Raw genomic sequence first — 57,347 nt, forward strand, 5'->3', positions numbered from 1 at the left:
GGGGGGGGCCCCCCCGTCCCTTGGGGGCGCCCCCCCACGGCTCGTGATGCGGATGTTTTGCTTTGCTCGCCCCGCGCTGGCGACGATCTACCGCTCGCAGAAGCGCCGGCGCGCCGAGGAACATACGGCGGCGCGCCACGGCGCGTGACGCAGCCCGATGTTCATTGCTCGACGGGCTTCTCTTCGGACTTGCGCGAACGTCTCGCGCGTGACGGCGCGCGTGACGACGACTTGCGCGAGGACTTCTTCGCGGGGGCAGCTTCTTCGACGGGTGCTTCAGCAGGCGGCGCGCTAGCCTCGGGCGCCTGAGTTGCGATCGGTGCCTGCGGCGCTTCCGCCGCCGGCTGCCGGGCGGAACTCTTGCGCGGGCGACGCGGCGCGGCCGCCTTCTTTTTCTTCGCCTTGCCTGCGCTTTCGGCTGCGTCAACCTCGCTGACCGGAAGCGCTTCGTCCGCTTCCGGCGACACGGGCGACGGCGCAGCCACCGGTTCCGCATGCGTCACGGCCGGGACTTCCACCTGCCGCACATCGGCGGAAACGACCCCCGCCGAACGGAACACGAACGCGCCGGATTTGTCGTCGCGACCGACTTCGAGCAGCCCGCGCGATTGCGCTTCATCCAGCAGATTGCCAAACGCCTTGAAGCCATACTGGGTTTCGCTGAAGCCCGGCTTGCGGCGCTTGATCGCGCTCTTCAGCACCGATGCCCAGATCTTGCCGCTCTCGCCGCGCTCGGAAGCCAGCGCCTCGAAGGTTTCGACCGTAATGGCGATCGCCTGCGACTTGCGCGCGTCCGTTTCCTGTTTCGGCTCCGACGCGCGCTTCGGCTCGCGCGTCTCGCGCGACTCGCGCCGCGCGGCCGCGCGTTGCTGCTCGCGGACGAGGTCGTCGTAGAAAATGAATTCGTCGCAGTTCGCGACCAGCAGGTCCGACGTCGAATTCTTCACGCCGACGCCAATCACCTTCTTCGCGTTCTCGCGCAGCTTCGAGACCAGCGGCGAGAAGTCGGAGTCGCCGCTGACGATGACGAAGGTATCGACGTGCGACTTCGTGTAACAGAGATCGAGCGCATCGACGACGAGGCGGATATCCGCCGAATTCTTGCCCGACTGCCGTACGTGCGGAATCTCGATCAGCTCGAAACTGGCTTCGTGCATCGACGCCTTGAAGCTCTTGTAGCGATCCCAGTCGCAATACGCCTTCTTGACGACGATGCTTCCCTTCAGCAACAAGCGTTCGAGCACGGGACGGATGTCGAACTTGTCGTAATTCGCATCGCGTACGCCCAGCGCGACGTTCTCGAAATCGCAGAACACCGCCATGCTGACGCTTTCCTGAGGTCCAGCCATATGGTTCTCCGGCCTGTGCGGCACATTTTGCAATGCGCACATGATAGCTTGCCGGCGCGAATCCAGAAGCGCGCGCGTCAGATCCAGAGGTCGTTGGGCACGGTGCGGTCGCTGGGTGCATCGCCGGTATTCACCACGCCGCGCGGCTCGATCAGCATGATCTTCACCTCGCTCGCGGCATAGGGCTTGTGCTCCACGCCTTTCGGCACGACGCCGATTTCGCCTGCGCGCAGCGTCATCGCGCCGTCACGGAAGTCGATGCGGAGTTCGCCTTCGAGCACGATGAAAGTCTCGTCCGTCTCCGCGTGACGATGCCAGACGAACTCGCCTTCGAGCCGCGCGACCTTGAACTGGTAGTCGTTCATTTCGGCGATCACGCGCTGCTGCCAGAAGCCGTCGATGCGACGTGCCTTGTCGAGCGGATCGATGGCGATGCCTTGTCCGCGTGAGGAGGGAATGGCCTGCATGATGTTGACTCCGTGTTGTCGTGAGAGCGTAAGGAGCCTACTGTGCCCGCATGCGGCAGCGCGGTCTTGAACGATCGTGCAGGCGTCGATGCCCGTTACTGCTTCTCTGCGATCGCCCGCCAGCGCGCGGGCGGCATGCCGTATGCGCGCGTGAACTGGCGCGTCATGTGACTCTGGTCCGCGAACCCCGCTTGCGCGGCAACATCGGCGAGCGACGTGCCGGCGAGCATCAGGCGGCGCACGAGATCGAGACGGCGCAACGTCAAATAGCGATACGGACTCGTGCCGTAGAACTTGCGAAAATCGCGCGACAGCGCAAAGCGATCGCGCCCGGTGACACGTTCGAGTTCATCCAGTGTGATGAGGCAGTCGCAATGCGCAAGCAGGAAGTCATGAGCGCGCACGGCGCTTGCGTAGTCACCGGTGTCGTCGGCGAGGCGTGCGCCGGAAGCCTGCGCGAGCGCCAGCGCGAGTTCGGTCAGCGCATCGTGACGTTCTAGCGGTTCGAGCGGCGGCAACACGCCTTCCGTACGCTGCAACAGCGCTTCAGTGGCGCGCGACACGCGCGGGTCCGTGGTCACGCCGCCCTCGATGAACGGCAGCGCGCGGCCACCGAGCACCGCCTGGATCAGCGCCGGATCGACATACAGCATGCGATAGCGAAAACCTTCGCAAGTGCCGGCCTGGCCGTCGTGCGCTTCATCGGGATGCAGGACCATGGTCTGTCCCGCGATGCTGTTGCGCAGGCCGCGCCGGTAGTTGAAGCTCTGCACGCCCGCCAAAGTGCGGCCGATCGCGTAGGTATCGTGCCGGTGCACGCCGTACGCCTTGCCGCCGAACCAGGCTTCGATGCGCTCGATGCCCTCGCCCGGCACAGCCCGACGCACCCAGTCCGGCATGTTGTCCTGCCTGCGTCCGTCCATGTTCACTCTCAATCCAACGCTTGCGCTGATTCGCTGTCCAACTTCCGTGTCGAATACTAGCCGATGCGCACCGAGCCCGTGCATTGGCGCTTCCGTCTCAAGCCGCGCTTCAGCACGCCGACAAGCAGACTGGACGCGACATCGAGCAAGGAACCCCGCAATGAAACACTTGACTCTCCTTCTGGCCTGCATCGCAGCACACTCTGCGCTCTCCGCCCCGCTCGCCTACACCACTTCATGGCTCGGCAACACCTGGGGCTATGGCGACGGCAAATGGATGCAGCAGGATATCCAGGCACTGCGCGTCGCCGCTGATGGCACCGTCTACACCAACTCGCCGTGGGACGAGAGCGGTGCCGAAATCGCGGCGTATCGCAACGGGGACCGCTTGGCCGTCGCCGGCGCGACGCACGGCTGGGGCGCAGCAGGCGGCGATGCCGTGACGTCCAACGGCGCGTATCTTTATGCCGCGATGTCGATCGGCAATCAGAACGGCGGCCTCACCGGCGCGGACTATCCGCCGAACGGCTATACGTGGTTCGGCATCACGCGCCGCTCAACCGGCAATATCGCGCAGGGCGCGCCGTTCGCGGGCGGCGTGGGCAACAGCGCGAATGCGTCGAAGAACAGCTTCCTGATCGTCGATACGGTCCCCGCCGGCACCGATGCCGGCATTCGCGGACTGGCCGCGAACGACACCGAACTCTTCGTCGCCGATCAATACGCGAATCGCATCATCGTGTTCGACGCCGTGACGATGCGCCGCAAGCGTTCGTTCGATGTCTCGTCGCCGGGACGCATGGCGCTCGACAGCGACGGCTCGCTCTGGGTCATCACCGGCGCGCTGACGGGGCAGCCGGCCATCGCGCACTATGCGGCGAGCGGCGCCCTGCTCGGCGGCGCGCCCGTCCTGCCGGCCGGCACGGTGCCAGCCGACCTCGCGATCGCGCCATCGGGCGATCTGTATGTCGCCGACATCGGCCCCGGCCAACAAATTCTTCCGTATCGCAAGACGGCCACGGCGTTCCAGGCGCTGACGCCGGTCGGCACACTGAACGGCGTGAGTCATGCGACCGCCGGAACCATCGAGGCCGGCCGCTTCAACTTCATCACGGGCATGGGCTTCGACGCGTCGGGCAATCTGTACGCGGGCCAGAACGGCGAGGGCCCGCGTGCGCTGAATTCGGCGTCGGTCGGATCGGGTGCGGTCCTGCAAGCATTCAAGGGAACATCGCGCGCGTTGCTGTGGGAACTGGACGGCCTCGTTTTCGTCGACGGCGCCGACTTCGATCCCGGCGCGCCCGACACGATCTACACCGGCTCGAAGATCTTCACGATGGACTGGAGCAAGACCCCCGGCAAGCAGTGGAAATACACCGGCTATACGGTGGACCGCTTCGCGTATCCCGACGATCCCGAACTGCATATCGGCCGCGACGTGCGCGGCGAACCGATGGTGCGGCGTCTCAACGGCAATCGCCCGTATCTCTATACGCTCGATCCTTATTCGCACGAGCTGTACGTGCATCGCTTCGACGCGGCTCACGGCAATATCGCGATTCCATCGGGCATGTTCGCGGAGGGTTTCATCTCCGGCGGCTATCCGGCGAACCAGCCAGCCTATGGCGAATGGATGTGGCGCGACCTGAACGGCGACGGCCGGATGGACGATGGCGAATACACCGGCAATCCATCGACGAGCAGCACGGTGGGCAACAGCTTCATCTGGGTCGATGCGGCGGGCGCGGTATGGTTCGGCACGCCGACGAGCGGCATCCGGCAGATGCCGGTGCAGAGCTTCGATAGATTCGGCAACCCGGTTTATTCATACGCCGCAGCGAAGACCTACGCGATGCCGGCGCCGTTCACGCGCATCGGCCGGGTGCTGTATGTCGCGGCCACCGACACGATGTATGTCTCGGGCTTCACGCAGAACATCCCGTACGATGCTTCGCGCTGGAAAGAAGCCGGCCCGGTGCTCGCGCGCTACGACAACTGGAGCGGCGGCGCGCCGGTCATGACCTGGTCGATCGCGCTGCCGTGGAATACCGCGAGCACGCCACCCGTGACGACGGTCGGCGTCGCGACGGCGGGGGACTATCTGTTCGTCGCAGAGCTGTACACGCAGAAGGTCGATGTGTTCGACGCGCGCACCGGAGCGGCGGTCGGCGTGATGACGCCGGATGCCAATGTCGGCGGCACGAGCGGCTATGTGGACGTGGAACTGGGCATCAGCGCGACGCGCCGGGCCAATGGCGAATATGTCGTGCTCGTGGAAGACGATGCGCGCGCGAAGATCCTGATGTATCGGTGGACGCCTTGATGATGAACGCTATGCCGCACCATGGCGCGCGGCGAGCGTGGCGAGATCGCGGCGGACCCAATCCGCATCGGCGGCGAACTGTTCGTCGGACATGCCGGGCTGCTGGAACAGCGTGAGCAGCACCTCCGCGCCCGCGCCGTTCTGAATCACGCGCAAGGGCATGATGATTTCGTGGCCGTCGGGCAGCGTCACGCGATGATCCATCACGCCGAACGCATTATGCGCGGTGAAGCGGATCAGCACGTCGCCTTCGGGACCGCGTGCGCGCCAGTGATCACCCTCGGCTTCGAGCGTCGATTTTGCGAGTCCCGAAGCCCACGTCGAAAAGACTTCGGGACGCCAGATCGCCTCGTAGAGTTCGCGCCAGTCGCGCGCGATGGAAACACTGAGCGTCGTGGCCTGCATCGTCGCGCTCATGGCCGTGTCAGCCTTCGATCTTCGACATGACCGCGGTCGCCGGATCGTAGCGATAGCCCTTCTGCGCGAGCTGCTGCGACATCTTGTCTCCAATCAGCTTCTGCTGCGCCTCGCGGAACACAAGTTCGTGATCGGGTTTCATGCGCTCCAGTTCCACCGCCAGGCGTCGCATGAGCGCGACTTCGCCGGTGCTGCGGGCATCGATGAACAGGATTTTCTCGTTGGCCACGTCGAGACGCTGACGCAAGTCCTTCGCATACGTGACCCATTGCTCCGCGTTGCCGCGCAGTTCGTCGTAGGACTTCGAGTGCGCCTTGGCCTGTGCGGCCACCTGCCGCTGCAGCGACGCCAGTTCCGACTCCTCGCCCTGCTCTTTTTCGACGAGACGTCGCGCGAGTTCAGTGGCGTTCTTCTCGGCTGATTCGGCGCGTTCGCGCAGGGACGTGACCTCGTTCGACACGCGCGCGAGTTCGGCGCTTTCCGTTGCCCGCTCTTCCGTGATGCGGTTGAATTGCGTGCGCGCTTCTTCGAGCTCGCCGTGCAGGCGGCTCGCCTGCTCGCGCTGCGCCGATGCTTCCTCGCCACGCACCGACGCCGCTTCGCGTTCCGCCGTCAACGCGGCGCGCGCTTCGTTCAGTTCGGCTTCGAGGGCGGTGATGCGCTGGAGCGTCTCGCTGGCGCGCGCTTCGGCCGCTTGCAGTTGAGCGCTGGCTTCGTCGGAACGGACTTGCGACGACTGGCTGAGCGTCGCGTGGTCCTGACGAAGCGCGTCGCGTTCCTGCGCGATACGCGCCAACTCTTCATCCTTGCTGGAGAGGAACGCTTGAAGGTCTGCGTGATTCTGACCGACACGGGCGATTTCCTCGTCCTTGCCGGACATCAGCGCCTGCAGGTTCGCGTGTTCCTGACCGACACGCGCAAGCTCTTCATCCTTGCCCGACACCAGCGCTTGCAGGCTCGCATGCTCCTGACCGACACGCGCGATTTCCTCATCCTTGCCCGATACCAGCGCTTGCAAGCTCGCATGCTCCTGACCGATGCGCGCAAGCTCCGCATCCTTGCCCGACACCAGCGCTTGCAGACTCGCATGCTCCTGACCGACACGCGCAAGCTCCTCATCCTTGCCCGACACCCGCGCTTGCAAATTCGCATGCTCCTGACCGATGCGCGCGATTTCCTCATCCTTGCCCGCAAGCATCCCGCTGAGTGTCTCGTTCGTGCGGCGCTGTTCTTCGAGCGATTCCTTCACGGCCTGCAATTGCGACTGCTCCATCGACGCGCGCGCCTCGATCGCCTGCAACCGCGCGCTGGCCTGCGAGAACTCTTCCTTCAGCCGCGCCGCCGCTTCCTCTGCCGCGCGCAGCCGGCCGCTGGCTTCCTCGGCTTCCCGTCGATAGCTCGCGGCTTCATCGCCGGATTTCTGAATCTCGGCAAGCGCCTCGTCGCGATCCGAAAGCGCCGTCGCGAGCCGTTGGCTCACCACGCTCAGATGCTGCCCGGACAGGCGTTCGGTTTCGTCGCGCGAGACCGTCCACAGCCGCCGCGCCACGTTGACGAGCGTTTCGGCGAGGTCGTCGGGCAGGCCGCTCGGGGCCTGTTGCGGCGGCACCTCCGGCTGACGCGCCTCGCGCCAGCGTTGCAGGCCGGCCGCGACCGCGACGAGCGATGTGCCGGGCAGCTCCGCCCGGACGGTCAGCGGGGAAACCTTGCGGCCTTCTTCGGTGAGTCGAGCGGCGATGGACGCGATCTGCTCGTCGGTCATGGTGTCTACGTCGTTGGGCATATGCGCCTCGAAAATCAGTGGCGTCGCACGCAAACAATCTGCGATGCATTGTTACATTTGGCGAATTCGGCGCCGGAGGACATGGATGATACCGATTTTCCGTGAAGCCCTTGCAGTGCGGGGCAGGTTCGGCGGTGCGCGACGCCGCCTTTTACCGGTCCCGACATGCATCAAGCCCGGACGGCATGGGCCGTCCGGGCTTGATGAAAAACCGCCTGTTACTGCTACAGACGCTTACGGTCTGGCGTACACCGAGCCGAGACCGATGACGGCCGTGTCGCCCGACGAGACGTTGGCGCGCGCGCCCGACACCGCGCCGGTATCCGCCACCGCGCCGTATGCCGAACTGCCTTTCGCGGCGTTCAGGCGGGCTTCGGCCGCCTGGATGTTCTGCGGATATTGCGTCTGGTCGCTTGCCGGATCGTAGCCGGCCTGTTCCAGTTCGACGAGTTGCGCGCGGACTTCAGCGCGCGTCAGCGGCTGGTTCGACTGTGCGAACGAAAGAGCGGGGAGCGCGACAGCGGCAGCGACGATCAGCGACGAGATGAGTTTCATGACTTACCTCCAATGGATGTGTTGGAAAGAGCCTTGTTGTGATCCGCTGTGTGTTTCGGATCGCTTGGGCCTGGAGGTATTTGAACTGCGGGACGTATCTGGCGTGTTTCGCTGAAGAGCGGTTGTGAATCGACGTGTATCGTCGCGATGGACGGATACAGTGAGATACAAAAGAACGGCGCGAGAGACGCTTTTCAGTTCCTTGCAATCCGCTTCGTTCGGTCTATGCTAAGTCAGGTCATCGCCAGATTTCTCGTCCGCACCGGACTCTCTCGGCGCTTCCGACCGTTCGGCACATTTTCAGTTTCCCCCTGTATCCCCGGCTCGCCGCGACGAGCCCGCTCTTCTTTTGTCCTCTGAAACGGAGGACGGGCCATGCAATCAATACAACTCAAGCGATGGCTCGCGACAAGGAGAATCGACATGGCAATCGCTCCTTCAGGTTAGCGCCGCTTCCGCAGGATCACGCACGTTTCCCGTCCGCTCATGTTCGATCCGGATGAATGACGCTGCGCGCTTCAAACGAACCGCGAGACACGCGGCGTCATTCGCTGCGCCTTGCAGATGATGCATGTCCCCTGCTTCGAAGGAGACGAACGATGAACTCGGACCTTCTGTTTCATTCACGCACGCGTCACTGGCTCAGGCGTTTCGCCCATGCGCGTACTTTCGCGATAGCGGCAGCCATGGCCTTCGGCACGCTTGCCGCCGCACCCGCAGCCATGGCCGATGATGCGACATCGCGCGACACCGGCAACGGCGATTCCCGACGCACGGAATACATCTATGTCGGCGATAACGGCGACCCGAGCGATTCCACCGACGACGCCATCAAACGCGTGAACCTCGCTGACGGAACTGTGTCCGTGTTTTCCAGGCCGGATAGCCCCGCAGCGTTTCTCGGTATCAACGGGCTCATTTTCAATCATGGCGAGCTGCTCGCGGTCAATCAGAACAACTCGCTTCCCGGTGGAGGCAACGGCTCCGTGTTCCGGCTGAATGGCGGCTCAGGTGCATTCACGGACTACCTGATCGAGCCGCTGAACGCACCGTATGCGCCACAGGGCATTGTGTTCGGCGGCGGCAACCGGGACTGGCGTCACCCATGGCAGCCGGATCACTACTACATCGCCAATATCCTCAAGAGCGGCGAGACTTGCGAGAAGGTGGATGAAGGCGATGTCTTCGAATATGGCGAATGGGGCGGCCGCCCGATCCGGGTGCTGAATCACGGCAACAAACCCGCCCTGTTCAATGCCAACTTCTATCCGCGCGGCGTCGTGTTCGGCCCGGACGGCATGCTCTACGTTTCGGCGCGAGGCTGCCCCGCCGTGCCGTCGACGGACCCCCGAACCCTGCTCGCCTACATCCTTCGCTTCGATCCCCAAACCCATGCGCTCGACGCCGTCATCGTCACCAACGAAACCGTGAACGCCCAGCATCTTGGCTACAGCCTGCACCGTCCTGAAGGACTCGTATTCGACGATCAGGGCTATCTCTGGGTGACCAGCTTCATCGACGGGACGGCGGCGGCGAACCCGAACGACAGGAACAACGTCGACCGGATCATCAAGATCGATGTGCGCTCCCGCAAGGTGATCGATTCCATCCCGCTCTGGAAGGCGGGCAAGGACCGCGCGTCGGCGCAAGCGTTGATCTTTGGCCCAGGCGGAAAGCTCTATATCCCGATTTCAGGCAACACGCCCGATACCGCCGGCGAACTGCGCCGCTGCGACACGCGCACGAAACAGTGCGAGGCCTTCGTCAAAGTGGGCAAGGGACTGGTGGCTCCGTGGTTCGCGATCTTCAAGAACAGCGATCCGGCGACCTTGCGCTACGTGCCGCATTGAGCGCCCTCGCAGGTTTCATTGCGTCGCCACCCACCACGTCGTGCCCGCGGCGTCGCGAAAACCGCCGCGGAAATCATCGTCGGCACGCTTGCGGCCGGGCGCCTGCACGCTTTCCGCGCCCTGTTGCAGCGCGCGCTCGTAGACCGCCTGCGCGTCCCTCACGTACACGTGAACATGCGTTCCCGCCGACACCTGCCCGGCCGCCCCGCCGCCGATCATCACGATGCTGTCGTCGATGCGCACTTCCGCGTGCATCAGCGAGCCATCGGGCCGGTCGAAGCGGCGCACGAGCGTTGCCTCGAAAACCTGTTCCAGGAACTCGATGATGTTCTCCGCATGCTCGCACACCAGATACGGGCTTACGGACGGATACGTCGCCGGTTTCCATTCGCTCATGACCGCTCCTCGCTCGCGTGAAGAAGAGACCTCAGCGTAACGCAAAAACCGCCCTCACAAGCCGAGAAAGGCCAGCGCGTTATGACAGCGCCAGTCCTCGCGCACTTCGTCGGCCATCTCCAGTGCATCGAACTCTTCGAGCGCGCGTTCGACCGGCATCATCGGGAAGGCGGAGCCGAAGATCATGCGCCGCTTCAGCACGGTTCTACCGTATTGCAGCAAGGCCTCATAGCCCGAATGCGCGGTGGCCAGCAGCTTCGGGCGCACCGCCACCGTGCCGATCCACACGTTCGGATGCCGCCACGCCACCGCCAGCAGTTCCTGCACCCATGGCCAGCCCGGCGGCGACGCGCACACGCGCAAGCCGGGATACGCCATCATCACGCGGTCGAGCGCGGCCGGATGACCGTACATCATCGACGTATGGGTGGAGAAGTTCGCGCCGCAATGGATGTTCACCGGCACGTCGAGTTCCACGCACTTCGCGTACAGCGGAAACAGCAACGGGTCGTCGATGGCCAGCCGGTGTTCGAAACCCTGCACGTTCAGACCGCGCAAGCCGAGTTCGCGCACGGCGGTCTCGAACTCCGCGACGGCCGCCGCGCCCGCATGCGGATCGACGCCCGCGAAGCCGATATAGCGCTCGCCATGCGTGCGGCAGAACGCGGCCACGTCCTCGTTCGATATCTTCACGCCGAACGTGCTGGTCAGGTCGCGCGCCTTGAGCACGACGTGCCGCGCCCGGAGCCGCTCGTAGATCGCGAGGTAATCGGCGAGTGGATCGTGACAGACGGTGCTGGCCGCCTGCGCCTCCGTGCCTTGATACACGCGCCGGTAATTCGACAGATGGTCCGCAGGCCCGTTGAACTGCAACACGGGCGGACGACTCGAAAAGTCCACGAACATGAGAGACTCCTGCACGGATCAGGTCACCGCCAGCGCGCTTCCTGGCGGTCGTAGGTATTCACGAAGGGATCGGCCGTCTCGGCAATCAGCCGCTTCTTGGCGATCTTCCTCGAAGGCGTGCGCGGAAAATCGCCTTCCATGTACTGGAGATAACGCGGCACCTTGAACGGCGCGAGATGCCGTGCGCAATGCTCGAACACGGCGGCGGGCGTCACCTCCGCCCACGTGAGACCCTCGCGCAGCTTCAGGTATGCCTTCACTTCCTCGCGGCGCAGCGGATCGGGCACCGGCACGACCGCAGCTTCGTCGATGGCGTCCATGCTGCGCAGCACGGTCTCCACTTCCGTCGCCGAGACGTTCTCGCCCGCGCGCTTGATCATCTCCTTGATGCGGCCGACGATGTAGTAGAAGCCGTCGGCATCGCGCCGGAACAGGTCGCCGGTGCGGAACCAGTCGCCGTCGAAACTCTCGGCGTTGGCCTCGGGCCGCTTGTAATAGCCCCACAGGATGCCGCGTCCGCGTATCCACAACTCGCCGACTTCATCGACAGCGGCGGGGCTGCCGTCTTCACGGCGAACCTGCAACTCACGGAACGGCGCGGGCAGACCGCAGGTGCGTTCCAGCGCCTTCTCGCTCGCCCAGGCCGGCACGAGCGCGCCCGTTCCCACCTCGGTCATGCCGAAGCCTTCACGCGCAATCACGCCGAAACGCGCCTGCACTTCCTCGCGCGCCGGCCGGGTCCAGCCGTAAATGCTGATGTACTTCAGGCACACGCCGGCATCGCCCGGGCCGCGCGGATGCTGGCTCAACGCCGGCTCCGGGAAGATGCAGTAGTGAATGCGATAGTCGATCAGCCAGGACATGAAGCGCGTCAGGCTCATGCGCTCCGCAATGTACGCGGTGCCGCCGAGCTTCAGCGTCATCAGGAACTGCCACAGCGGATCCATGTAGAAGAACGGCGCCCAGATCAGCACGTTCTCGATGCCCGCGTCCGCGCCCCTGCGATGCCGCGCCGCCCCGTGACAGTGGATCATCCAGTAGTCGTGGCTCAGCATGCAGCCCTTCGGGAAACCGGTGGTGCCGGACGTGTACTGGAGGTTCAGCAGGTCGTCGCGGGAAACATGCGTGGGCGCCGCGAAATCCGCCCGCCCCGAGGCCAGCAGCGTTTCCCATTGCAACAACTCGCCGCGCGCGTCGTACGCGCCGCTCACGATCACGCGGTCCCATGCAAGCAGCCCGGGCAGTGTGTCGAAGCCTTCCAGACGCGGGACGAATTCCTCATCGATGACGAGATACTGGACGTCGGCGTCATCGAGCACGAAGCGCATTTCATCGCGCGTATAGGCGGTATTGACCGGCACCATCACCGCACCGATGCGCCCGAGCGCGATCCACGTCACCGGGAACTCGGGCGCGTTCTTCAACATCAGCGCCACGTGACAGCCCTTGCGCACGCCGAGCTTGACCAGCGCATCGGCAAGCTGCGACGCCGCGCGATCGAGTTCGGCGTAGGTCATGCTGACCCCGCGTTCGAACCACACGGCCGCGGTCTTGCCGCCATAAAGCGCGGCCTGCTCGCGCACGAACTGCCCGAGCGACTCGGGCAACGCGAGTTGTTCCTGGCGCTTTCGACGGACGAGTTCGTCCTCCACGGTCGGCGACTGTGTTGTCATCGTGTTCTCCTGAAACCCATCCTCGTAGCGCGGCGCATGGCATGCCGCGGGTCTGGCCCTGGCTGACGCTAGTCCTGCGCGATCACCTGGCAATCCTCCGGCGCCCAGTCGAGCATCACCGGCGCGCCCCGCGCATGGGCCGCGCCGTGCCGGCCGCCCTGTTGCTGCACGACGATCTGCATGTCGCCCGGCAGGCGCACGTGATGGCGCACCACGCTGCCGAGCGTGATCGAATCTTCAAGCGTGCCGGCGTGGCGCGGCTCCTGTTGCGCCTCCTCGCCGGATGTCGCCGGCAGCATGCGCACGCTTTCGGGCCGCACCAGCAAGTTGACGGCCGCGCCGCGCGACACGCCGTTCACGCCGCGCGTCGCGCGCAGCATGCCGAGCGCCGTCGACACCACGATGTGCTCGCCGCCGCTCTCCTGTACCGTTCCCGCAATCAGGTTCGCCGTGCCGATGAAGCTCGCCGCGAACGCCGTGCGCGGCGCGCGATACAGCTCGTCGGGCGTCGCGATCTGCTCGACACGTCCCTCGTTCATCAGCACGATGCGATCGGACATGGAAAGCGCCTCGTCCTGATCGTGCGTTACGTTCAGCATCGTGATGCCGAGCCGCGCATGCAGCCGGCGAATCTCGAACTGCATTTGTTCGCGCAGCTTCTTGTCGAGTGCGCCGAGCGGTTCGTCGAGCAGGATCAGCGCCGGGTTATAGACGATGCAGCGCGCCAGCGACACGCGCTGCTGCTGTCCGCCCGAGAGCTCCTTCGGCTTGCGCGCGGCCAGGTCGGGCAGGCGCACCATGTCGAGGACTTCGGTGACGCGGCGGCGGATCTCGTCCTTCGGCAGCTTGCGCACGCGCAGCGGGAACGCGATGTTGTCGAACACGGTCATGTGCGGCATCAGCGCATAGTTCTGGAACACCATGCCGAGGCCGCGCGCGCTCGGCGGGGCGTTCGTGATGTCGACGCCGCGCACGAAGATCTGCCCCGACGAAGGCTTCACCATGCCCGCGATCAGATTCAGCAACGTAGTCTTGCCCGAGCCGCTCGGCCCGAGCAGCGTGACGAATTCACCCTGCTTCACGCTGAAGTCCAGCGGCGCGAGCGCCTGCACGTCGCCGTAGCGCCGCGAGACCTGCTTCAGTTCGATCATGTTCATCGTCGGAATCCGCTGTTCGTTTGCTGCTCAGTGGCGCTCGCAGCGCATCACGACCTGCGCCGCGTTGTGCCCCGGCACGCCCGTCACGCCGCCGCCGGGATGCACCGACGCGCCGCACTGATAAAGCCCCTTGACCGGCGTGCGATAGTCCGCCGCGCCACGCACCGGGCGGCGGAAGAAGATCTGGTCGGCGCTGAGTTCGCCGTGATGCACGTGGCCGCCCGGCAGCGCGAAGATGCGTTCGAGATCGGCGGGCGACAGCACCTGCGCCGCGTCGATGCATTCGCGAATGTCGGGTGCGTACTGCGCCAGCGTATCCAGCACGATCTCGCACAGGCGCTCGCGCTGCGTGTCCCACGAACCCTCGCGCAACGTATAGGGCGCATGCTGGCCGAAGATGCTCATCAGGTGCTTTCCCTCGGGCGCGACACTCGGATCCACCGCGCTCGGACTCATCACCACGAGCGGCGGATGCGGCGAAATCTCGCCATACTTGGCGGCGTCCCACGCGCGTTCCAGATACTCGACCGAAGGCCCGATGCGCACCTGCGCCGGATAATCGAAGCCGGCCGCGCGCGCGTCGAAGTCCTTGAAAACAGGCAGGCGCTTCAACGCGAGATTGACCTTGAACGCAGTGGAACGGTCGCGGATCTGCGCGACGCGTGCGCGAAACTCAGCCGGCACATGCTCCGCGCCGACCAGTTGCTGGAACAGCACCTTGGTCGCCACATTCGAGATCACGCAGCCCGCCTCGATCAGTTCGCCCGATGCGAGCCGCACGCCGGTCGCACGCTCGCCCTTCACTTCCACCGACGCCACCGGCGCGTCGCAGCGCACTTCCATGCCGTGCGCCCTGCCCGACGCGGCAATCGCCTCCGAGATCGACCCCATGCCGCCGCGCACGAAACCGGCGGGCCCGGCGGGCGTCGTGTGGTCGCGGATAAAGCCACGCAGCAGCACATACGCCGACCCCGGCGAGCAGATGCTGGTGGCCGCGCCGCCGCAGGACGCGTAGAAGCCCATCGCCGTGATCATCTCGTCGGATTCGAACCAGCGCGCGAGGTAATCGCGCGCGGAAAGCGTCAGCACGTCGTAGAGATCGTAGAAGCGCTCGCCCATGTCCCGGAAGCGCCACGCAAAACCGAGCAGACGGCTTCGTGCGGAGAGTGCGCCATCGGCGGGATCGGGCGGGATTTCCCACAGCATGTCCGCCACCAGCCTGCCGAGCTTCGTCATGTGCGCGCGATATTTGCTGTAGGCGTCGGCGTCCTTCGCGCTGAAACGCGCGATATCCTCGAACAGACGCGGGCCTTCCGCACGCACGGTCAGGCTGCGCCCGTCGCCGTAGAGATGCGTCATCGGCGGCGGCACGATGATCTCGTAGCCATGCTTCGCCAGTTCCAGTTCCTCGATGATGCGCGGTTGCAGCAGCGCCATCGTGTACGACGCCACCGACACGCGATACCCCGGCCACACAGCCTCGCTGACCGCCGCGCCGCCGGCGAGCCCGCGACGCTCCAGCAGGCACACCTTGAAGCCCTTGCGCGCGAGATACGCGCCGCACACCAGGCCGTTGTGGCCCGCACCGATGATCACCGCGTCGTACTGGTTCGCCATGATGGTTGTCAGAGAGATTATTCGGCGGGCGCGTCGCGCCGTTGCAGGGCCATGATGCCGAGGCACACGGCGAGCGAGACGAGCGTCAGCAGCGTGGATACCGCAGCCAGCACCGGCGACACTTCCCAGCGAAGCGCGCTGTACATCTTCACCGGCAAGGTGGTCGTCTGCGGACCGGAGATGAAGTACGCGACCACGACTTCATCGAAGGACAGCAGGAACGCGAACAGCACGCTCACGGCCACGGACGCGCGAATCTGCGGCAGCACCACCTGGAAGAAGATGCGCACGCGGCTCGCGCCCATCAGCATGGCGACCGCTTCGAGCGCCGGGTCCGCGTGCTTCAGCCCCGAACCCACCGCGATCACGACAAATGGCACCACCAGCACCGCATGCGCGAGCGCAATGCCCCACACCGTGTTGACCAGCGCCAGCATGGAGAACTGCTTGTAGATGCCGAGGCCCAGGACCACGACGGGAATCAGCATCGGCGTGATCGCGAAGGTTTCCAGCACGCGACGGCCAGGGAAGCGGCCGCGCGCCAGCGCATATGCGCCCGGCACGCCCACCGCCACGGAAATGGCCGAGGCCAGCAGCGCGACCATCACGCTCGTGAGCGCGGAACCCCACCACGCGGGATCGGTCAGGAAGCGGTTGAACAGTTCCAGCGAAAAGGTCTTCGGCGGGAAGCTCAGTTCGCTGCCGCCGCCGAAGGACACCGGCACGACAACGAGACTCGGCAGCAGCAGAAACAGATAGCCGCACCAGCCGCCGAGCGTGCCGAGCACGCGCCACACGTCGCGCCAGTCGCGGCGGCGCGCTTCCGGCACAGTGAAGTCCTTGCTGGCACGGGCGGCGGTGGGCGTCATGCGAAGGCCTCCTGGCCGCGCTGCACACGTCCGAGCAGCGCGATCAGCACGCCGGACAGCACGAGCAGCATCATCGCGATCGATGCAGCGAGCGTCCAGTCGAGCGTCTGCCGCGTGTAGAAGTCGATCAGATTGGCGAGCATCATGTCGCGCGGTCCGCCGAGCAGCGCGGGCGTGATGTACATGCCCATCGAAAGCGTCAGGCACATCAGCACGCCGGCGATCACGCCGGGCATCGAGAGCGGCAGCGTGATGCGCGCGAAAATCAGCCATTGACCCGCGCCCATCATCTCCGCCGCGAACTTGAGGTTGCGGTTCTGCGCGGTGAGGCTGGTCAGGATAGGCAGCACCATGAAGGGCAGCAGGTAGTTGCTCATGCCGATCACCACGCCCGTACGGTTGAACATCAGGTCCGGATGCCACGCGTCGCCGCTGATCCAGCCCGCGAGCTTCGCGACGATCCCCGCGCTGCCCAGCACCACCGTGAACGCATAACTCTTGACGAGGATGCTGGTCCAGAACGGCAGCATCACCATCACGAGATACGGCGTGCGCTTCGACGCGGGCAGCCGCGCCAGATGCAGCGCGACGATATAACCCAGCACGAGGCTCGCCGCCGTCGCGGTCACGCTGATGACGAGCGTATTGCCGAGCACGCGATGAATCAGCGGATTGCTCAGCACCTGCGCATAGCCGCGCGCGGTGAAACCGTTTTCCCAGATGCTCGACCAGCCCACCAGGCCGAGCGGCCAGAGAAAGAACACCGCGAGCAGCCCGTAGAGCGGCAGCAACATCACCACCACGGACTTGAGGTTCAGCGAGTAGTTCATCGCGCGCGCCGGGGGCTCAGGTCAGCATCCAGGTGGTGAAGCGGTTCTGCAGCGCATCGTAGTGATCGCCCCACCACTGGTCGTTGATGACAATGCTGTTCGCATCGTGCATGTCCGGCATGCGCGCCTTCGCGGCGGCTGAGACGAGCGGCATCGCGGCGGCCGTGTTCGGCGCGAATTCGACCATCTCGCAGAACGCCGCCTGCCGGTCCGGACGCAAACAGAACGCCACGTACTGCATTGCGGCCTGCGTGTTCTTGCCGTACTTGGGCACCGCGAGATATTCGAGGCTGTTGAGCGTCTGCTTCATCGACATCTGAATGGACGTGCCCGCGCGCTGGGCCGGCAGCACGCGGCTCAGATACGTGTAGGTAAAGTCCAGTTCATTGCTGGCGATGAGCGTCACGGTTTCCGGCGTGGTCTCGATCCACTTGCGCACCGCCGGCTTGATGCGGTCCATCGCCTTGAAGGCGCGTTCGACATCGAGCGGATAGAGCTTGTCGGGCGCGACGCCATCGGCGAGCAGGGCCATCTCCAGGTTCTCGCTGACGCGCGGACGCAAACCGCGCCGCCCCGGATAAGTCTTCACGTCCCAGAACTCGGCGTAGGTCGTCGGCGGCTTGCCGCTGCGCTTCGGATCGAAGCCGATGCCGCCCGCATACGAATACGTGCCGACGAAATCCGCTCCGGTCTTCGTGATGAGACCGTCGGTCTTGACGATCGCCGGATCGAGCTTTTCCCACATGCCCTGGCGCGAGCCGGTGACGATCTGCGGCCCGATGCTGTCGAACACGTCCCACGAGACGTTCTTCGACTCCACCTGCACCTTCATGCGCGCGAGGTCCGCGCTGTTGACGAGCGTCACCGCGATACCGGTTTCCTTCGTGAACGGCTCGGCGAACGCGCCGCGTATCGCGGCTTCGTAGGCGCCGCCCCAGCAGGTCACGGCAATGCTCTTCGACTGCGCGCGCACGATGGCCGGCGCGCCGAGCAGCGCGGCCCCGGCGAGCGCCCCCGCCTGTTGCAGGAATACGCGCCTTGCGGGCGCCGGGGTGTCGGCATCGGCTTCGGGTTGCTGCGGGACTTGCGCTTTCATGTCGGTCTCCCTGAGTGGTCGGGTCGGGGCGATGCTTTATCCAGCGATCCAGATGGCCTTCCAGTCCATGTATTTGTCGAAGGCGTGCATCGACTTGTCGCGGCCGAAGCCGGATTGCTTGAAGCCGCCAAAGGGCGACGACATCGTGCCGCGGTCGAAGCAGTTGACCCACACGACGCCCGCCTTCAGCTGACGCGACACCTGCTGCGCGCGCGTGATGTTCGAGGTCCAGACGGCGGCGGCGAGGCCGTAGATGGTGTCGTTGGCGATGCGCACCGCTTCTTCCGGCGACTCGACGGTGATCGCCGCCAGCACCGGCCCGAAGATCTCCTCGCGCGCGATGCGCATGGTGTTGCTGACCTGGTCGAAGACCGTCGGCTCGATGAAGAAGCCGCCCGATTCCGTCCGCGCCGCGCGCCCGCCCGCGACGACCTGCGCGCCATCGGCCCGGCCGGCGTCGATATACGACAGCACCGATTCGTGCTGCACCTGGCTCACGATCGCGCCCATCTTCGTGGCGGGATCGAGCGGGTCGCCGGGCACGAGATCGCGCGCGATGGCCGTGACCTTCGCCAGCAGTTCATCGCGCACGGCGGCGTGGACGATCAAACGCGAGCCCGCATTGCACACCTGCCCGCTGTTGCCGAAGATGCCCGCCGCGACGGCGCGCGCGGCGGCGTCGAGGTCGGGGCAGTCGTCGAGCACGATATGCGGGCTCTTGCCGCCGCATTCGAGCCCGACGCGCTTGATGTTCGACTGCCCGGAATACTGCATGAACAACTTGCCGACCGCCGTGGAGCCGGTGAAGCCGACGGCGTCGACGTCCATGTGCAGGCCGAGCGCGCGCCCCGCCGTCTCGCCGTAGCCCGGCAAAACGTTGAGCACGCCGGGCGGCAGGCCGGCTTCGGCTGCGAGCGCGGCGATGCGGATGGCGCTGAGCGGCGACTGTTCGGCGGGCTTCAGGATCACCGAATTGCCCGACGCCAGCGCCGGGCCGAGCTTCCAGCTCGCCATCGACAGCGGATAGTTCCACGGCACCACCGCCGCCACCACGCCGAGCGGCTCGCGCACGATCATCGTGGTCATGTCGGGGGCGGCGGGGGCGGTTTCGCCATAGAGCTTGTCGATGGCCTCGCCGTACCACTGGATACAGGTCGCCGAACTGACGATGTCGCCGTTATAGGCGTTCGCGATCGGCTTGCCGACATCGAGCGATTCGAGCAGCGCCAGTTCCTCGCGATGCTCCATCATCAATTGCGCGAAGCGCAGCATCACGGCCTTGCGCTCGGCGGGCGGGCGGCGCGACCAGACGCCGGATTCGAACGCACGCCGCGCGCTGGCGACGGCCACGTCCACGTCCTCGCTGCCGCACTCGGCAATCTCCGCGATGACCCGGCCCGTGGCGGGATTCACGGTCGCGAAAGTCTTGCCGGAGAGTGCGGACACGTATTGCCCGTCGATGAACGCCCGCCCCTCGGGCCGGAGTGCCTCGGCGCGTGCGCGCCACACCGTTGCGTCGGGAATGCTCACAGCAAGGCTCCTTGAATGTCAGTTCGATTGGCTCATGCGTTCATGCGACTGAAATCAGTGTACGGTTTCAAAAGTATGAAAACCAATACATTCTGCTAAGCTTGTTCCTGCCGAAAAGTTATACCCTTTCCCGGTGTCCGCCATGCTCAAAGTGCGTCATCTCGAGATCTTCCGTGCGGTCGTGAAGGCCGGCAGCGTGTCGGCGGCCGCGCGGCTGCTGTATGTGTCGCAGCCCGCCGTGACCAAGACCCTGCGGATGCTGGAAGAAGAGATCGGGCTCACGCTGTTTCTGCGCGTGAAAGGACGGCTCGTCTGCACGCCCGAGGCCGAGGCTATCCTGCCGGAGATCGAACGGCTGTTCGGGAGCGTGCAATCGATTGCGGAAACGGCGCGCGAAATCCAGCAAGGGCAGCGCGGCTCCATTCGCGTCTCCACCGTGTCCATGCTGGCCACGACCATCGTCGCGCGGGCGGTCGGCGAGTTCCGCGAGACGCATCCGTCTGTCGAATTCGACATCCGCGCGCTGCCCACGCGGCATGTCGTCGAATACGTGAACAACAATCAGGCGGACTTCGGGATTCTCGATGTGGCCGCGCCGTCAGGCACGCTGGAGGTGGAGGAGTTTTGCAGCGCGGAGCTGCGCTGCGTGATGCGCGCGGGGCATCCGCTGGCGGATCGCAAGACCGTCACGCCGCGTCTGCTCGACACCGAAATGCTCGCCACCTTCGGCGAGGACACGCTGACCGGCTGGCGGCTGCGCGAGGCGTTTCGCGCACAGGGCAGGAGTTTTTCGAGCGCGTTCGTCTCGAACAGCACGCCGGTGCTGTGCGCGCTGGTGCGGGAAGCCAATGCCGTCGCACTGGTGGATCCGTTCGCGCTGATGGGCCGCTCGTTCCCCGATCTCGTCTCGCGGCGCTTTTCGCCGGCGGTGCCCGTGGAGCCGCGTTTCCTGTTCGCGCCGGGCAGGCCGAGATCGGTGATCGTCAATCAGTTCGTCGCGCAGTTGAAGGAGACCGCCGCGCGGATGGCGGCGGCCTGAGGCGCGCTTTTTCGGAGGTTCAGGCGTCGGCCGGCACGTCGTCTTCAAGCGGCTTCGACACCGCCTTCAGCGGCTCGGCCACGGCTTGCGGCGCGGCCTCGAAGCGATGCACGTCGTGGGTAACGAAACCCAGGTCGTGACTCGGAATCTCGAACCATTCCGGATGCCCGAACGACCGCCGGATATCTTCGAGCCCGCTTGCCCAGTGCTCGTCCATCGTGTCGTTGCTGAACTCGTAGTCCTTGTAGTGGCCTTCGAAGAACTTGTTCTTGTAGATCAGATGCACGACGTTCACCGCGCCGCCGTCCGCCACCTTCTGCGCCTCCAGCAACAGCGGATGCGAACGCCGCACCTTTTCCGGCACGTGTTCCAGCAGTTCCTTGATGAGCCGCGCGTGCTTCTGGTTGTGCGAGACGAAATCGGTAATCGCGCGGGTGCGGCTCGAATACTGGATGTCCTTGGTGCGCTCGCTCACGTCGAGGAAATCGCCGGGCAAGGTGCCGCGCGCGCTCCAGAGATCCACCTGGAACACGAGCGTGTCCTTGTGCTGGCTCTCGCGGATGATCTCCGTCAGCGGCGTGTTCGAGACGAGACCGCCGTCCCAGTAGAACTCGCCGTCGATCTCCACCGCCGGAAAGCCCGGCGGCAACGCGCCCGACGCCATGAAGTGCTCGGGCTCAAGGCGCATTTTCGTGTTGTCGAAGTACACGAGATTGCCTGTGCGCACGTTCACCGCGCCCACTGACACGCGCATGTTGCCGTCGTTGATGCGGTCGAAGTCGGCGAATTGCAGCAGCGTCGCGCGCAAGGCCGAGGTGTCGTAGAAGCTGACATTGTTCGGGAGCTTCGACTGCGCGTCCGGGACGAGCGCCGGCACCTGCACGCGCGGCGAGAAGAAACCGCGCTGGCCTTCGGTCAAGGCGCGCGCCGCCGCCCACATGCTCGAAAACGTCCGGCCCATGTTGGCAAAGCCGAACGCGGCGGGCACGAACGCGCCCACATGCCCGATCAGGTCCGCCGGCTGGCAGATCGTGTTCCAGAAGCCGCGCAGCGCCGCCACGCGATGTTCAGGCGCATTGCCCGCGACGATCGCCGTATTCAGCGCGCCGATGGAAATGCCCGACGTCCAGCTCGGCTCGACGCCCGTTTCGGCCAGCCCTTCGAACACGCCGGCCTGGTAGGAACCCAGCGCGCCGCCGCCTTGCAGCACGAGACAGACCTCGTCGTAGTCCGGCAGCGCGACGTGGTTCGCCTGCGTGAGTGAGTTGCGTTGACTGCGGCGCATGGATTCTCCTTGTCGTTGTGCCTGTTTTTACTGCATGAACCAGCCGTGACTCACGACCACCGACTGCCCCGTCAGCGCATTCGATTCGAAGCCCGCGAGGAACGCGACCGTGTTCGCGACATCGGCGACGGTGGTGAATTCGCCATCGACGGTTTCCTTCAGCATGACGTTCTTCACGACTTCTTCCTCGGAGATGCCGAGCGCCTTCGCCTGTTCGGGAATCTGCTTCTCGACGAGCGGCGTGCGCACGAATCCGGGGCACACGACGTTGGCGCGCACGCCGCGCGGGCCGCCTTCCTTCGCGACGACGCGCGCCAGACCCAGCAGGCCGTGCTTCGCCGTGACATAGGCGGACTTCAGCTTCGACGCTTCATGCGAGTGCACCGAGCCCATATAGATGATCGAGCCGCCCTTGCCCGACGCGTACATGTGCTGGATGGCGGCCTTGGTCGTGAGGAACGCGCCGTCGAGGTGGATGGCGAGCATCTTCTTCCAGTCCGAGTACGCATACTCTTCGATGGGCGCGACGATCTGGATGCCCGCATTCGACACCAGCACGTCAATGCCGCCAAGCTTGGCCACCGTGTCCGCGATGCCCGCGTTCACCGCTTCCTCGCTGGTGACGTCCATGGCGACGGCGATCGCCTTGCCGCCCTCCGCGACGATGCTGTCGGCCACTTTCTGTGCGTTGGCCAGATTCAGGTCGGCGATGACGACGGCCGCGCCGTCGGCGGCGAGCTTGCGTGCCGTCTGTTCGCCGATGCCGCTCGCAGCGCCCGTGACGAGCGCGACTTTTCCTTGCAGTGCCATGTGCCTGCTCCTTGTTCGATGAGGGTTATTGATTGACCGCGAGCTTCAGTTCGCCGGGCGCGAGATAGTCGTAAGCGACTTCGCCGATATCCAGCGTCAGGTTCGCGATCACGTGCCGCGCGCCGACCACCTTGCGCACCGGCAGATCCGCGACCGGCGCGAGCGCGTGCGCGTGCAGTTCGAGCGCGGCCGGGCCTTCCCATGCGCCGAGCACGCTGACGTCGCGCAGGAAGAAACGCACCAGTTCGCACACGCGCGCCGTGCCGTCCACGTGCGGCAGCACTTTCAGCAGATAGTTGGGCGTGTCGGCGAGCTTCCTGCGTTCGACTTCGAGGTCAAGCGGACGATACTTGTAGCCCATCGTGCCGGTGGCAATGCGCTGCGTGCCGTAGTCGAGCGTGCCGAGCAGCGTGTCCTTGCCATCCACCGAAAGACGCGGCGACGCCAGCTTCTTCGGAAAGCCCCAGATTTCCCGACCGCCCGCGATCGGGCCTTCGTCGTCGAGATACATCGCGTGGGTGTAGCTGGCCTTGGCGCCGTCCGGATCGATCACCGAGATCACCTGGCCGCTTTCGGTGTAGTCGCCGAAGCCCGATGAATCCGGCATGCGAATGAATTCGTAATGCACGAGCGCGCTGTCGACTTCGAGCGGCTCCGGCACCACGGCGCGCAGGGCATCGAGGTCCGTCTCGTACGAGATGATGAAGTACTCGCGATTGAGGAAGCGGAACGGCGGACGCGGGTACGCCGGGTTATGCACCGGCATGGCGAAGGCGTTTCTGCGGATGTCGTCTTCTTTCACTGGATCGTCCCTGAGTTGAGAGCAGGCACGATAGTAGATGCAGAAGATGACATTTGTCGCGGACCAGAGGCAGCTTGATGACCCTCACGCCAGCACTACGAACAGACAAAACGTTTGTTGCGTCAACAGCTTATGGATACCTACTGGATGATTGCATTTTTTTGTGCAATATACTGTTGCCTGAACGCGCGTCCTTCTCCAGGCGCCGCGCGGTCACATGAGAGCCGGATTTCGTGGTTGCGGTAGTGCTTGTGGTCTTGTATTTTCGGAACGCAACGCGGCGGGCCATGCGTTGCTTGCAGGTTCAGGCCATCTCCTAAAAAGCGAGTCTCTGATGAAAACGTCTTTGAAGAAGTCCCTCGTGCTCCTGGTGCTGGCGGCTTTTGCGGCGCCTACTCTGACCTACGCTGCGGCGGATTACCCGGACAACAAGCCGCGTCCCGCGTATCACAAGAAGGGACAAAAGCATAAGCACCACAAGAAGTCGTCGCCGCCCGCCGCGCCGGCGCAGTAACGCTTCATTTTTCGTCAAGGGAAGCACGCACGTCCTTATAGGGACGTGCGTGCTTTTTCGTTTCTGCACTATTCAATCGTTCGACCTGAGCCGGGCGCGCATCGCGTCGAGCCGCGCAGCGTCGATGCCACCGCGCGTCGCCAAGAGTTCCAGCGCCTGCAACGCCAGCGACGCGCCGTGGATCGAGGCGGCTTTTGCGTCGGCATCGAGTTCGAGCGTCGTGCAGCGTCTTGCGGCATGGGTGCGCCAGATTCTCCGCGACGCGAACAAGGCCAGCACCACACCGATGCCCGGCGCACTCACGCGCCACCATTCTTCCTCGGGCGAGGCCTCGAACAGCAGGCACGGCACCGACATCAGCGCCGCCATCAGCAACATGGCCCGCGCGAGGTCGAGGAGCAGGGTTCTGCGCTGCGTCGCATGTCCCACTTCATGCGCGATCACCACGTTCAGCAGCGGCTCGGGCAAGGCGAGCGTGGCGGCGTCGATCTCGATGCGGTTGAACAGCGCCTCGTAGCACGGCCCGCCCGCACGCGTCACGAAGCGCGCGCGCGGCGGCGCGACGTGCAGCACGGCGGCATCGGCGGCGATCAGCGCGCGGACGTGGGCGCGGGCTTCGTGCGGGTTCATCGGCTTGTGTCTCAGCCTGGGTTGTCGGTCCAGGCGCTGCGCTCGTGCCATGTGTCGATCTCGGCGGTAAGGCGCGCGAGCTTGGCGCGCACGAGTTCGAGACCCGGACCGCCGAGCACCAGATGTCCGGGCGGCTCGGGCGCGGTCACCGCCTCGATGATCACCTGTGCCGCGCGCGCCGGATCGCCCGGCTGCTTGCCGCTGCGCTCCGAAATCGCCGCGCGCCGCGTACCCGCGCCGGCTGCGTAGTCCTCGATGGGCTGACGCGTCTGCTTCAGCGAGCGCCCCGCCCAGTCCGTACGGAACGGGCCGGGCTCGACAGCGGTCACCTTGATGCCGAGCGTCTCTGTCTCGCGCGCCAGCGCCTCGCCGAGACCTTCGAGCGCGAACTTGGTCGCCGCGTAATAGCCGCTGCCCGGATTGCCGACCAGTCCGCCCACCGACGTAATGTTGACGATGTGTCCCGAGCGGCGCTCGCGCATGCGCGGCAGCACGGCGCGGATCATCGCCGCCGCGCCGAAGAAGTTCGCTTCGAACATCGCACGCACTTCGTCCTCCTCGCCTTCTTCCACCGCCGCGAGATAGCCGAAGCCGGCGTTGTTGACGAGCACGTCGATCCGGCCGAACGCTTCATGAGCCTGCGCGACGGCGGACTGGACCTCGTCGGCGCGTGTGACGTCCAGGCGCACCGCGATGGCGCGGTCCTTCGCGGGCGAGACGAGATCGGCGACGCTGTCCGGATTGCGCGCCGCGACGACCGCGCGCCAGCCTTTCCCGATGACCGCGGCGGCCAGTTCGCGGCCGAAGCCGGTCGAGCAGCCGGTGATGAACCAGACAGGGGTATCGCTCGTCGATGCGGACATTGCGCTTTCTCCATTGAGGTGCGCTGCATATCGGCTGATCGGTCGATGCTTCGATCCATGCCGGTACCGACGCGCACATGAGGTTGACCAGCGGAATCGCACAGAAGACCGCCTGGACCCTATGTTGAAGCAAACGGCGCAAGCGTGCTGCTCGTGGCTTCGTGGTCCGTTGGCGCTTGCCCGGAAATATGGAATGCCGATGACGTGTCATTCGATTATCTTGAATGTCACGCTTTATCTAATTCGACAACGAATTTTTGCAAGCGCCGACTTTATAATCAGCTTTCACCCGATTCACTTCTTCGCTGTTCCCGTTTCAACCTTCCGGGCAGGAGTTTCCCTTGAAGCAGCTGGGCTTTACTGCCGCTGTGGCGTTGCTGCGCGTCTTTTCCATTCTTCCCTACGGTCTCGTTGCAAGGCTTGGCAGCGCGCTCGGCGCGTTGTTATACAGATTGCCGAGCTCGCGCAAACATATCGTTCACGTGAACCTGCGTCTGTGTTTTCCGGGTCGGGAAGCACGCGAATACGAACGGCTTGCGAAAGATCATTTTCGCCACGTCATTCGAAGCTATTTCGAACGCGGCATTCAATGGTTCGGCAGCACGAAGTCGATACAGAAGCTCGTTCAGGTGGAAAGCCGAATCGATCTGCACAGCCATCAAACCGTGCCGACCATCTTCCTGGGTTTCCATTTCGTGAGCATCGAGGTCGGCTGCATTCTCTATTCCACGCGCTTTCCGGCCGCGTCTCTCTATACCCGCATGTCGGACGCGCGAATCTGCGCGCTCGCAAAACGGCAACGCGGCAGGTTCGGCGCGGAGATGATCGAACGTTCAACCAGCGCAAAAGCCATTGTCAGGCTGCTCCGCGCGGGCACGCCGGTCATGCTCGCCGCGGACATGGATCACGGCCCGGACAACTCGGTCTTCGTGCCGTTCTTCGGCGTGCCCACGTGCACGCTGACCTCCGTGTCACGGCTCGCACGGCTCTGTGGCGCCCAGGTCGTGCCCTTCGTTACCGAAGTGCTGCCGGGTTATCGCGGCTACAAGCTCACTATCTTCGAGCCCTTCGGCAACTTCCCGTCCGCGAGCGACACGCTCGATGCCGAACGCATCAACGCGTTTCTCGAAACCCAGGTGCGCAGGCATCCGGAGCAATACTACTGGGTGCATCGCCGCTTCAAGACACGACCGCCGGGCGTGCCAGGGGTGTACTGAGCGCCGCGCTTCAGCCTGCATCGCCCGCGCTGATCGCGGTCTGCATGCTCTTCAACAGCTTCGTCAAGTAACGCAGCAAGCCCACCGTATCGCCGAACTCCATGAAGCCGGGCTTCACGCCATCGCTGAACAGCAGCGTGCCGTCGAGCGTCGCATCGACGATCAGGCCGGCATAGGCGGCGTGCGGCATATAGGTGTCGGCGATGGCGAAGGTGTTGCCGTTCACCGCCGCGTCGCGCACCCGCATCAGGAACTGCACCTCGGGAGCGCGCGAGGCCGACAGCCGATGCACATCGAAATACTCGGCCACTGCAAGCAGCGCATTCGTACACGGCACGATCATCGCGAATGCAATGCGCTGGTCCGCGGTATCGAATGACGGCCAGGCAAGGTCATCGTCGGGGGGCGGCGCTTTCATCGGCGTGCCGGCCTCGCTATGCGTATGTGCCTCGGGATCAGAGCGCCGGCGTGCCATCAGTGTGTCCGCTTTTCTGAAATCGGGTGGTGGCGCGCCGCGCTCGATCCACTCCGACAACAACGCAGCGTAAGCTTGAAGCATGGTGACTTGCCCTTCGATGAACGCGACACCGATCCGGCATGCGTCCGGGTTGCTGTGCTCTGACATATCGTCTCCTCTTGAAAGCAGCTGACACAAAGCAGGCTATTACTGTTGCAACAAGCGCGCCTGTGTAAGGACGCAAGAAAAATCGACAGTTAGTTGCCGGATAACTTCGGAATAAACCTATCTATGTGACAGCCATGTGTAAGAAAGACTACAAACTGCATGGGCGATATTTACCGAACGCTGACGATCCGCTATATTCCGTTCGCTACAGCGTCAGTCATCGGCGGCAAGGCGCCGGGGCAACGCCGTCCGCCCGCTTGCATTCAAGGCGGGACATCAGCCCCTTCGTTTGACGACCTTTTTTTCTTAAAGCACTCGACCTTCGCATGCTCGTCTTGCGAAGCCGGGAAGATCGCGTTCGCGTGCCGAAAGCGCCGCGCCGTGCACTGACCACGCCGTGTCGAGCGGACAACCTCAAGGAAAACAACAATGAAGAAGCACATCGTAGCGGCCGCCGCGCTCGGCCTGTTCGCCCTGTTCGACACGGCAGCGCACGCGCAAAGCAGCGTCACGCTGTACGGCATCATCGATGCCGGCATCACCTACGCCAACAAGGTCGCGACCACGGGCGGTCATGACAGCGTGGTCAAATACGGCGACGGCGTGGCGCAAGGCAGCCGTTGGGGCCTGCGCGGCGCGGAAGACCTGGGCGGCGGTCTGAAGGCGATCTTCGTGCTCGAAAGCGGCTTCAACAGCGGTGACGGCACGCTGGGCCAGGGCGGCGCGGAATTCGGCCGTCAGGCCTATGTCGGCATCTCGAAGAGCGAAGTCGGTTCGGTGACGTTCGGCCGTCAGTACTCGTTCTCCACCGACTATCTCGGCGGCAACTACACGATGGGCAGCCAGACGCCCGCCGGCAACTACGCGTATCACATCAACGACCTGGACCAGCTGACGTCGAGCCGCATCAACAACGCGGTCAAGTTCAGCAGCGCCGATTTCCACGGCCTCACGTTCGGCGCGATGTACGGCTTCTCCAACTCGACCAACTTCGCGGGCTCGCCCACGACGGGCACCGGCGCGACCGCCGTGCAGGGTTCGTCGAGTGCGTATAGCTTCGGCCTGAACTACAAGCAGGGTCCGCTCGGCATCGGCGCGGCGTACACCAACATCCGCTTCCCGAACGGCGCGACGCCCGCGTTCAGCGTGAGCATCGCGAACATCAACACGACCGGTCTGCGCGATCTGGAAACCTTCGGCGTCGGCGCGCGCTACACCATCGCGGACGCGCTGATCTGGGCGAACTGGACGCACACGAAGTTCGAGCCGATCACAGCGGGTTCCTCGACGCTGAACAACTATGAAATCGGCGGCAAGTACGCGTTCACGCCGGCGTTGAGCGCGGGCCTCGGCTACACGTTCTCGGACCTCGACGGCAACTTCGACGGCCGCTGGCACCAGGTCAACGGCGTCGTGGACTACGTGCTGTCGAAGCGCACCGACGTCTACGTGATCGGCGCCTTCCAGAAAGCATCGGGCAGCAATCGCGGGGTTCCGGTGCAGGCGGAAATCGGTTCGGCGTCTTCGTTCGTCGGCAGTGCGGGCGCGAATACGCAGCTCGTGACGCGCGTGGGTCTGCGTCACCGCTTCTGATCGAACTCCGCTTCATCGAGGCGCGATGCTCGCAAGGGCATCGCGCTTTTTAATTGTCGGACGCCGCACGCGCATAGCGCGCGAGGAACATGTCCGCGGCGGCTTCGGCAACCTTCTTCTGCTCGTGCTTCGTCAGCGTGGGCTGGCCCATCGCCACTTGCGGCCAGAAGGCGAAGCCCTTCACGATGCCATGCAGTTGCTGCCCGGCGAACACGGGATCGGTGAGGCTCAGACGGCCATCGGCGGCGGCCTTCCTGATCCACACGGTCAAGTCCTCTTCCCGTTCGCCAATCCGCGCGACGATATCGCGCGCCCGTTCCGGCGAGTGAATGCCCGCCGATATCGCCATGCGCGCCACCGACAGGAACGACTCGTCGTTCATCAGCCGCAGCTTGCGCGCGAGCAAGGCCAGCAACTGCGCGCGCAAGGGCTCGCTGCTGCTGTAGGCGGGGGCGTCGCCGGCGTCGCTTTCGTCCCAGAGACGCAGCAGGATGGCCGCGAACAAGGCTTCCTTGCTCGGGAAATGGTTGTACACCGTGCGCTTCGAAACGTCCGCGCGCGCGGCAATGCGGTCCATGCTGGTGGCGTCGTAGCCGGCCGCAATGAACTCCTCGACTGCCGCGTTCATGATGGCGGCGCGCTTGCGGTCCGTCAGGCGCTGGGGAATGTCGTTCGAACTCATCTGTTTATTTTACACCGCACGGTTTACTTTTTTGGCGAGATTAAACTACACTGTGCAGTGTACATTTTGCGTCGGATGCCATTCTCATGAGTTCTTTCGCTGATCGCATCAACCATGCCCTCGGACTGGCCGCTGCCCGGCGCGGCCGGGAACTGTCGACCGCGTCGCCGCAGCATGACGGCACGCGCTTTCGCAATGTGAAGCCGCGTCCGTCGGAAGGATTCGGCAAGACCTTGCGGATCATGTGGAACATGCTGTTCAACAAGCCGCGCAACTCGGTGCCTGCGCAGGCGCCTGTCGTCGATACGCTCACGCGCGAGCAATTGGACGCCGCGCCGGATCGCAGCCTGTACCGGCTGGGTCACTCCACCTTGCTGTTCAAACTGCGCGGCGCTTACTGGCTGACGGATCCGGTATTCGGCGAGCGGGCGTCGCCGTTCAAGCGCGTCGGTCCGAAGCGGTTTCATGCGCCACCCATTGCGCTGGCGGACTTGCCGCCTTTGCGCGGCGTGATCCTCTCGCACGATCACTACGATCACCTCGACCGCGACACCGTGCTCGCGCTGGCCGCGACCACCGAAGTGTTCCTGACGCCGCTCGGCGTCGGCGACCGTCTGATCGAGTGGGGCGTCGATGCCGCAAAAGTTCGTCAGCTCGACTGGTGGCAAAGCGCGCAGATCGACGGTCTCACACTGACCGCCACGCCCGCGCAGCACTTCTCGGGGCGCAGCCTGTTCGATGGCAACAGCACGCTGTGGGCTTCGTGGGTCATCGTCGATGACGCCCTGCGCGTGTTCTTCAGCGGCGACACGGGCTACTTCGAAGGGTTTCGCGCCATCGGAGAGAAGCTGGGTCCGTTCGATGTCACCTTCGTCGAGACCGGCGCCTACGATGCGCAATGGCCCTACGTTCACATGCAGCCGGAACACACAGTGCAGGCGCATATCGACTTGCGCGGACGCTGGCTCGTGCCAATCCACAACGGCACGTTCGACCTCGCGATGCATCCGTGGCAGGAGCCTTTCGAACGCGTGACGGGGCTGGCCTTGGCGCGCGGCGTCGCGGTGTCCACGCCGCGCATGGGCGAGCGGCTCGATCTGGAAGCGCCGCATCGCGGCGAGCGCTGGTGGCGCGAGACGGCGGTTGATGAACGCGGCGCACCCGCCTGGCGGATGTGCGCGTCGCGTACGCAAGACGTCAAGTAAGTCGATTCCTGCGGCGTGCGGCCGCGTCAACGCCGAGCATCGCCAGCACCGGCCGCACCGCGCCTTCGAGCAGCTTGCGCTGCGGATTGACCCGCGCAAGCACGCGCAACCCCATCAACGCGGCGAGCAAGGTTTTGGCGATGTCGCCGGCGTCGAGATCGAGCGGAATCGATCCGTCTTTCTGACCCGCGCGCACACAACGCAGGAAGAATCCTTCCATATCCTTCAGCACGCCGTTCAACGCGCGATGAAACGAATCGTCGTGCGGCGCGAGTTCCAGCGCCGAGTTGACGACCATGCAACCCCGCCGATGCGGATCGTTCACCGAGAGCTTGATGATCTCGTCGAAGAACATCGCGATGGCATCGCGCGGCAGCACGTGGTGTTCCAGACGCTGCACTCGCGCGCGAAAGCCGCGCTCCACGTAGCGTTCGAGCACACGTTCATAGAGCGCGCGCTTATCGCCGAAAGCGTTGTAGAGACTCGCCGATGTCAAGCCCATGGCCGTGGCGAGATCGCGCACCGAACTCGCTTCATAGCCGCGCGACCAGAATTGCGTCATGGCCGCATCGAGGGCGGCATCCTCATCGAACTCACGCGGACGCGGCATACGCTGGCTTCCTCTCAGGCCGTCTTCGGAAAGTTCGACGGAAACAGCGAGCGCTTCGTTTCGTCGTCGTTGACGCTCTTGAACGCGTGCGTCTTGTTGACGGCGCGCGCACGGGCCACGGCAGGACGCGCGTCGATGTGCGCGAACCAGCGCTTCAGTTCCGGATAGGGACCGAGCGGATCCTCGCTGTTCTTGAGCACACGCGACGCGCGATCCAGCCAGCCCCATGCCGACATGTCGGCAATCGTATAAGCATTCCCGACGATGAACTCACGCCCCTTCAAGTGATCTTCAATTACCTGGTAATGCCGGTCCACCTCGCGGCGATAGCGGTTCACCGCGTAGTCGAGGCCTTCGGGCGCGGCGTACTGGAAATGCACTGCCTGTCCCGAGAACGGGCCAAGGCCGCTGGCGATGAACATCAGCCATGAAAGCAATTGCGGACGGTCTTCCGGCGCGCCGATGAACTGACCGCTCTTCTCGGCGAGATACAGCAGGATGGCGGTGGAATCGAACACGACCGCGCGCGTGTTGCCGGGTCCTTCCGTGTCCACGATGGCCGGCACCTTGCCGTTCGGATTGATGGCGCGGAATGCGGGCAGATGCTGTTCGCCTTTGCTTGTATCGACCGGTTTCAGCGTGTAGGGAAGCCCCGACTCTTCGAGAAAAAGCGCGATTTTCGCGGGATTGGGCGTCGGGTGGAAGTAAAACTCGATCATGCCGGTCGTCTCCTGGATTGCGCTTGATGGGTGCAGCCGGCGTATTTTAGATCGACTGATATAAAACCTGCAATCCGCCGCCCCGATGCTGCGCGAATCGCGGCGAGCGGGTAAGGTGGCGAGTTCCGCCTCAACCCTGCTTTCAAACGCAATGCAGCCCACCGATTCCAATTTCTTCACCCTGCTCAGCGAGAGCTACGCGCGCCTGCTGAACACGCCGCTGGTTCCCGACGCAACCCTGCCGGCCACCGAGGCCGCGCGCTGGCTCTATGAAGACGCGCCTTTCGGCATCCTTGCACACGACACGCAGGCGGACCCGGTCTTCGTGTACGGCAACCTCCAGGCGCAGCGCCTGTTCGGCTATACGTGGAACGAGCTGACCGCGCTGCCCTCGCGTCTCTCCGCTGAAGCGCCGGAGCGCAGCGAGCGCCAGGCGTTTCTCGAACAGGTGACGCGCGATGGTTATGTCGAGGGTTATCGCGGCGTGCGCGTGAAGAAATCGGGTGTGCGGTTCTATATCGAGCGCGCGACGGTCTGGCAGTTGTTCGACCGCGACGGCGTGTATCGCGGACAAGCGGCGATGATTCCGCAAGTCAGCGATATCGTCTGAAGCTCGCTTAGATCACGGTCAGCTTGCGAAGCACATCGACGAGCGGCGTCGTCCCCTTGACGATGTCCTCGCGATGCCCTTCGAAGTCGATCCAGCCTTCGTTGAAACCGTCGAGCATCCGTATGCGGGGCAGCGGGTAGCGCATGCCCTGACTCGTGAACAGCGCTTCCCACGTGTCGCGCGGCACGCTCTCCACACGCACGGGCTTGCCGAGCACATCCGAGAACGCCGCGGCGATATCGACGGGACGCACACGCGCCGGACCCTCCAGTTCCACCACGCGCGCACCTTGCCATTCCTCCTGCATGAGCCGCGCGGCGAGTTGCCCGATGTCGTCGGTAGCGACCATCGGAATCGCATGATCGGCGGGTTGCAGGAACGAGCGCACGATGCCTTCGTCACGCGCCGAGGCCACGTCCCACGCGCAGTTTTCCATGAACCACGCCGGACGCAGGAACGTGACCGGAACCGGCTGTTGACGCAGTGCTTCTTCCAGCAGCGTGCGCTGGGTCAGCAGATTGGTTTGCGTCGCTTGCGCGCCAACGGTCGAGAGACACACGATCCGTCCAGGCCGCGCACGCGCCACGGCAGCCACGATCGTATCGATCACTTCGCGCGCTTCCGGAAATCCCGGCTGCGGATCGAACTCCGAAGGCGGCAGCAGGAACACGGCTTCGGCGCCCTCGAAGGCGCGGGTGAGCGCGTCGGCGTCGGTCATCGTGGCGAGCGCGATCTCACAACCGCGCGCCGCCCACGCCGCGCCCTTCTGCGCGTCGCGCACCACCGCGCGCACCGCCTTGCCCTGCTGCAACAGTGCGTGTCCGAGCGCGCCGCCGACTTGTCCGGTAATCCCTGTGATGACGTACATGGTGTGACTCCCTGGTTCGTTTGACATCGATGAGTTGAATGTTAAGGAACGGGATCGCATGAATAAATGGCGCGGGGGTTATCGGATTAATGACGCGGCGGCATGAAACGGCGTGCTCCGTTCTGTTCGATGCGAAATTCACCTGGTGACAGCGCACATCATGAATTAGAGTATTTTTGCCACGCCCATCGCATGGAGGCTGGCTCCGCGGGTCAGAAGCGCGCGGACGTTCGTGCAAGCCTTTTCATCCCACTTTCCACTCACTCGTGCGCAGGGCCCCTGCGGCCCGATCGCCAGCCGTTCGTTATTCGTTATGCGTTGTTCGTTTGAGGACCGCTCCGGCCCGGATGAACAATCGAAGTCCTGTTCATCGGGTCAAGCATTCACCTTCAATGAAGGAGAAAACCATGAACATCCGGCATGCAGGCATCGTGTCAGCCATGGCGCTGGCACTTCTATCGTCCAGTGAGATCGGTCAAGCTCACGACCGTTGCTCGAATGCGTCGCTACACGGGCCGTACAGCTTCATTGGCCATGGCGTGATACTCGGACTGAAAACCGCCGACGGCGTGCTGCACCCCTACGCGTCCCCGTCGATTCTCGATGACGTCGCGCTCGTCACGTTCGATGGAAACGGCAGCTTCCAGCGTACCGACTTCGGCGTGATCGGCGGCTTGCCGAAAGGCGGCAGTACGTCATTCAATCCCGCCCAGCACGGCCTCTACACCGTGAACGACGATTGCACCGGCACCATGCAGATCTTCTACGACGCAGGTGGCTCCGTGCCGGCGGGCGTCGAAACCGATCTGAACATCGTCGTTGCAGCGGATGGCAACCTGGTCGAGTCCGTGGTCTACAAGGCGGTGACCGTGTCGGGCACGACCCTCGACAAGACAACGTGTCCGAGCAATTGCGAACAAGGCGTGCAGGAATACTTCGAGGGAAGAAAGGTGGCCACCTCGGGCTTCCGCGAGCCGAGATGACGGACGGCAGCACGCCATCGTCCGTCTTGCACCGCGCCTTCACGTTGCATACACGCTTATCATCGGAGTTCCGCCTATCGAATCAATCTCACGATCATTCGCCCCGGAGGTTTCATGCCGCCGCTATGCGCAATCCATCTGCTGCAAACGAAAGAAGGCTCACGCCTGCACGGCACGGAGCGCGACGCGTGGCGGCGCTGGGGCCCTTATTTGAGCGAGCGTCAATGGGGCACCGTGCGCGAGGACTACAGCGAATACGGCACCGCGTGGGACTTTTTTCCGCACGACCATGCGCGCAGCCGCATGTACCGTTGGGGCGAAGACGGCATCGCGGGCTTCGGCAACGACCCGCTCGACTGGTGCATCTCGCTCGGGCTATGGAACGGCCGCGATCCGATCCTCAAGGAACGGCTCTTCGGTCTCACGAACGAACAGGGCAATCACGGCGAAGACGTGAAGGAGCTGTACTTCTACGTGGATGGCACGCCCACGCATTCGTACATGAAGATGCTCTACAAGTATCCGCATGACGCGTTTCCCTATCAGGATCTGATCGACGAGAACCGGCGGCGCGGCGCGGATCAGCCCGAATACGAAGTGCTCGACACCGGCGTGTTCGACGCCGACCGTTACTTCGACGTCTGGGTCGAATACGCAAAGCACACCGCCGACGACATCGTCATGCGCGTGACCATCGAGAATCGCGCGAACGAGGCCGCCGCGCTGCACGTGCTGCCCCAGTTCTGGGCGCGCAATCGCTGGGCGTGGTCGGCGAGGCATGGAAAGCCGTCGCTGACCTTGCACGGCAAGGGCGGCCAGGACGAACACGTCGTCGCGCATCATCCGGCGCACGGCACCCTGCATGTGAGCGCCACGGCCGACGTGCCGCTCGAATGGCTATTCTGTGAGAATGAGACGAACGTTCGGCGCATCTTCGGCATCGAGGGCGAAGGACCGTTCAAGGACGGTATCAACGACTATCTCGTCGATGGCGACACCGCCGCCGTCCGCCGCGACCACGGCACGCGGGCGGCAGCGCACGCCTGTCTCGAACTCGGCCCGCATCAGCGCGCGGTGATGACCTTGCGCTGGCGTCCCGCCGATCAGGACGTGCCGCTCGACACGGATGCGCTGGTCGCGCGCCGGCAGGCGGAAGCCGACGAGTTCTACGCGACGCTGCAACACGACATCGACGACGCCGACGCGCGCCTCGTGCAGCGTCAGGCGCTGGCCGGCATGTTGTGGACGAAGCAGTATTACCAGTTCGACGTCACGCGCTGGCACGACGGCGATCCCGGCCAGCCCGAGCCGCCGAAGCAGCGCCGGCACGGCCGCAATGCGGACTGGCGGCACATGTGCAACGGTGATGTCGTCTCGATGCCGGACAAATGGGAATACCCGTGGTACGCGTCGTGGGACCTCGCGTTTCATGCGGTGGCCTTCGCGATGATCGACCCGGACTTCGCGAAGAAGCAGTTGCTGCTGCTCGTGAAGGAACGCTACATGCATCCGAATGGGCAGCTACCGGCCTATGAATGGGCGTTCGGCGACGCGAATCCGCCGGTGCATGCATGGGCCACGTGGCGCGTGTACGAACTCGACCGCGAGATGACCGGCATCGGCGATCACGCGTTTCTCGAAGTGATGTTCCACAAGCTGCTGCTGAACTTCGCGTGGTGGGTGAACCGCAAGGACGCCGACGATCGCAACATCTTCCAGGGCGGTTTTCTCGGGCTGGACAACATCGGCATCTTCGACCGCTCGCAGCCGCTGCCGACCGGCGGACGCATCGATCAGGCCGACGGCACCGCATGGATGGCCTCGTATGCGCTCGACCTGATGCAGATCGGCCTCGAACTTGCGCTGAAGAACGACGCGTACGTGGAGATCGCCGTCAAGTTCTTCGAGCATTTCCTGTATATCGCGGAGGCCGTCAGTTGCGGCGACGGCTGCATTACCGGCCTGTGGGACGGAGAAGACGAGTTCTTCTACGACGTCCTGCATCTGCCCGACGGCACGCGTGTGCCGATGCGCATCCGTTCCATCGTCGGCCTGATTCCGTTGTTCGCGGTGCATGTGCTGGAGGAAAGCGTCTATGGCGAACTGCCCGGCCTGCGCGAACGGCTTGCCTGGTTCCTCGATCACCGGCCTAATCTGGCGAAGCTGGTCTCCCGCTGGATGGAACCTGGCAAGGCCAACACAACGCTGCTGTCGCTGCTGCGCGGGCATCGGATGAAAGCACTGTTGCGGCGCACGCTCGACCCCGAGGAATTCCTCTCCGATTTCGGCGTGCGCGCGCTCAGCCGTGTGCATTGCGACAAGCCCTACCTGTTCGATCGCGACAACGTGCATCTGTGCGTGCGCTATCTTCCGGCGGAATCGGATTCGCGCGTGTTCGGCGGCAATTCGAACTGGCGCGGCCCGATCTGGATGCCCGTGAATTATCTGCTGATCGAGTCGCTGTACGAATTCCATCGCTATTACGGCGATGCGTTCCGTATCGAGGATCCGGCGCAGCCCGAACGCACCTGTTCACTGAGCGACATTGCCGACAATCTGTCGCGGCGTGTGACCACCCTGTTCCTGAAGAACGCCGAAGGCAAGCGGCCCGTGATGAGCGCCTATCCGCAGCTCCAGGCGGACCCGCGCTCACAGGACCTCGTGCTGTTCCACGAGTATTTCCATGGCGATACCGGCCGCGGCGTGGGCGCATCGCATCAGACCGGCTGGAGCGGACTGGTTGCGCTGCTGTTGCAGCCGCGTCTGATGAAGCTGGCGCATGCGCGACCGGAGGCGCCGGTCATGTCGGTGCGCTTGCATGAAGATCCGACGGCCGCGATGGCGCGTTAGTGCATCGACATCAGCGTTCCAGATTGCCGAAGCACACATACTTGGCCTCGAGATATTCCTCGATGCCGGAGGATGCGCCCTCGCGCCCCATTCCCGATTCCTTGATGCCGCCGAACGGCGCGACCTCGTTGAACACCAGGCTGTCGTTCACGCCGACCACGCCGCATTCCAGCGCCTCCATCACGCGGAATGCGCGGCTGATGTCAGCCGTGTAGAAATAGGCCGCGAGGCCGGTGCGCGTGTCGTTGGCGAGCGTGATGACGTCGTCCTCGTCGCGGAACGGCAGCACGCTGGCCACCGGTCCGAGCACTTCGTCGCCGCATATGCGCATGTCTGGCCTGACGTTCGTGAGTACGGTCGGCCTGAAGAAACCTGAATCGGAACGCACGCGGACGCCGCCTGCTGCGACCGTCGCGCCCATGCCCACCGCTTCACTGATCAACGCCTCGATGCGTGCCACCGCTTCCTCGCTGATGAGCGGACCAATCTGCACGCCTTCGTCGAGACCGTCGCCGACCTTCAGCACCGCGACCTTCGACACGAGCCGCCCCACGAACGTCTCGTACACATCCTCATGCACGAAGAAACGGTTCGCGCACATCGCTGCCTGGCCGGTATGACGAAAGCGCGCATCGAGTGCGCCCTTCACGGCGAGATCGATATCCGCGTCATCGAACACGATGAACGGGCAATTCGCGCCCAGTTCCAGCGACATCTTCTTGACCGTCGATGCACACTGCGACATCAACTGCTTGCCCGCTTCGATCGGTCCGGTGAACGACACCTTGCGCACCTCGGGATGCGCGAGCAGCGTGCTGCGGATCGGGTCGGCTTCGCCTGTCAGCACGGAAAGCACGCCCCGCGGCAAGCCGGCGTTTTCACCGAGCGCGCACAGTGCGAGCGCCGAGAACGGCGTGGAGGGATCGGGATGCAGGATGACCGTGCACCCCGCCGCGAGCGCCGCGCCGACGCGCCGCGCGACCATCGAAGCCGGAAAGGCCCACGACGTGATGGCGCCGCATACGCCCACCGGCTGATGCAGCACGCGGATACGTTGATTACGCCGCGGCGCCGGAATGTTGTCGCCGTAGATGCGGCGCGCTTCCTCGGCGAACCAGTCGAGATAATTCGCGGCCTGCGTGATCTCGGCGCGCGCCTCGTGCAGCGGCTTGCCCTGCTCGCTGCACAAGATGATGGCAAGATCGTCGCGATGATGTTCAACGAGACGGCCCCACTCGCGCAACACCGATGCACGCTCGCGGCTGCTCCAGTTGCGCCAGTCCTGCAAGGCCGCCTGCGCGCATTCCACGGCATGCGCCACCTGCTCCTCCGTCACCTGCGGCACCGAGCCGATGACGGCGCGCGTCGAAGGATTGGTGACCGCCACGCGCGGCAGCGCAGTCTCGTCCACCCATGCGCCGGCGATGTAGGCGGATTGCTCGAACAGACTTGGACACTGTAGTTCCATGGTGTGCTCCCATGCGTTGAGCGCTTCGTGCAAGCGTCACGAGCTTAACGCATTTTCCAGGAGCGTCCGCCCGCATCCGGCAATGGCCGGTATACGGGCGCATGGAACTTAGTGAGACGCGCCCTCCACCGCGCCGATGCCGGTTTCCGAGCGCACGGTCTGCGCGTCGAAGCCTGCCTGGTCGATGCGCGCCCGTGCCGACTTGTCCGTCACCGAGAACAGCCAGATGCCGGCGAAGCCGATCGCCATCGAGAACAGCGCCGGCGATGCATACGGAAACGGCGCGCTGGCGTAATGGAAGACATCGACCCATACGGCTTTGGAGAGCACTGTCAGCACGACCGCCGACAGCAGCCCCATGAAGCCGCCCAGCGCCGCGCCGCGCGTGGTGCAGCCGCGCCACAGTACCGAGAGGAACAGCACCGGAAAATTCGCCGACGCAGCCACCGCGAAGGCAAGCGACACCATGAACGCAATGTTCTGCTTCTCGAACACGATGCCCAGCACGACCGCGACGATGCCGAGCACGATGGTCGTCACGCGCGATACCTTGAGTTCGCTCTTGCTCGACGCCTGGCCCTTCTTGAAGACGGTTGCATACAGATCGTGCGACACGGCGGACGCACCCGCGAGCGTCAGGCCGGCCACCACGGCGAGGATGGTCGCGAAGGCCACTGCCGAGATGAAGCCGAGGAACACGTTGCCGCCCACGGCGCTCGCCAGATGCACGGCCGCCATGTTTGTGCCGCCGAGGAGCTTGCCGCCCGCGTCCTTGAAGGCCGGGTTGGTGCTCACCAGCACGATTGCGCCGAAGCCGATGATGAAGGTGAGAATGTAGAAATAGCCGATCCACGTCGTCGCCCAGAACACGGACTTGCGGGCTTCCTTGGCGTTCGGCACCGTGAAGAAGCGCATCAGGATGTGCGGCAGGCCTGCCGTGCCGAACATCAGCGCGATGCCGAAGGAGATCGCCGAGATGGGGTCCTTGATGAAGTTGCCCGGACCCATGATCGACGCCTTCATCGCGTGCACGTCCACCGCTTTCGCGAACAGCGCTTCCGGGCTGAAGTGGAACTGCCACAGCACCATGAAGGCCATGAAGGAAGCGCCCGCGAGCAGCAGGCAGGCCTTGATGATCTGCACCCAGGTGGTCGCCGTCATGCCGCCGAACAGCACGTAGACCATCATCAGCGCGCCGACGATCACCACCGCTATCCAGTATTCAAGCCCGAACAGCAGCTTGATGAGCTGGCCCGCGCCGACCATCTGCGCGATCAGATAGAACGCGACGACGACGAGCGTACCCGACGCGGCGAACGCGCGGATCGGTGTCTGCTTGAAGCGGTATGCGGCGACATCGGCGAAGGTGAAGCGGCCCAGATTGCGCAGCCGCTCGGCCATCAGGAAGGTGATGATCGGCCAGCCGACCAGGAAGCCGATCGAATAGATCAGGCCGTCATAGCCATTGGAATAGACCGCCGCCGAAATGCCCAGGAACGAGGCCGCCGACATGAAGTCGCCGGCAATCGCGAGACCGTTCTGGAAGCCCGTGATGCCGCCGCCGGCCGTATAGAAGTCGGCGGCCGAGCGGGTTTTCTTCGCGGCCCATTTGGTGATGAAGAGCGTCGCGATCACGAACGCGATGAACATGCAGATTGCGGTCCAGTTGGTGGGCTGCTTCACTGCCTGACCGAGATCGCCGCCGGCGGCGAACGCAGCGGCGGACGCAGCGAGCAACAGGCCCGCGAGCGCGAGCGATGAAAGTCGTGACGGCTTCATGCAGCCTCCCGCTTGATCTGGTCGGTGAGTTCGTCGTAGGTGCGATTGGCGTGGCGCACGTACAGCCCCGTGATGACGACGGTGAAGACGATCACGAACAGGCCGATCGGCATGCCCCAGGTCATCACGCCCGCGCCCATCTTCGCGGAGAGCAGTTCCTTGTTGAACGCGATCAGCAGCACATAGCCGTAGTACACGACCAGCACGAGCGCCGTGAGCGTCCAGCCGAGCTTCGAGCGCTTGCGCACCAGTTCGCCGTATGCGGCGCTCGCTCTGATTTGTTCGACGATCTTCAGGTCCATCGGTGTCTCCTGTTCGCGCGCACGAACGCCTGCGTCCTGCGTGGCGCGCGGACGGGCGGCGATGCGGTCGAGGTTGTTGCAGCGGGATGCTCCCCGGTCGGGGGTCGGCATGGGTCGCGCACGCGCATGCTTTTCAGGCGAGCGATGCGTGAGCTGCGCTGGAGACTAAGGTAAAAGGATCCGCTTACCTGTTTCTTACGGCATGCGGATTAATCGGCCGGGGTTTACGCGAAGCGTTGCGCTTCGTCATGCCGTGAAGGAGGGAGCACGACGCGAACCGCAGTCCGCGCCGTGAAGCAGACGTGTCACGCAGCCACGGCGTCTGCGCATCGCTCATACACCAGCGCGGCGGCGGCCAGGTCTTCCAGCGCGGTGCCCACCGCCTTGAACAGCGTGCGCTGCGTGTCGCCGGTGCGGCCGGGCGCTTCGCCGCGACACAATCGTTCGAGTGTCGGCCAGTGCTCGGGGCCCGTGACCACACCGCGTTCGAGCGGCCCAAGCAGGTCGCCCGATTTCTGGAACGCTTCAGCCGTATCGACGAACACGCGCGCGCCGGCAAAGCACGCATCATCGGCTTCGCGCATGGCCGGCGTGAAGCTGCCGATCAGATCCAGATGCGAACCCGGCGCAAGCCATTCGCCTTGCACGACCGGCTGCGTCGCGAGCGTTGCGCAGGTCACGACATCGGCACATGCCACGCTCGCGGGCAAATCCTGCACGACGCGCGCGCCGAAACCCAGTTCGGAGAGCCGCGCCACCAGACGCTCCGATGCCGCCGGATTCGCATCCCATACCTCCACTTCGCTGATCGGCAGCACGCAGCGGTAGGCCTCCGGCACGAGACTGCCGACACGCCCCGCGCCGAGCAATGTCATCCGCGTCGCGTTCTTGCGCGCCAGGAAGCTCGCGCCCAGCGCCGACGCGGCAGCCGTGCGGCGCGACGTGATCTCGTTGCCGTCCATCTGCGCGAGCGGTGCGCCGGTGCGCGCGTCGTACAGCACATAGGTCGAATGCAGTCCCGGCAAGCCGACCGCCGCATTGCCCGGATACACGTTCACGGTCTTGATGCCGAGATAGCGCCCTTCCTGCCACGCGGGCATGATGAGCACGGTGCCTGCATCGCTCTCCGTTTCGATCTTGTGGTTATGCCGCAGCGGCACCGTGCAGCCTTCGACGAACATCTCCCGCAGGGCCGCGATCAAAGCGGGGAACTCCAGCGCGCCGCCCGTCGTGGCGGCATCGAACATTTTCATGACATCACTCGCTTGTCGTTTCGGCTAATCAATTACTCAGGGCATGACCGGCGCGTGATAGGTCAGCGTCGGCGCAAGCACCCACAGCATGAACACCACCAGCGGCGTATGGATCACCAGTTGCGTGAACGTGAAACCCACCACGTCCTTCGCGCGCAGTCCGAGCACGCCGAGCAGCGGCAGCATCCAGAACGGATTGATCAGGTTCGGCAGCGCCTCGGCCGCGTTGTAGACCGTGACCGACCAGCCCAGATGCACCTGCAGCGCCTTGGCCGCCTCGATCACATACGGCGCCTCGATGATCCACTTGCCGCCGCCCGACGGCACGAAGAAGCCGAGCACCGCCGAATACACACCCATCACTGCAGGAAACGAAGCCTGCGACGAAATCGCGACGAAGAAATGCGCGAGATGCTCCGAGAGCGGCAAGCCGGCCGGCGCGGCGGCCTTGGTGAGGATGAACGCGATGCCGCCATACAGCGGGAACTGGATCAGCACGCCGGCCGTCGAGGGCACCGATTTCGCCACCGCATTCAGGAAGCGGCGCGGCCGCCAGTTGAGCAACATGCCCAGCAGGATGAACACGAAGTTGTACGTGTTGAGGTTCGAGATCGCGAGGAGCGGGTTCTTGGTCGTGAACTCATGCCCGATCCAGACGAGTCCGAGCGCCACCAGCAACACGGTCACGACAGGACTGTATTCGAGCCATTCGCCGGGGCGTGTGGGCTTCTCCATCTTGAGATCGATGTCGTCGAGCGACACGCCCAAATCCGCCGCCGTGCGCGCGCGCTCGCCGACCGGCGCGGAGAAGCCCGCGATCAGCAGCGAGGCGATCATCAGCACCGCGACCATCAGCATCGATTGCGGCAGGAAGATGGTTTCCGAGAACGGGATCACGCCGGTGATCGCGAGGAGTGTCTTCGGCAGGCTGTCCGGGTTGGCCTGCAACTGCGCCGCCGCCGAACTCAGGCCGAGCGCCCAGGTCGCGCCCATGCCGAGATACGCCGCCGCGCCCGCCGCGCGATAGTCCATGCGCATGTCGGTGCGGCGTGCGAGCGCGCGCACGAGCAGGCCGCTGAACACGAGGCTGATGGCCCAGTTGAACAGCGAGGTCGCGATACTGATGAACGCGACGAACATCACCGCGCCGCGTGCTGTCTTCGGCAGACGCGCGAGCGCCGCGATCATCTTCGAGGCCGGCGGCGACACCGCGACCACATAGCCGGAAATCGCGACGATGGCCATTTGCATCGTGAACGGAATCAGGCTCCAGAAGCCGTCGCCAAATGCGATTCCCACGCGTTGCACCGGCGCGCCGACCGTCATCGCCCCAATCGCGACGACGATCACCGCGACCGCGGCGAAGATATAGGCATCCGGGAACCATGCTTCGGCCCAGCGCGTGACGTTGGCCGCCATGCGTTCCATCAGGTTGCCCGGCCCGCCTTCGGGCCGTAGCGCTTTCGTCTGTGTGACCTGTTCCATTTTTTCCCTCTCCCCTGTTCGCGCGTTGGCGTGTTTAAGCAAAATCAGTTGATGACGCCGTCATGCATCGACGACGAGGTCCGACAGCGGAATCGCCTGGCACGCGAAGCACATGTCGGGTTCGTCGGGCGCGTGGCCCGACAGGTGATCGGTCGAACCGCGCGCAATCCGCACTGCGCAGCTCTCGCACTGGCCGACGCGGCAGCCGCTCGGCATCGCGACGCCCAGTCCTTCGGCGAAGGACAGCAGACTGCCGTCCACCGGCGTCCACTGCGCTACCTTGTGCGAGCGCGTGAATTCGACAGTGAAGCGCTGCGCCGCGTCGACGCGCGGCGCGGACGGCGAGCGGAACGCTTCCTTGAAGATGTCGAACGCGGGCACGCCACGCGCGACCAGGCCATCGGTCAGCGCGGTCATCATCGGTTCCGGACCGCAGAAGTAGAAGCGCGCGCGGCGGCGGATTAGGTCGTCACTCACGGCTGACGCGTCGAGATAGCCCGCGCGGTCGTAGTCGCGGCCCGCCATGTCCACGCCCTCGCGCGGATGCGCATAGCAGTCGAACACATGCAGGCCGGGCCACGTCGCGCGCAACGCGTCGATGCGCTCGCGGAACGCATGCGCCGCGCCGTGCCGGTTCGCATAGAAGAGCCAGACTTCGGGCCGCCGGCTGACGGGATCGATCGCCGCAAGCGATTCGAGATACGAGATGAACGGCGTGATGCCGATGCCGCCCGCGAACATCACCACCGGCTGACGCGAGCGCAGCGGCAGCACGAAGGTGCCGCCGGGCGCGCGCAGATCGACGCGATGCCCGATCTCCAGCGCCTCGTGAATGTGCCCAGACATCGCGCCTTGCGGCTGCTGCCGCACCGAGATGGTGTAGGTGCGCCGCGCCGGTTCGCTGGCGGCGCCGACGAGCGAATAGGCGCGCGTCGTGCCGCGTGCGCCGAGCGTCGGCACGTGTACCGTCACATGCTGGCCCGGCTGATAGTCCGGCAGCGCACCTTCGTCCTTCGCCGTGAAGGTGACCGTGCGTACGCCTTCGGCTTCGTCGTGCAGATTCGTCACGACGAATTCGCGCCAGCCTTGCCACGCGCGCCGCGTACGGTCGAATGACGGATCGGGCTCGATGTCGCACGCAAGCGCGCGCATCGGCATGGAGCCGCTCAGCGGATCGTGCCGCGCCGACGACACCAGATTGCTGAAGTTGCTGTTGATCTCGCCGAGCGCCGGAAAGCCCGGCATGCCGAGTTCGTCGCAGGCCTGCCACCAGCCGTATTCGGCGATCAGCACGTCGTCCGCGAGCGCTTCCTCGACGCGCGCGACGAAGCGTGCCTTGCCCTGCGCCGTGCGCAGGATGACCCAGTCATTCGACGCGACGCCCTTCTTCAGCGCCAAAGCGCGGCTCATCTCGACCAGCGGATACGGCGCGCGCTTGCGCAGACGTGTGACGCCGCGATGCTGGCTGTGACAGTAGTAGCCATTCTTGGTCGAAGTCAGCACGTAGGGATACGCGGCATCGCAAGCCGGAGCGGCCTGCGGCTCATGCACCGGCAGGGGCGGATAGCCATGGCGCAGCAGCTTTTCCGAATACAGTTCGACCTTCAGCGTTTCCGTACGGAAGCCGCGCACGCCGTCGGGCGTCGCTTTCGCGTATTGCTGCTCGCGCTGTTCGAGCGGCGGGCGGATGCCTTCCGGATGCGCCCGCAGCGTGTCCACATCGAGCCCGAGCGGCGCGAGCATGTGATTCCACCCCGCCTCGATGCTGCCGCCAAAGAACGCATCCTGCATGCCGAGCCGCTTCGCGAGTTCGAACACGATGTCGTAGTCGGCGCGGCTTTCGCCACGCGGCGCCACCATGCGCTGACGCAGTTGCACGAGTTCCACCGCGCGCTCGTCGATCTCGAAGCCGATCCGCAGGCCCTCGCGTTCCCACGGCGTGTTCACCGGCAGGAAGATGTCGGCGTAGCGCGACGACGGCGTTTCATACAGATCGCAATGCACGTGGAAATCCAGCGCGCTCAGCGCTGCGTGCGCGCGTTCAGTGTCGGGCTGCGACACCAGCGGATTGGTGCCGAACGCGAACAGCGCGCGCACCTTGTACGGCTCGCCTTCGATCATCGCGCGATACATGTCGCGCGCCGTGACCCAGCCTTGCGCGGGCGGTCCGAGCGGCCGCTCGGCCAGACCGAGCGCCTTCTCGCGCTGCTGCGGCGAAAGCAACTCGTAGGTGCTCACCGCATTGGCCGGCTGCTTGACGAACTCGCGGTTCGCACCGCGCTTGTCGAAGGCGCCGGTCAGCGCGTAGAGCGTAGCGATGGCGCGTTCGGTCTGCGTCGCGTTGGCCTGCTGGCCGACGCCGGACCACGCGTGATAGGCAATCCGCCGGCCCGGCGCGAGCAGCGCGGCGGCGCGCTTCAGGTCCGCCACCGCGACGCCGGTGAGCGTTTCGACATGTTCCGGCGTGTAGGCATCGAGCGCGCGCACATAGCAGGCGAAGGCCGGTTCGCATTCGACCGATGCCGTCGTGTACAACCCCGCCAGCGCGAAATCGTCGGGCGACGTGGCGCCTTCCTCGCCGAGCGCCTCCGCACGGCCGCGCGTGCCGTTCCAGATCACATAGCGGTTCTGCGGCGCGTGCGGATCGAGGTCGCGTTCGCGCAGGAACAGCCCAGTGTCGCGCCGCACGAGCAGCGGCGCGTTGGTCCACGCGCGCACGAAACGCGTGTCGATGTTCTGCGTCGCGATCATCTCGCGCGCGATGCCCAGCGCCAGCGCCGCATCGGTGCCGGGCCGCACGCGCAGCCAGACGTCCGCTTCACGCGCGAGCGCGGTCGGACGCGGATCGGCGACGATCAGCCGCGCGCCGTTGCGACGCGCCGCCGCGATCGCGTCCGCCTGCGCCAGCCAGGTGTTCGCCGGGTTCGTGCCCCACAGCATGATGACTTCCGAGTGGCGATAGTCCGCCGTCGGCATCCCGCAGCCGAACGTGAAGATGTGCGCGACGTCCTTGTGCCAGTTGCAGATTTCCGTCGCGTAGCAGATGTTCGGGCTGCCGTACGACCAGATAAAGCGCTCCACCCAGTCGATGCTGTCGCTCATCGGCGTGCCGCTCGGCGTGGTCACGCCGAACGCAACCGTCTCCGCGCCGTGCTCGCGGCGCAGCGCGTCAAGTTTCGTGGCGATCTCGTCCAGCGCCTCGTCCCAGCCGATGCGCACCCAGCCCGGATCGGCTGCACCCTTCGGCGCGGTGCGGCGCATCGGATGCAGGACGCGGTGCGGGCTGTGGACGAGTTCAGGCGCGGACTTGCCCTTCAGGCACATCGCGTGGCCGGTCGGGTGCTCGCGGTCGGGGCGCACTTCCGCGAGCATGCCGCCGCGCACGACGTTGACCGTGCCGCAACGCGAGCGGCACAGCGTGCAATAGCCCTTTTTTTCCTGAACTTCCATCTCGTCTCCGGATTTCATAGTCGCGATGCTATGGAATCAAAATGCAATGAAGAATTCATATTTCCGATTCAGCGATATAGAATTTTTAGATATTGCTCGCCCGCCATCACCGGATCGCCCCTATGCCTCGTCAGATCACCCTGCGCCAGATCGAATATTTCGTGTCCGTCGCCGACACCGGGCAGATCTCGCGCTCCGCCAACCTGTGCAGCGTGTCGCAGTCGTCGATGACAATCGCGTTGCAGAACCTGGAGGACACGGTCGGCGTAGCGCTGCTCGCGCGTCACGCCAAGGGCGTGCGGCTCACCGAAGCGGGCGTGCGCTTCCTGCGCCATGTGCAGCAGGCGCGGCAATCCGTGGACCACGCGGTGCTGGCGGCGCAGGAGGAACCGGGGCAGATCGCGGGGATGGTGCGCATCGGCGTGACCGAGACCATTTCCGCCTACCTGCTGCCCTCGATGATGGCGACGCTCACGCGCCGCTTTCGCAACCTCCAGGTGGAGGTGATCGAGCGCGAGCGGGAAGTCATCGAGCAACAGTTGCTCGCGGGCGATCTCGACATGGCGCTGCTGCTCGTCTCCAACACTGCGCTGCACGACGATCTCAAGGACGAGACCATCATGCGTTCGCCGCGGCGCCTGTGGACGCCGCCGGATCATCCGCTGCTCGACGCCCAGCGCGTCACGCTGGAAGACGTCGCGCGCGAGAACTATCTGCTGCTCGACATGGACGAGCACATCCAGACGGTTGCACGCTACTGGGGCAAGTTCGGCGTGGAGCCGCGCGTGCGCATGCAGAGCAAGTCGATCGAAGCGGTGCGCAGCCTCGTGGCGTTCGGCGAGGGCGTGACCATCCTGTCGGATCTGGTCTACCGGCCGTGGTCACTCGAGGGCAACCGCATCAGCAAGCGCGACTTGAGCGTGCCCGTGCCGACCATGGACGTCGGCGCCGTCTGGCGTCGCAATGATCCGCCCGGGCGGCAGGTGCGCACGCTGCTCGATGTCTTCAGGACATGGAAGCGCGCGGACTGACGCGTCGTTGCGAGCCTCTGCAAATTCGCGCGAACGCTATGGCGTTTTCAGCCGTCTTCGACTATTAGTAATTGGGTCACGCACGCCGCGTCCGTTTCAAACAGGACACGCGGCATGACGCATCATGCGCCGCTCTCTTACAAGCATTCGACCGACAACACCGGAGGCAGCCACGACCCATCACTTCCATCAGGCTCGCACGCGCTGACGTTGCAAGCTGGCCTGTCCAGCGCGTTCTCATCGCAAGGCGACACGGTCACGCACATGCGCATGGCCGGGATGACGTTCGCCTCCGCTTGAAGCGAAGCGGGCCGCCGTGGCGCACGTGTCATGGCGCGCCACGCCGCTCAACTGTCGGCCGTCCCAGAGGGGGAGGCGCCTATGGCGTTCGTGTCGGAACGGATACTGGACTGCGGCGGGTTGGCCCCACGGTCGCGCACCGGGCACGCCGTGCGGATGGCATCGCTTGCCGCGTGGGTGCTGCTGGCGCTGGCCGCCTGCAAGAAGCCGCCCCCCGAAGCACAGAAGCCCCCGGTCGACGTGACCGTCGTCACGGTCGCCGCCCAGTCCACGCCCGTCGAGTTCGAATTCACCGCGCAGACGCAGAGTTCGCGCGAGGTCGAGATACGCGCGCGCGTGGACGGCTTTCTCGAGAAGCGCCTGTACACCGAAGGCACGCTTGTCGCGGCGAACCAGATCATGTTCGTGATGGACAAGCGGCCGTTCGAGGCCGCGCTGCAAACCGCCAAGGGCGCGCTCTCGCAGCAGCAGGCGCGGCTCTACGTGACGCAGCAGAACCTGGCGCGCGTGAAGCCGCTCGCCGCGATGAACGCGTTGAGCAAGAAGGATCTCGACGACGCCATCGGCAATGAAAAGCAGGCCGAGGCCGCCGTCATCTCGGCGAAAGGCGAAGTGCAGACCGCCGAACTCAACCTGAGCTACACGACCATCCGCTCGCCGCTCAAGGGCCTCTCCAGCTTCGCGCGCGTGCAGGAAGGCAGCTACGTAACGCCGACGCAATCCGGCCTGCTCACCTACGTGTATCAACTGGATCCGATGTGGGTGAACTTCAGCATCTCGGAGAACGAGTTGCTGACGTATCGCGAGCAGATCCAGAAGGGCCTGCTGCGCTTTCCGCCTGAGAACAAGTTCGACGTGACGATCATCCAGGCGGACGGCTCCGTGTATCCGCAGACGGGTCGCATCGACTTCACGAATCCGGCCTTCAGCACCGATACCGGCACTTTCCTGGTTCGCGCGGTGTTCTCCAATCCGAAGGGCATCCTGCGGCCCGGCCAGTTCGTCAAGGCGCGGGTGTCGGGCGCGGTGCGGCCCAATGCCATCCTGCTGCCGCAGCGCGCCGTGCTGCAGGGCGCGAAGAGTCACTTCGTCTGGGTGCTCGACGAGCAGTCGAAGCCGCGTCAGCGCGTGGTGGAAGTCGGCGAGTGGCATGGCGACGACTGGTTCATCACGAGCGGCCTGCGCGCGGGCGAACGGGTGATCGTCGATGGCGCGATCCGCGTGTCCGCCGATTCGCAACTGCATGTGACGGGTGCGGCGCCTGCGGGCGCATCAGACGCGCAGGCCGCAGCCAGCGAGGCCGGCAAGTGATTTGATCAGACGACGTTCGGAAACTCGTCGCGCGGAAGAGGCCAATGAACATTTCACATTACTGCATCGACCGCCCGATCTTCGCGTCGGTCATCTCGATCGTCATCACACTGGGCGGCGCGCTGTCCATGCTGGCGTTGCCGACCGCGCAGTATCCCGACATCACGCCGCCGCAGATCACCATCTCCGCGACCTATCCGGGCGCAAGCGCCGACGTGGTCGCGAACAACGTCGCCGCGCCGATCGAGCAGCAGGTCAACGGCGCGGACAACATGATCTACATGAGCTCGTCGAGTTCATCGACGGGCAACCTGACGATCAACGCGTACTTCCAGATCGGCACGAATCCGGAACTCGCGCAGGTGGACGTGCAGAACCGCGTGAATCTCGCGCTGCCGCAACTGCCGCAGTCGGTGACCTCGCAGGGCGTGCAGGTGCAGAAGAAATCGCAGGCGTTCATGATGGTGATTGCGATCTATTCGCCCGACGAACGCTACGACGCCACCTACATCGCGAACTACGCCAACGTCTATGTGCTCGACGCGCTCAAACGCATTCCCGGGGCGAACCAGTCGAGCATCTTCGGCAACCCGGATTACGCGATGCGCATCTGGCTCAAGCCCGACCGCATGGCGCAACTCGGCATCACCGCCGCCGACGTGCAGCGCGCCGTCTCGAACCAGAACCAGCAGTTCGCGGTAGGCCGGCTGGGACAGTCGCCAACTGGCGCGCCCGTCGAACAGTCGTTCGCGGTGACGACTTCCGGACGCCTCACCGAGCCTTCCGAGTTCGAGAACATCATCATCCGCGCGCAGTCGGGCGGCGCGGCCATCGTGCGGCTGCGCGACGTGGGCCGCGCCGAACTCGGGCAGAAGGACTACTCCATCCGCAGCCGCTTCCAGGGCAAGCCCGCGACGGTGCTCGCCGTGTACCAGCAGCCGGGCGCCAATGCGCTCGATGTATCGAAGCTGGTGCGCGCGCAGCTTGCCGAGATGAAGAAGACCTTTCCGGAAGGCATCGACTACCAGATTGCGATGGACACGACGGAGTTCACGCGCGCGTCCATCACCGACGTCGTGCATACCTTCTTCGAGGCCGTCGTGCTGGTGGTGATCGTCGTGTTCGTGTTCCTGCAAAGCCTGCGCGCAACGCTGATTCCGGTGCTGGCGGTGCCGGTGTCGATTGTCGGCACTTTCATGGGCATGGCGGCGCTGGGCTTCTCCATCAACATGCTGACGCTGTTCGGCATGGTGCTCGCCATCGGCATCGTGGTGGACGATGCGATCGTCGTGATCGAGAACGTCGAGCGCAACATGACGGTGTTCAAGCTCGATCCGAAGACCGCCGCCAAGAAAGCCATGGATGAAGTGGCGGGACCGGTGGTCGCCATCGTGCTCGTGCTGTGTGCGGTGTTCGTGCCGGTGGCCTTCCTCGCCGGCATCACCGGGCAGATGTACAAGCAGTTCGCGATTACCATCGCCATCTCGGTGGTGATCTCGGGTCTGGTCGCGCTCACCTTGTCGCCGGCCCTCGCCGCGCTGCTGCTCAAGCCCGGGCATCACGAGAAAAAAGGCTTCTTCCGCTGGTTCGACCGTCAGTTCGAACGCATGACGCACGGCTATACGCGCGCGGTGCGGCTCGTGATCCGGCGCTTCGTGATCGGGCTGTGTATTTTTGCGGGCGTGATTGCGCTCGCCGTCGTGATGATGCGCGATATTCCCACCGCCTTCCTGCCGCCCGAAGACCAGGGTTATCTGCTGGGCGCGGTCATCATGCCGGACGCGGCCTCGCTCGACCGCACCGGCGCGGTGTCCGAGCGCGTCACCGATTACTTCATGAAGCAGCCGGCGGTGGGCAGCATCACGACCGTCGACGGCTTCAGCATTCTCGACAGCCAGAACAAGAATAACTCGTCGACGTTCTTCGTCGGCCTCAAGAGCTTCGACGACCGTTATACGTCCGCGAAGATCCGCACCGAGAACGCGCGCGCCGTGCTGATCGACGCTTACAAACATCTGTCGCAGATTCGCGAAGGCATTGTGATCCCGCTGAATCCGCCGTCGATCCCTGGTCTCGGCACGACCGGCGGCACCGAGATGTGGATCCAGAGCAAGGGCGATGCGCCGATCGCGCAGTTCGCAGCGCTCGTGCAGGACTTCGTCGAGCGGGCGAAGCAGCGGCCGGAACTGACGGGCGTGACGTCCACGTTCAACGCGTCGTCGCAGCAATTGCTGGCCGATGTGGACCGCGACAAGGCCGAGACGCTCGGCGTGCCGGTGGAGGACGTCTATAGCGCGATGCAGACCATGTTCGGCTCGCTCTATGTGTCGCAGTTCAACCGTTCGAGCCGGCTGTGGCAGGTGATATTGCAGGCGGAGCCGTCGTATCGCATCAAGCCCGACGATCTCACGCAGATCTTCGTGAAGAGCAAGACCGGCAACATGGTGCCGCTCAAGGCGGTGGTCAACACGCGCTATGTCACCGGCCCCGATCTCATCACGCGCTTCAACAACTTCCCGGCGGTGAAGATCACAGCGAACGCTGCGCCCGGTTATGCATCGGGACAGGTGATCCAGGCGCTCGAAGCCGTGGCGGCATCGCTGCCTTCCGACTACGGCATCGCGTGGAGCGGCGAGGCCTATGAGGCGAAGCAGTCGGGCAGCAGTTCGGCGCTGGTGTTCGTGTTCGGTCTCGTGATGGTGTTCCTGATCCTCGCGGCGCAATACGAGAAGTGGAGCCTGCCGGTCGGCGTGCTGATGGCGGTGCCTTTCGCGATCTTCGGCGCGCTGCTCGCGATCCTGCTGCGCGGCCTCAACAACGACGTGTACTTCCAGATCGGCCTGACGATGCTGGTCGCGCTCGCGGCGAAGAACGCCATTCTCATCTTCGAGTTTGCCGTGCTGAACCGCGAGGCGGGCAAGTCCGTGCTCGACGCCACCATGATCGCGGCCGAAGAACGCCTGCGCCCGATCGTGATGACCTCGCTCGCGTTCATTCTCGGCTGCGTGCCGCTCGCCATCGCGACGGGCGCTTCGGCGAACAGCCGGCATTCGATCGGCACGGGCGTGATTGGCGGCATGCTCGGCGCCACGGTGATCGCGGTGTTCTTCATCCCGATGTTCTTCTTCGTGCTGGAAACGATGTCGGAACGCTCGGCGAAGAAGAAAGCCGATGCGCCGCCCAAGGAACAGGGAGACTGACATGCGCCGGCTCCCCCTCGCCCTGTCGGGTCTCGTCATGACGCTGATGCTCGGCGGCTGCCTGCTCGGGCCGAACTATTCGCGCCAGCCGGTGGAAACGCCCGCGAATTGGCGCTTTGCCTCAGGCGAAACCGCCGATACCGCCAACACCGAATGGTGGAAGCAGTTTCAGGATCCGGTGCTCGACGAGTTGATCGACACGGCACTGGCGAACAACAAGGACGTGAAGATCGCGGCGGCGCGCATCGACCAGTTCATGGGCCAGTTCGTGACCACGCGCGCGGCGCTGTTCCCGCAGGTGTCGGCGGGCGCGACGGCCTCGCGCCAGCGTGCCTCGCAAGCCGGGCCGCAGCCTTTGGCCGGCTTCGGGCCGGTCTTCAACGACTACGAGGTGTCGGTGTCCGCCGCTTGGGAACTCGACGTGTTCGGGCGCAACCGGCGGCTGACCGAGTCGGCGCGTGCGAATCTGCTGTCGAGCATCGAAGGGCGGCGGGCAACGATTCTCTCGCTGGTGGCGTCGGTGGCTTCGTCGTATCTGAATCTGCGCAGTCTGGACAAGCAACTGGAAATCGCCAAAGCGACCACTGACAGTCGCGCCGAATCCGTGCATGTCTTCACGCTGCGCTTCGAGGGCGGCGAAGTCTCGCAGATGGAGCTTGCGCAAAGCCAGTCCGAATACGAAGCCTCGCTCGCCACGATTCCCCAGCTCGAAACGTCCATCGCACAGCAAGAGGACGCGTTGTCGATTCTGCTCGGCGACAATCCCGGTCCGATCCTGCGCGGCCGCACGCTCGGCGAGATGGCGACGCCGGTTATTCCAGCGGGCCTGCCGTCCGATCTGCTCGAGCGGCGGCCCGATCTGCTGCAAGCCGAACAGGATCTGGTCGCGGCCAATGCGCTGATCGGCGCGGCGCGCGCGCTGTACTTCCCGCAGATATCGCTGACCGGCCTGCTCGGCACGGCGAGCGGGCAGTTCTCGTCGTTGTTCACGGGGCCGTCGCGCGTCTGGTCGTTCGCGGGGCAGGTCACGCAGCCCATCTTCACGGCGGGCAACATCTCGGGACAGGTGCAGTCGGCCGAGGCGCAACAACGCGGCGCGCTGCTGACTTACCAGAAGGCGATCCAGGTCGCGTTCCAGGAAGTCGACGACGCGCTCATCGCCTCGACCAAGCTGCACGAGCAACTCGAAACGCAGGGCCGTCAGGTCACGGCGCTGTCCACCTATTCGCGCCTCGCGCGGGCGCGTTATGAAGGCGGCTACACGAGCTATATCGAAGTGCTCGATGCCGAGCGCAGCCTCTTCAACGCCCAGCTCTCGCTGACGCAGACGCAGGCGGCTGCGCTGGTGTCGTTCGTCACGTTGTACAAGGTGATGGGCGGCGGCTGGGTCGTCGCCGCCGACAAGCTCACGACGCAGCAAGGCGCCGCGCCGTCTGCGTCATCTACTCCGCAGACGGTGCAATGAACACGCCCGCTTCCGGCCGCGCGCTGATCGCCTGCCACGAATGCGATCTGCTCCAGCATGAACACGCGGTGCCGCCGGGCGGCACGCTGCGCTGCTGCCGCTGCCGCGCGGTGCTGTACCGCAGGCGCGAACCGGGCTTCGACCGCGCCCTCGCCTTCGCGCTCGCGGCCTGCGTGCTGTGGCTCATCTCGAACGCGTGTCCGATCGTCGGCTTGTCGGTGAACGGCGATCTCGTGGAGACCACGCTCATCGGCGCGGTGCGGGTGCTGTATCGCGACGGCATGTGGCCGCTCGCCGCGCTCATCTTCTTCACGACGATCCTGATGCCCGCGTTGCAGGCCATCGGCATGGTGTGGCTGCTGCTGCCGCTGTTCCTCGGGCGCGTGCCCTGGCGCGCGGACACCGTGTTCCGCCTGCTGCGCGTCGCGCGCGAGTGGGGCATGACCGAAGTGCTGATGCTCGGCCTGCTGGTCGCGCTGGTGAAGCTTGCCCATATCGCCTCGGTGGTGACGGGGCCCGCGCTGTGGTCGCTGGCGGCGTTGATGGCCTTGCTGGTCGCGGCGGCCTCGGCCTGTGACGAACGCGCCATGTGGATGCGCATCGACGGCGCGCCGCCCGGCCTGCCCGCCGGCACGCCGTTGCGCGGTCCCATCGCGGCGGCGAGCGGCATCTGCGTCTGTCACGACTGCGGCCTCTCTACCGCTGGCACGCGCAGGCACGAACGGCTCGTTTGCCCGCGCTGCGGCGCGCATTTGCATCTGCGCAAGCCGGGCAGCCTGTCGCGCACGTGGGCGTTTCTCAGCGCGGCGGCGCTCCTCTATATCCCCGCGAACCTGCTGCCGGTGATGAACACCAGCTCGCTGTTCGGCGCGGAGAAGGACACGATCATGAGCGGCGTCGCGTATCTGTGGCAGTCGGGCTCGTGGCCGCTTGCCATCGTCGTGTTCATCGCGAGCGTCGCCGTGCCGATGCTCAAGATCCTCGCCATCGGCTATCTTGCCGCCAGCGTCAATCTGCGTTCGACCCAGCGCAACCCGCTGCGCGCGCGTCTCTATCGCATCGTCGAGTTTGTCGGCCGCTGGTCGATGCTCGATATCTATGTCATCGCCGTGCTGGTCGCGCTCGTGCAGTTCAGCGCGCTCGCCACCATCGCCGCGGGGCCGGCCGCGATTGCGTTCGGCGCGGTCGTCGTGCTGACGATGTTCGCCGCGATGTCGTTCGACCCGCGCCTGATCTGGGATCCGCCGCCGGATGCCCGCGCGGAGGCTGCGCGATGAACACGCCGAACGACATGCCCGACGCCGAAGTCGTGCCGAGAAAGCGCTGGCGCATTCCATGGGTATGGGTGGTGCCGGCGGTCGCGCTGCTGATCGGCGTGTGGCTGGCCGCGCAGGCCGTGCTCGAAAAAGGTCCGACCGTCACCATCACTTTCAAGAGCGGCGAAGGACTCGAAGCAGGCAAGACCAAGATCAAGTTCAAGGACGTGGACATCGGCCAGGTGAAGTCCGTCACGCTCTCGAAGGACTACACGCACGTGGTCGCGACCGCCGATCTCACGCGCGACGCCGCCAACATGCTCGTCGAGGACACACGCTTCTGGGTCGTGCGGCCGCGCGTGGCGGGCGGCTCGGTATCGGGCATCGGCACGCTGCTGTCAGGCGCGTATATCGGCATGGATATCGGCAGGACGAAGCGCGACCGGCGTGATTATGTCGGACTGGAAACGCCGCCGGTGTTCGCGAGCGACGTGCCGGGCCGGCAGTTCGTCCTGAAGGCCAGCGATCTCGGCTCCGTGGATGTCGGCACGCCGGTGTTCTTCCGGCGCCTGCAAGTGGGACAGGTGACGTCGTTCGAACTGGATCGCGACGGCAGTGGCGTCACGCTGCATGTGTTCGTCAACGCGCCCTATGACCGCTATGTGAACGCCGATTCGCGCTTCTGGCAGGCGGGCGGCATCGACGTCACGCTGGGCACCGACGGCCTCAAGGTCAACACGCAGTCGCTGGTATCGATCCTGATTGGCGGCCTTGCGTTCGAAACGCCGGCCGTTTCGCTCAGCTGGGCCGAAGCGCCCGCCGATACCGTCTTCAATCTCTTCGCGACGCGCGCCGATGCGCTGCGCGTGCAGGAACGCATCGTCGAGACGTATGTGTTCAACTTCCAGGGTTCGGTGCGCGGGCTGGCCGTGGGCGCGCCGGTGGAGTTTCGCGGTATTCAGATCGGCGAGGTGTCGGCCATCTATACGCGCTTCGATGCGGCCACGAAGCAGATCAGCATACCGGTCGAAGTGAAGCTGTATCCGGAACGCTTCACGTCGCGCTTCGCGAATGCGCCCCCAAAAAGCGGCCGCATGGTCAGCGACCCGAAGGCGCTTGCGGACTTTCTCGTCGAACGCGGGCTGCGCGGGCAATTGCGCACGGGTAGTCTGCTGACGGGGCAGTTGTATGTGGCGATGGACTTCTTCCCCGCCGCGAAGCAGGCGAGCGTCGACTGGAACCGCACGCCGCCCGAACTGCCGACCACGCCGAGCGGCCTCGATTCATTGCAGGACTCGATCAACCGCATCATGACGCGTATCGATAAGCTGCCGATCGAGCAGTTGACCGCGAGCGCACAGAAGACGCTCAACGCGACGAGCCTGCTGATGCAGGGCCTCA

Annotated in this window: 48 protein-coding genes (1 of these 48 running past the window's edge); 17 read left to right on the top strand and 31 right to left on the bottom strand. The window is 64.8% G+C overall.

The window, feature by feature from the left end; translation table 11 throughout:
• Positions 1-161: 161 nt before the first annotated feature.
• The 3 genes from QCE88_RS28450 to QCE88_RS28460 all read right to left on the bottom strand — a co-directional run bounded on the left by QCE88_RS28450 (position 162) and on the right by QCE88_RS28460 (position 2,739).
• On the bottom strand, positions 162-1,349 hold the full coding sequence (locus QCE88_RS28450) for an NYN domain-containing protein (RefSeq protein WP_309908217.1): 1,188 nt from the start codon (positions 1,347-1,349) through the stop codon (positions 162-164).
• A gap of 77 nt (positions 1,350-1,426) precedes the next feature.
• Positions 1,427-1,816, bottom strand: coding sequence for a cupin domain-containing protein (locus QCE88_RS28455; protein WP_309908218.1), 390 nt, complete (start codon positions 1,814-1,816; stop codon positions 1,427-1,429).
• A gap of 95 nt (positions 1,817-1,911) precedes the next feature.
• Positions 1,912-2,739, bottom strand: a complete 828-nt coding sequence (locus tag QCE88_RS28460) for an AraC family transcriptional regulator (protein ID WP_309908219.1) — start codon at positions 2,737-2,739, stop codon at positions 1,912-1,914.
• A gap of 160 nt (positions 2,740-2,899) precedes the next feature.
• Here QCE88_RS28460 and QCE88_RS28465 point away from each other — a divergent pair, with 160 nt between their 5' ends.
• Positions 2,900-5,062, top strand: coding sequence for a hypothetical protein (locus tag QCE88_RS28465; protein WP_309908220.1), 2,163 nt, complete (start codon positions 2,900-2,902; stop codon positions 5,060-5,062).
• A gap of 9 nt (positions 5,063-5,071) precedes the next feature.
• Here the strand turns inward: QCE88_RS28465 and QCE88_RS28470 are convergent, their stop codons facing one another.
• The 3 genes from QCE88_RS28470 to QCE88_RS28480 all read right to left on the bottom strand — a co-directional run bounded on the left by QCE88_RS28470 (position 5,072) and on the right by QCE88_RS28480 (position 7,817).
• Entirely contained in the window at positions 5,072-5,479 is a 408-nt protein-coding gene (locus tag QCE88_RS28470) for a polyketide cyclase (protein WP_309908221.1), read from the bottom strand.
• A gap of 7 nt (positions 5,480-5,486) precedes the next feature.
• Positions 5,487-7,262 carry a chromosome partitioning protein ParA gene (locus tag QCE88_RS28475; RefSeq protein ID WP_309908222.1) on the bottom strand — a complete coding sequence of 592 codons (1,776 nt, stop codon included), beginning with the start codon at positions 7,260-7,262 and terminating at the stop codon, positions 5,487-5,489.
• A 234-nt stretch (positions 7,263-7,496) separates the two neighbouring features.
• Positions 7,497-7,817, bottom strand: coding sequence for a DUF4148 domain-containing protein (locus tag QCE88_RS28480; RefSeq protein ID WP_309908223.1), 321 nt, complete (start codon positions 7,815-7,817; stop codon positions 7,497-7,499).
• A 599-nt stretch (positions 7,818-8,416) separates the two neighbouring features.
• On the opposite strand from QCE88_RS28480, the gene QCE88_RS28485 reads away from it, so the two are divergent.
• Positions 8,417-9,667 (top strand): hypothetical protein, encoded by a 1,251-nt coding sequence (locus QCE88_RS28485; RefSeq protein ID WP_309908224.1) that lies wholly within the window; start codon positions 8,417-8,419, stop codon positions 9,665-9,667.
• Between the two features lie 15 nt (positions 9,668-9,682).
• On the opposite strand, the gene QCE88_RS28490 is transcribed toward QCE88_RS28485, so the two are convergent.
• The 9 genes from QCE88_RS28490 to QCE88_RS28530 form a co-directional block, all read right to left on the bottom strand.
• The gene (locus tag QCE88_RS28490; protein WP_309908225.1) at positions 9,683-10,063 is read right to left on the bottom strand and encodes a VOC family protein; all 381 of its coding nucleotides are present in this window, start codon (positions 10,061-10,063) and stop codon (positions 9,683-9,685) included.
• A gap of 54 nt (positions 10,064-10,117) precedes the next feature.
• Positions 10,118-10,969 carry an amidohydrolase family protein gene (locus tag QCE88_RS28495; RefSeq protein ID WP_309908226.1) on the bottom strand — a complete coding sequence of 284 codons (852 nt, stop codon included), beginning with the start codon at positions 10,967-10,969 and terminating at the stop codon, positions 10,118-10,120.
• 23 nt (positions 10,970-10,992) lie between these two features.
• Positions 10,993-12,642 (bottom strand): class I adenylate-forming enzyme family protein, encoded by a 1,650-nt coding sequence (locus tag QCE88_RS28500; RefSeq protein WP_309908227.1) that lies wholly within the window; start codon positions 12,640-12,642, stop codon positions 10,993-10,995.
• A gap of 68 nt (positions 12,643-12,710) precedes the next feature.
• Positions 12,711-13,799 (bottom strand): ABC transporter ATP-binding protein, encoded by a 1,089-nt coding sequence (locus tag QCE88_RS28505; protein ID WP_309908228.1) that lies wholly within the window; start codon positions 13,797-13,799, stop codon positions 12,711-12,713.
• Positions 13,800-13,826: 27 nt separating this feature from the next.
• Positions 13,827-15,416, bottom strand: coding sequence for an NAD(P)/FAD-dependent oxidoreductase (locus QCE88_RS28510; protein WP_309908229.1), 1,590 nt, complete (start codon positions 15,414-15,416; stop codon positions 13,827-13,829).
• A gap of 17 nt (positions 15,417-15,433) precedes the next feature.
• Positions 15,434-16,285 (bottom strand): ABC transporter permease, encoded by an 852-nt coding sequence (locus tag QCE88_RS28515; RefSeq protein WP_309908230.1) that lies wholly within the window; start codon positions 16,283-16,285, stop codon positions 15,434-15,436.
• Positions 16,282-17,115, bottom strand: a complete 834-nt coding sequence (locus tag QCE88_RS28520) for an ABC transporter permease (RefSeq protein WP_309908231.1) — start codon at positions 17,113-17,115, stop codon at positions 16,282-16,284. Before QCE88_RS28520 ends, QCE88_RS28515 begins: the two co-directional genes overlap by 4 nt.
• A gap of 16 nt (positions 17,116-17,131) precedes the next feature.
• Positions 17,132-18,211, bottom strand: a complete 1,080-nt coding sequence (locus QCE88_RS28525) for an ABC transporter substrate-binding protein (RefSeq protein ID WP_309908232.1) — start codon at positions 18,209-18,211, stop codon at positions 17,132-17,134.
• A 36-nt stretch (positions 18,212-18,247) separates the two neighbouring features.
• On the bottom strand, positions 18,248-19,741 hold the full coding sequence (locus tag QCE88_RS28530) for an aldehyde dehydrogenase (protein WP_309908233.1): 1,494 nt from the start codon (positions 19,739-19,741) through the stop codon (positions 18,248-18,250).
• Between the two features lie 142 nt (positions 19,742-19,883).
• Here QCE88_RS28530 and QCE88_RS28535 point away from each other — a divergent pair, with 142 nt between their 5' ends.
• Positions 19,884-20,780 (top strand): LysR substrate-binding domain-containing protein, encoded by an 897-nt coding sequence (locus QCE88_RS28535; RefSeq protein ID WP_309908234.1) that lies wholly within the window; start codon positions 19,884-19,886, stop codon positions 20,778-20,780.
• Between the two features lie 19 nt (positions 20,781-20,799).
• On the opposite strand, the gene QCE88_RS28540 is transcribed toward QCE88_RS28535, so the two are convergent.
• Genes QCE88_RS28540 through QCE88_RS28550 form a run of 3 tightly spaced genes read right to left on the bottom strand, consistent with a single transcriptional unit; the run spans position 20,800 to position 23,677 of the window.
• Positions 20,800-22,065 (bottom strand): patatin-like phospholipase family protein, encoded by a 1,266-nt coding sequence (locus tag QCE88_RS28540; RefSeq protein ID WP_309908235.1) that lies wholly within the window; start codon positions 22,063-22,065, stop codon positions 20,800-20,802.
• A gap of 27 nt (positions 22,066-22,092) precedes the next feature.
• Complete coding sequence (locus QCE88_RS28545) at positions 22,093-22,875, bottom strand: 3-hydroxybutyrate dehydrogenase (protein ID WP_309908236.1); 783 nt, start codon at positions 22,873-22,875, stop codon at positions 22,093-22,095.
• Positions 22,876-22,900: 25 nt separating this feature from the next.
• The gene (locus QCE88_RS28550) at positions 22,901-23,677 is read right to left on the bottom strand and encodes an acetoacetate decarboxylase (protein WP_309908237.1); all 777 of its coding nucleotides are present in this window, start codon (positions 23,675-23,677) and stop codon (positions 22,901-22,903) included.
• 334 nt (positions 23,678-24,011) lie between these two features.
• On the opposite strand from QCE88_RS28550, the gene QCE88_RS28555 reads away from it, so the two are divergent.
• Complete coding sequence (locus QCE88_RS28555) at positions 24,012-24,191, top strand: hypothetical protein (RefSeq protein WP_309908238.1); 180 nt, start codon at positions 24,012-24,014, stop codon at positions 24,189-24,191.
• Between the two features lie 72 nt (positions 24,192-24,263).
• Here QCE88_RS28555 and QCE88_RS28560 read toward each other — a convergent pair whose 3' ends face one another.
• Together QCE88_RS28560 and QCE88_RS28565 are read right to left on the bottom strand one after the other, a co-directional pair.
• Positions 24,264-24,821, bottom strand: coding sequence for a hypothetical protein (locus tag QCE88_RS28560; RefSeq protein ID WP_309908239.1), 558 nt, complete (start codon positions 24,819-24,821; stop codon positions 24,264-24,266).
• Positions 24,822-24,832: 11 nt separating this feature from the next.
• Positions 24,833-25,684 (bottom strand): oxidoreductase, encoded by an 852-nt coding sequence (locus QCE88_RS28565; protein WP_309908240.1) that lies wholly within the window; start codon positions 25,682-25,684, stop codon positions 24,833-24,835.
• 341 nt (positions 25,685-26,025) lie between these two features.
• Here QCE88_RS28565 and QCE88_RS28570 point away from each other — a divergent pair, with 341 nt between their 5' ends.
• Complete coding sequence (locus QCE88_RS28570) at positions 26,026-26,901, top strand: lipid A biosynthesis lauroyl acyltransferase (protein ID WP_309908241.1); 876 nt, start codon at positions 26,026-26,028, stop codon at positions 26,899-26,901.
• A gap of 10 nt (positions 26,902-26,911) precedes the next feature.
• On the opposite strand, the gene QCE88_RS28575 is transcribed toward QCE88_RS28570, so the two are convergent.
• Entirely contained in the window at positions 26,912-27,526 is a 615-nt protein-coding gene (locus tag QCE88_RS28575) for a hypothetical protein (RefSeq protein ID WP_309908242.1), read from the bottom strand.
• Between the two features lie 429 nt (positions 27,527-27,955).
• Here QCE88_RS28575 and QCE88_RS28580 point away from each other — a divergent pair, with 429 nt between their 5' ends.
• Positions 27,956-29,119: a porin gene (locus tag QCE88_RS28580; RefSeq protein ID WP_309908243.1), complete on the top strand. Its 1,164-nt coding sequence runs from the start codon at positions 27,956-27,958 to the stop codon at positions 29,117-29,119.
• Between the two features lie 49 nt (positions 29,120-29,168).
• Here QCE88_RS28580 and QCE88_RS28585 read toward each other — a convergent pair whose 3' ends face one another.
• Complete coding sequence (locus QCE88_RS28585) at positions 29,169-29,801, bottom strand: TetR/AcrR family transcriptional regulator (protein ID WP_309908244.1); 633 nt, start codon at positions 29,799-29,801, stop codon at positions 29,169-29,171.
• 86 nt (positions 29,802-29,887) lie between these two features.
• On the opposite strand from QCE88_RS28585, the gene QCE88_RS28590 reads away from it, so the two are divergent.
• Entirely contained in the window at positions 29,888-31,006 is a 1,119-nt protein-coding gene (locus QCE88_RS28590; protein ID WP_309908245.1) for an MBL fold metallo-hydrolase, read from the top strand.
• On the opposite strand, the gene QCE88_RS28595 is transcribed toward QCE88_RS28590, so the two are convergent.
• A complete protein-coding gene (locus QCE88_RS28595; RefSeq protein ID WP_309908246.1) occupies positions 30,999-31,616 on the bottom strand; it encodes a TetR/AcrR family transcriptional regulator in 618 nt (205 codons plus the stop codon). The genes QCE88_RS28590 and QCE88_RS28595 overlap by 8 nt on opposite strands.
• Before the next feature lie 14 nt (positions 31,617-31,630).
• Positions 31,631-32,335, bottom strand: a complete 705-nt coding sequence (locus QCE88_RS28600) for a glutathione S-transferase family protein (protein WP_309908247.1) — start codon at positions 32,333-32,335, stop codon at positions 31,631-31,633.
• 151 nt (positions 32,336-32,486) lie between these two features.
• On the opposite strand from QCE88_RS28600, the gene QCE88_RS28605 reads away from it, so the two are divergent.
• Entirely contained in the window at positions 32,487-32,945 is a 459-nt protein-coding gene (locus QCE88_RS28605; RefSeq protein ID WP_309908248.1) for an MEKHLA domain-containing protein, read from the top strand.
• 7 nt (positions 32,946-32,952) lie between these two features.
• Here QCE88_RS28605 and QCE88_RS28610 read toward each other — a convergent pair whose 3' ends face one another.
• Positions 32,953-33,813 carry an NmrA family NAD(P)-binding protein gene (locus QCE88_RS28610; RefSeq protein WP_309908249.1) on the bottom strand — a complete coding sequence of 287 codons (861 nt, stop codon included), beginning with the start codon at positions 33,811-33,813 and terminating at the stop codon, positions 32,953-32,955.
• A 407-nt stretch (positions 33,814-34,220) separates the two neighbouring features.
• On the opposite strand from QCE88_RS28610, the gene QCE88_RS28615 reads away from it, so the two are divergent.
• On the top strand, positions 34,221-34,796 hold the full coding sequence (locus QCE88_RS28615; RefSeq protein WP_309908250.1) for a hypothetical protein: 576 nt from the start codon (positions 34,221-34,223) through the stop codon (positions 34,794-34,796).
• A gap of 114 nt (positions 34,797-34,910) precedes the next feature.
• Entirely contained in the window at positions 34,911-37,646 is a 2,736-nt protein-coding gene (locus QCE88_RS28620; RefSeq protein ID WP_309908251.1) for an MGH1-like glycoside hydrolase domain-containing protein, read from the top strand.
• Between the two features lie 10 nt (positions 37,647-37,656).
• Here the strand turns inward: QCE88_RS28620 and QCE88_RS28625 are convergent, their stop codons facing one another.
• The 6 genes from QCE88_RS28625 to QCE88_RS28650 all read right to left on the bottom strand — a co-directional run bounded on the left by QCE88_RS28625 (position 37,657) and on the right by QCE88_RS28650 (position 47,383).
• A complete protein-coding gene (locus QCE88_RS28625) occupies positions 37,657-39,114 on the bottom strand; it encodes an NAD-dependent succinate-semialdehyde dehydrogenase (RefSeq protein WP_309908252.1) in 1,458 nt (485 codons plus the stop codon).
• 108 nt (positions 39,115-39,222) lie between these two features.
• Positions 39,223-40,893: a cation acetate symporter gene (locus tag QCE88_RS28630; RefSeq protein WP_309908253.1), complete on the bottom strand. Its 1,671-nt coding sequence runs from the start codon at positions 40,891-40,893 to the stop codon at positions 39,223-39,225.
• Entirely contained in the window at positions 40,890-41,195 is a 306-nt protein-coding gene (locus tag QCE88_RS28635; protein WP_309908795.1) for a DUF485 domain-containing protein, read from the bottom strand. The genes QCE88_RS28630 and QCE88_RS28635 overlap by 4 nt, the downstream gene beginning before the upstream one ends.
• 305 nt (positions 41,196-41,500) lie before the next feature.
• The gene (locus tag QCE88_RS28640) at positions 41,501-42,448 is read right to left on the bottom strand and encodes an ornithine cyclodeaminase family protein (protein WP_309908254.1); all 948 of its coding nucleotides are present in this window, start codon (positions 42,446-42,448) and stop codon (positions 41,501-41,503) included.
• A 36-nt stretch (positions 42,449-42,484) separates the two neighbouring features.
• Positions 42,485-43,933 carry a TIGR00366 family protein gene (locus QCE88_RS28645; RefSeq protein ID WP_309908255.1) on the bottom strand — a complete coding sequence of 483 codons (1,449 nt, stop codon included), beginning with the start codon at positions 43,931-43,933 and terminating at the stop codon, positions 42,485-42,487.
• A 60-nt stretch (positions 43,934-43,993) separates the two neighbouring features.
• On the bottom strand, positions 43,994-47,383 hold the full coding sequence (locus QCE88_RS28650) for a molybdopterin-dependent oxidoreductase (RefSeq protein WP_309908256.1): 3,390 nt from the start codon (positions 47,381-47,383) through the stop codon (positions 43,994-43,996).
• Positions 47,384-47,505: 122 nt separating this feature from the next.
• Here QCE88_RS28650 and QCE88_RS28655 point away from each other — a divergent pair, with 122 nt between their 5' ends.
• The 7 genes from QCE88_RS28655 to QCE88_RS28685 all read left to right on the top strand — a co-directional run.
• A complete protein-coding gene (locus tag QCE88_RS28655; protein WP_309908257.1) occupies positions 47,506-48,414 on the top strand; it encodes a LysR family transcriptional regulator in 909 nt (302 codons plus the stop codon).
• A 114-nt stretch (positions 48,415-48,528) separates the two neighbouring features.
• Entirely contained in the window at positions 48,529-48,714 is a 186-nt protein-coding gene (locus QCE88_RS28660) for a hypothetical protein (protein WP_309908258.1), read from the top strand.
• An 81-nt stretch (positions 48,715-48,795) separates the two neighbouring features.
• Positions 48,796-50,025: an efflux RND transporter periplasmic adaptor subunit gene (locus QCE88_RS28665; RefSeq protein ID WP_309908259.1), complete on the top strand. Its 1,230-nt coding sequence runs from the start codon at positions 48,796-48,798 to the stop codon at positions 50,023-50,025.
• 44 nt (positions 50,026-50,069) lie between these two features.
• Positions 50,070-53,225 carry a multidrug efflux RND transporter permease subunit gene (locus QCE88_RS28670; protein WP_309908260.1) on the top strand — a complete coding sequence of 1,052 codons (3,156 nt, stop codon included), beginning with the start codon at positions 50,070-50,072 and terminating at the stop codon, positions 53,223-53,225.
• A gap of 1 nt (position 53,226) precedes the next feature.
• On the top strand, positions 53,227-54,690 hold the full coding sequence (locus QCE88_RS28675) for an efflux transporter outer membrane subunit (RefSeq protein WP_309908261.1): 1,464 nt from the start codon (positions 53,227-53,229) through the stop codon (positions 54,688-54,690).
• The gene (locus QCE88_RS28680; RefSeq protein WP_309908262.1) at positions 54,687-55,967 is read left to right on the top strand and encodes a paraquat-inducible protein A; all 1,281 of its coding nucleotides are present in this window, start codon (positions 54,687-54,689) and stop codon (positions 55,965-55,967) included. Before QCE88_RS28675 ends, QCE88_RS28680 begins: the two co-directional genes overlap by 4 nt.
• On the top strand, positions 55,964-57,347 hold the 5' portion of the coding sequence (locus tag QCE88_RS28685) for an MlaD family protein (protein WP_309908263.1). 221 nt of this gene lie beyond the right edge of the window; only the first 1,384 of its 1,605 coding nucleotides appear in the window; its start codon is at positions 55,964-55,966; its stop codon lies beyond the right edge, outside the window. Before QCE88_RS28680 ends, QCE88_RS28685 begins: the two co-directional genes overlap by 4 nt.

It is taken from the genome of Caballeronia sp. LZ035 (assembly GCF_031451175.1).
Taxonomy (GTDB): domain Bacteria; phylum Pseudomonadota; class Gammaproteobacteria; order Burkholderiales; family Burkholderiaceae; genus Caballeronia.

Bases quoted from the DNA above. Each gene is read 5' to 3' on its own strand.
- QCE88_RS28575 (WP_309908242.1), bottom strand. From the start codon at position 27,526: ATGTCAGAGCACAGCAACCCGGACGCATGCCGGATCGGTGTCGCGTTC.
- QCE88_RS28635 (WP_309908795.1), bottom strand. From the start codon at position 41,195: ATGGACCTGAAGATCGTCGAACAAATCAGAGCGAGCGCCGCATACGGC.
- QCE88_RS28655 (WP_309908257.1), top strand. From the start codon at position 47,506: ATGCCTCGTCAGATCACCCTGCGCCAGATCGAATATTTCGTGTCCGTC.
- QCE88_RS28600 (WP_309908247.1), bottom strand. From the start codon at position 32,335: ATGATCGAGTTTTACTTCCACCCGACGCCCAATCCCGCGAAAATCGCG.
- QCE88_RS28580 (WP_309908243.1), top strand. From the start codon at position 27,956: ATGAAGAAGCACATCGTAGCGGCCGCCGCGCTCGGCCTGTTCGCCCTG.
- QCE88_RS28450 (WP_309908217.1), bottom strand. From the start codon at position 1,349: ATGGCTGGACCTCAGGAAAGCGTCAGCATGGCGGTGTTCTGCGATTTC.
- QCE88_RS28545 (WP_309908236.1), bottom strand. From the start codon at position 22,875: ATGGCACTGCAAGGAAAAGTCGCGCTCGTCACGGGCGCTGCGAGCGGC.
- QCE88_RS28475 (WP_309908222.1), bottom strand. From the start codon at position 7,262: ATGCCCAACGACGTAGACACCATGACCGACGAGCAGATCGCGTCCATC.
- QCE88_RS28460 (WP_309908219.1), bottom strand. From the start codon at position 2,739: ATGGACGGACGCAGGCAGGACAACATGCCGGACTGGGTGCGTCGGGCT.
- QCE88_RS28605 (WP_309908248.1), top strand. From the start codon at position 32,487: ATGCAGCCCACCGATTCCAATTTCTTCACCCTGCTCAGCGAGAGCTAC.
- QCE88_RS28525 (WP_309908232.1), bottom strand. From the start codon at position 18,211: ATGAAAGCGCAAGTCCCGCAGCAACCCGAAGCCGATGCCGACACCCCG.
- QCE88_RS28595 (WP_309908246.1), bottom strand. From the start codon at position 31,616: ATGCCGCGTCCGCGTGAGTTCGATGAGGATGCCGCCCTCGATGCGGCC.
- QCE88_RS28505 (WP_309908228.1), bottom strand. From the start codon at position 13,799: ATGAACATGATCGAACTGAAGCAGGTCTCGCGGCGCTACGGCGACGTG.
- QCE88_RS28490 (WP_309908225.1), bottom strand. From the start codon at position 10,063: ATGAGCGAATGGAAACCGGCGACGTATCCGTCCGTAAGCCCGTATCTG.
- QCE88_RS28555 (WP_309908238.1), top strand. From the start codon at position 24,012: ATGAAAACGTCTTTGAAGAAGTCCCTCGTGCTCCTGGTGCTGGCGGCT.
- QCE88_RS28485 (WP_309908224.1), top strand. From the start codon at position 8,417: ATGAACTCGGACCTTCTGTTTCATTCACGCACGCGTCACTGGCTCAGG.
- QCE88_RS28630 (WP_309908253.1), bottom strand. From the start codon at position 40,893: ATGAAGCCGTCACGACTTTCATCGCTCGCGCTCGCGGGCCTGTTGCTC.
- QCE88_RS28455 (WP_309908218.1), bottom strand. From the start codon at position 1,816: ATGCAGGCCATTCCCTCCTCACGCGGACAAGGCATCGCCATCGATCCG.
- QCE88_RS28510 (WP_309908229.1), bottom strand. From the start codon at position 15,416: ATGGCGAACCAGTACGACGCGGTGATCATCGGTGCGGGCCACAACGGC.
- QCE88_RS28660 (WP_309908258.1), top strand. From the start codon at position 48,529: ATGACGCATCATGCGCCGCTCTCTTACAAGCATTCGACCGACAACACC.
- QCE88_RS28625 (WP_309908252.1), bottom strand. From the start codon at position 39,114: ATGGAACTACAGTGTCCAAGTCTGTTCGAGCAATCCGCCTACATCGCC.
- QCE88_RS28565 (WP_309908240.1), bottom strand. From the start codon at position 25,684: ATGTCCGCATCGACGAGCGATACCCCTGTCTGGTTCATCACCGGCTGC.
- QCE88_RS28640 (WP_309908254.1), bottom strand. From the start codon at position 42,448: ATGAAAATGTTCGATGCCGCCACGACGGGCGGCGCGCTGGAGTTCCCC.
- QCE88_RS28675 (WP_309908261.1), top strand. From the start codon at position 53,227: ATGCGCCGGCTCCCCCTCGCCCTGTCGGGTCTCGTCATGACGCTGATG.
- QCE88_RS28585 (WP_309908244.1), bottom strand. From the start codon at position 29,801: ATGAGTTCGAACGACATTCCCCAGCGCCTGACGGACCGCAAGCGCGCC.
- QCE88_RS28515 (WP_309908230.1), bottom strand. From the start codon at position 16,285: ATGACGCCCACCGCCGCCCGTGCCAGCAAGGACTTCACTGTGCCGGAA.
- QCE88_RS28470 (WP_309908221.1), bottom strand. From the start codon at position 5,479: ATGAGCGCGACGATGCAGGCCACGACGCTCAGTGTTTCCATCGCGCGC.
- QCE88_RS28620 (WP_309908251.1), top strand. From the start codon at position 34,911: ATGCCGCCGCTATGCGCAATCCATCTGCTGCAAACGAAAGAAGGCTCA.
- QCE88_RS28480 (WP_309908223.1), bottom strand. From the start codon at position 7,817: ATGAAACTCATCTCGTCGCTGATCGTCGCTGCCGCTGTCGCGCTCCCC.
- QCE88_RS28665 (WP_309908259.1), top strand. From the start codon at position 48,796: ATGGCGTTCGTGTCGGAACGGATACTGGACTGCGGCGGGTTGGCCCCA.
- QCE88_RS28520 (WP_309908231.1), bottom strand. From the start codon at position 17,115: ATGAACTACTCGCTGAACCTCAAGTCCGTGGTGGTGATGTTGCTGCCG.
- QCE88_RS28650 (WP_309908256.1), bottom strand. From the start codon at position 47,383: ATGGAAGTTCAGGAAAAAAAGGGCTATTGCACGCTGTGCCGCTCGCGT.
- QCE88_RS28610 (WP_309908249.1), bottom strand. From the start codon at position 33,813: ATGTACGTCATCACAGGGATTACCGGACAAGTCGGCGGCGCGCTCGGA.
- QCE88_RS28615 (WP_309908250.1), top strand. From the start codon at position 34,221: ATGAACATCCGGCATGCAGGCATCGTGTCAGCCATGGCGCTGGCACTT.
- QCE88_RS28680 (WP_309908262.1), top strand. From the start codon at position 54,687: ATGAACACGCCCGCTTCCGGCCGCGCGCTGATCGCCTGCCACGAATGC.
- QCE88_RS28560 (WP_309908239.1), bottom strand. From the start codon at position 24,821: ATGAACCCGCACGAAGCCCGCGCCCACGTCCGCGCGCTGATCGCCGCC.
- QCE88_RS28500 (WP_309908227.1), bottom strand. From the start codon at position 12,642: ATGACAACACAGTCGCCGACCGTGGAGGACGAACTCGTCCGTCGAAAG.
- QCE88_RS28495 (WP_309908226.1), bottom strand. From the start codon at position 10,969: ATGTTCGTGGACTTTTCGAGTCGTCCGCCCGTGTTGCAGTTCAACGGG.
- QCE88_RS28645 (WP_309908255.1), bottom strand. From the start codon at position 43,933: ATGGAACAGGTCACACAGACGAAAGCGCTACGGCCCGAAGGCGGGCCG.
- QCE88_RS28670 (WP_309908260.1), top strand. From the start codon at position 50,070: ATGAACATTTCACATTACTGCATCGACCGCCCGATCTTCGCGTCGGTC.
- QCE88_RS28590 (WP_309908245.1), top strand. From the start codon at position 29,888: ATGAGTTCTTTCGCTGATCGCATCAACCATGCCCTCGGACTGGCCGCT.
- QCE88_RS28535 (WP_309908234.1), top strand. From the start codon at position 19,884: ATGCTCAAAGTGCGTCATCTCGAGATCTTCCGTGCGGTCGTGAAGGCC.
- QCE88_RS28465 (WP_309908220.1), top strand. From the start codon at position 2,900: ATGAAACACTTGACTCTCCTTCTGGCCTGCATCGCAGCACACTCTGCG.
- QCE88_RS28540 (WP_309908235.1), bottom strand. From the start codon at position 22,065: ATGCGCCGCAGTCAACGCAACTCACTCACGCAGGCGAACCACGTCGCG.